Genomic DNA, 57671 nt, shown 5'->3' with positions numbered 1-57671 from the left:
AGAATTGATTAAAGAAAATTATAAAGGAATCCGTCCGGCTCCGGGTTATCCGGCTTGTCCAGATCACTTGGAAAAACCAACGATTTGGAAACTCTTAAATGTAGCCGAAGAAATTGGAGTTACCTTGACAGAAAGTATGGCGATGTGGCCGGCTTCATCTGTTTCAGGATATTATTTTGGAAACCCAAAAAGCCGATATTTCGGACTCGGAAAAATAAAAGAAGATCAAGTTGTAGATTACGCCAAACGACGTAATGTTCCAACGGATTACGCAATGAAATGGTTGAATCCTAATATAGCAGATTAACGAAAAAAGTTTCAGGTTTCAGGTTTAAAGTTTCAAGTTCTGTACAGCAAATTGAAACCTGAAACTTTAAACTTGAAACAAAAAGATATTTGATTTAAGTTTTTGATTTCAGATTTTTTACACAAACTATTCAAAAACATAATCATAACTCATAACTTAAGAAATGAAAGTAACAGAGCATATAGAAAACGCCAAAGGAAATACATTATTCTCATTTGAACTTATTCCGCCTCAAAAAGGAAAAAGTATTCAGGAATTATACGATAATATTGATCCGTTGATGGAATTTAAACCGCCGTTTATTGACGTAACAACTTCGCGCGAAGAATATATTTACATAGACAAGGGCAACGGACTTTTAGATAAAAAGTTAACTCGTATGCGTCCGGGAACGCTTGGAATTTGCGCTTCTATAAAACATAAATACAATGTTGATACTGTTCCACACTTACTTTGCGGCGGATTTACACAGGAGGAAACAGAATATATGCTGGTTGATTGTCAGTATTTAGGAATTAATAATGTGATGGCACTTCGTGGCGACGCTATGAAAGATGAACAATCTTTTGTGCCAAAAGCTGGCGGAAATCATTTTGCGATTGATTTGGTAAAGCAAATTAATGATTTGAATTGTGGAAAATATCTGCACGAAGTGATGGATATTGACAATAAAGCTGATTTCTGTATTGGTGTTGCGGGTTATCCTGAAAAACATTTAGAATCACCATCATTACAATCTGACTTAAAAAGATTAAAAGAAAAAGTAGATGCTGGAGCAGATTATGTGGTAACACAAATGTTTTTTGATAATTCGAAATATTTTGCTTTTGTAGAAAAAGCGAGAGAAATAGGTATCACAATCCCTATTATTCCAGGAATAAAACCAATTGCGGTACAAAGACATTTGCAAATTCTGCCTCAAATTTTCAGAATCGATTTACCTGAAGATTTAATCGATGCAGTATATAAATGCAAAAATAACGCTGAAATCAAGCAAGTCGGAATCGAATGGGCAATTCAGCAGTCACTTGAATTAAAAGCTGCCGGAGTTCCTGTTTTGCACTATTATTCAATGGGTAAATCAGAGAATATTCGTCAGATCGCGAGTCAGGTTTTTTAAGGTCTTTGTGAGGAACTTTGTCAAAGTTTAAAACTTTGACAAAGTTGATTGAGTATAGTTTGTCATTCCGAGGAACGGGGAATCTCACTCGGGTGTCGACAAAGATTGATAATCTACTTTGCGGAGTTTCTAGTGTGATTCCCCGTTCCTCGGAATGACAAAAATGGCATAAAATTGGAATTCAGATGATAACGAATTCTCGAAGGATTTTGTTTAATTTAGAAGTTTAAAATTTTCGCGTAATGAAACAAGAAGAACTACAAGCCATAGCCTCTCAGTTAAAACTTCCAACAGGAGAAAAAGGAATCGAAATGGGAAATATGATGAATGAAACGAACATCAATATGACCAAACATTCGATTCAGAATCTAAATATTTCAAACGAAAATAGAATTCTGGAACTGGGCCACGGAAATGCGGGTCACGTTGAATTTTTGTTTGAACAAGCGGAAAAACTAAAATACTACGGGCTGGAAATGTCGGAATTGATGTTTCAGGAAGCACGCCAGATCAATCGAAATTTTGTTTCTCAAAAACAAGCTTTCTTTTCACTTTATGATGGAAATACGATTCCGTTTGAAGATGAGTTATTCGATAAAATTTTTACTGTAAATACAATTTACTTTTGGCAGAGGCCGGAAGAATTATTAGCAGAGATTTACAGAGTACTAAAGCTGAATGGGAATTTCTGCTTAACATTTGCTGAAGAAGATTTCATGAAGAAACTTCCGTTTACTCAATTTGAATTCGAATTATACAGTACAGAAAAAGCGCAGGAATTAATCAAAAAATCGGATTTTAAAATTGTGTATACAGAAACACAAACCGAAAAAGTAAAAAGCAAAACAGGAGAATTAGTTGACAGGGCTTTTACAACGATTGTTCTGGAAAAATAATTCTCGCAGTTTTTATGTGCTTTCATTCTTTATTATTAATCTTTCTGAATTATAATTTTTTACAATTATGGAAGTTAAGAAAATCAATTTTTTGCAGAGTTACAGCAGCATACTTTTGCTTCTTGGCGGTATTATTATAGGAAGTATTTTAGGATTGGTATTTGGAGAAAAAGTTCTGATAATAAAACCGATTGGCGATATATTTCTGAATTTACTTTTTACAGCAATTATTCCACTTATTTTTTTTACGATTGGTTCTTCGATTGCCAATTTGGAAAAAACAGAAAAACTTGGAAAGCTGTTTGTTATAATGATATTGGTTTTTCTCGCGACAATTCTAATTTCTGGCATTGTAATGATTTGCGCCGTTTATCTTTTTCCAATTCATCAGGATATTGCTATTACCAAAGTTCCGTTTGAAAACATTCAATCCGGGTCAGCTGGAGATCAGATCGCAAAGCTGCTTACGGCAAATGATTTTTTCGAATTATTGTCACGAAAAAGTATGCTGGCACTTATTATATTCTCCTTTTTAATTGGATTTGCCACATTACAATCTGGTGAAAAAGGAAATGCTTTCAAGAGTTTTCTGGATTCAGGAAACGAGGTAATGAAACAGCTTTTGAATATTATAATGAAATTTGCTCCAATTGGTTTAGGAGCTTATTTTGCTTATCAGGTTGGTATTTTTGGGCCGCAGTTGTTTGGAGTTTATGCAAAACCTATGGCTGTATATTATGCGGCCTGCATCTTTTATTTCTTTGTATTTTTTAGTTTGTACGCGCTTGTTGCCGGAGGAAAAAGAGCTTTCAAAGTTTTTTGGAGCAATAATGTAACCGCTTCATTAACTGCAGTTGGAACTTGCAGCAGTATTGCAACGATTCCAGCAAATCTCGATGCGGCACAAAAAATGGGAATTCCAGCGCATGTACGTAATTTGGTGATTCCGCTTGGAGCACCTTTGCATAAAGATGGCTCGAGTATGTCGTCTATTTTAAAAATAACCTTCTTGTTTGCCATGTTTGGAAAGGATTTTACAGAACCTTCAACCATACTTTTGGCCCTCGGAATTACAATTGTTGTTTCGATTGTCGAAGGCGGAATTCCAAATGGAGGTTATATAGGAGAAGTTTTAGCCATCACCGTTTATGGTTTTCCAATGGAACAGGCATTGCCAGTTGCCATGATCCTAGGAACTCTGGTTGATCCAATTGCTACTTTACTAAATGCAAATGGCGATGTAATTTGCTCGATGATGGTTTCCAGATTTTCGGAAAAAACCAAATGGTAGCTTTTTAAGTACGTTTTACATTTTCACATTAAATATTAATTAACCTGTTTTCTACTGAAAAATCAGTATGAAAACTAATACTATATAATATGAATTCAATACTGCAGCATGATCTAAAAAATTTCGAAGTTATCTTAGAAAAAGCAAAACAACAAGGAATTGATTTCTTGAATAATCTTGAGAATATTCCAACTTCAAGTAAAAATAAAGTAGATACAAACCGTGCTTTAAACGAATCAGGTTTGGGCTCTGAAGAAGCTTTAATAGAATTTAATGAAAGATTAGTTCCTTTATTAGTCTCTTCGCCAGGCCCGCGTTATTGGGGGTTTGTAACAGGAGGATCAACTCCCGCTTCAATTGTAGGCGATTGGTTATCGTCGATTTACGATCAGAATACACAGGCGGTCGCGGCACAGGGCGGAAATTCAGCATTAATAGAATTTGAAACCATTCATTTATTACTTCAATTATTAGAGCTTCCAGATTCATTCATGGGCGGATTTGTTACTGGAGCAACCATGTCAAATTTTACTTGTTTAGGAGTGGCGAGACAATGGTTTGGAAAACAGCTGGGTAAAGATTTTGCTAAGAATGGAATTTCAGAAACCATCAATATATTGACTGCAATGCCGCATTCGTCTTCTTTAAAAACATTATCAATGTTAGGAATTGGAAGCCAGAATTATACAGTTGTAAAAACAATTGAAGGTAATCGTGAAGCAATTGATATTGTTGATTTAGAAGCAAAAATAAAAGAATTAAATAAGAAACCTTTTATCTTGATTTCTAGTGCAGGAACCGTAAATACAGCTGATTTTGATGATTTTAAGGAGATTTCAGCTCTTAGATCGAAATATAATTTCTGGTGGCATATTGATGCGGCTTTTGGCGGTTTTGCTGCAGTTTCAGAGAAATATAAGCATTATATAGAAGGCTGGCAGGGTGCAGACAGTATTGCTGTTGATTGCCATAAATGGTTGAACGTTCCTTATGAAAGTGCATTTTATTTGGTAAAAAAAGAGCATATTAATCTGCAAATTGAAACGTTTCAAAATTCGAATGCACCTTATTTAGGAAACCCGCTTGAAAATTTTAATTATTTAAATGTTCTTCCAGAAAACTCACGTCGTTTAAGAGCTTTGCCAGTTTGGTTTTCTTTAGTGGCTTACGGAAAAGAAGGATTTTGCGACATTATTGAAAAAAGTGCTTTACTAGCGCTGCATTTTGGAAATGAACTTATCGAAGATGGCCGTTTTGAACTTCTTGCTCCAATTCGTCTAAATAATGTTTGTTTTACTTTAAAAGGCGACGAAAATCAAGACAAAGTTGCTCAATTCTTAGCGAAGCTAAATGATACTGGAAAAGTATTTATGACACCAACTGTTTATCAAAATAAAAAAGGCATTAGAGCCTCCTTTGTAAATTGGAGAACTGCCGAAGAAGATATTAAAATTGTAATAGAAGAAATGAAAAATACAATTTCAGATTTGGATTTATAAGCCCTAATATAGAATTTTTAAAGCCCGTTTATGTATTAAGCGGGCTTTTTTTATGCGCAAAACGCTGTTTTTTATTAAAAAAGTGTTCTGAAATTTAACTTTTATGATTGAAAATCTTAATCAAATCTTAAGCTAAAGTTAATTATTGATTAAGGAATGCTGTTTTTTTTATTGATTCTTAAGTTTAAAAGTTAATTATTATCCTTATTTAGAATAATTAAAAATAGTTTGGAAAAACTATTGAAAGAGGCTAAGTTTGTTGTCAATTTAATTTTCAAACCATATTTATCTGATGCAAATAAGTAGATTATTACTCTTGATCACGATTATTTTTACCTCACTTCAAGGGTATTCACAAAAAAACAAAGTAAACTTAACGGGAGTTATTTTAACAAATCAAGGCAAACCAGCTGAAGGTGTTTCTGTAGTACTAAAAGGAACCGCTTACGCAACATTAACTAATACTAAAGGAGAATATAAAATTAATGCCGAAAGCGGAGACTATATTTTATTGATTACTCATGTTGGTTTTAAAACCACAGAAGCTGCAGTTTCACTTAAACAAGGCGGCAAACCAACTCAGAATGTAACAATGGAGGAAGATATGGCAGCTTTAAACGAAGTTGCTGTAAAAGGAAAGTCGAAAGTACAGCGCGCCCGAGAGCAGGCATACAACATTACTTCTGTCGATCTTAAAAAAACATACAATACAACTGCCGATTTAAATCAGGTTTTGAACAAAACTACAGGAGTACGTATTCGTGAATATGGAGGATTAGGATCTGCGTTCAACTTTTCACTAAATGGATTCTCAGGAAATCAGGTTAAGTTTTTTCTTGACGGAGTACCTATGGATAGTTATGGTTCGTCGCTTACCTTAAATAATATTCCCGTAAATATGGCGGAAAGAATCGATGTTTACAAAGGTGTTGTTCCTGTAGAATTGGGGGCAGATGCTTTGGGAGGAGCTGTAAATATTATTACCAATAAAAATGTAAACCGCTATATAGATGCTTCATATAGTTATGGTTCTTTTAATACTCATAGAGCAGCTGTAAATACTAGATTTTCTGGTAAAGATGGGTTTATTGCAAATATTAATGCTTTTGCAAATTACTCAGATAATGATTATAAAGTAGATGTAAGTGTAGTAGATAAAAATACTTCGAAGTTTTTGCCTGAACAAAAATACAAACACTTTCATGACGGTTATAAGTCAGGAACTATAATGGCTGAGGCAGGATTTAAGAACAAAAGTTTTGCCGATTATTTACTTGTTGGTTTTACTATGTCTGGAAATAAAAAGGAAATTCAGCAGGGAAGATCAATGCAAAAAGTGGTTGGACAGGCTTTTACTGACAGTGAAAGTTTTATCACTTCTTTAAAATATAAAAAAGACAATCTTTTTACTAAAGGATTATCGCTAAATGTAAACAGTACATACGCTTTGGTAAACAACAGATCTGTAGATACATCGTCAAGAGTGTATGACTGGACAGGGAATTATGTATACAGGCAATTTGCAGGAAACAGTGATAAAGGAGAGCTGGGAAACAAGAGTATTTATGTGTATGATGAAGAAAATGCGCAGCTTACCACTAATTTAAAATACCAATTGAGCGAGCAGCATTCGCTGGCTGTAAATTATTCTTATTTAGGTTATAAACGTAAAGAAACGGATGAATATTTAACTGTAATTGAGCTTGGCGAACCAACAATTAATAAAAACATTTTAGGATTGGGTTATAATTTCAGCGGTTTAGATAATCGACTGGCAATTTCAGCTTTTGGAAAAATGTTTGATTTAGAAACCAAAATGATTTCTGGCGGTATAACACAATCAACAACATCGACTAATTATGGTTATGGCGCTACTACGGCCTATCATTTATCGGATAAATTACAAATAAAAGGATCTTATGAGCATGCTTATCGTTTGCCGGCAGCAATCGAAATGCTTGGAGATGGTTTAACTGTAAACAGTAACATTGGCTTAAAACCAGAAAGCAGTGACAACGCAAACTTAGGACTTGCTTTTATTCTTCAAAAAGAAAAAAATCACTTTAATGCTGAAACCAGCTTAATATACAGAGAAGCAAAAGATTTTATTAGAGAAAGACAAGATGGTGATAAAACAGTATTTGAAAATTTGCAAAATGTACAAGTGTCAGGTATTGATGGAGTTCTTCGATACGGTTACACAGATTTACTTACGTTCGAGGTAAATGCAACATACCAAAAAAGCCTTAACAAAAATAAATACAAAACAGGAACAACAAGTCCAGATGCTTTGTATGATGCGCAGTTACCAAACGTTCCCATTTTTTACGGAAATGCTGATTTGACTTTTAATTTTAAAAATGTCAAATATCAAGGAGACAAACTTTCTTTGAATGTAAGCGCAAATTATATTGATGCTTTTTATCTGACTTGGCCAGTTTTAGGTGAGTTAGAAACTAAAAAAGCTATTCCTGAACAATTTACTCAGAATGCGATGGTTGCCTATTCCTTTTTGAAAGGAAAATACAATCTCGCATTTGAATGTAGAAATATTACTGATGTTAAGGTCTATGACTATTTTAAAGTTCAAAAGCCAGGACGTGCTTTTGCCGTTAAGTTCAGGTATTTTCTTCAGTAATTAAATTTTAATAATAACCCTTAATAATTATAATCATGTTAGTAAACAAATTCGCAAAATGCTTTGCATTGGGCTTTCTGTCATTATCTATTTTTTCATGCAGCAGCGATGATTCATCTTCAAAAGAAGAGTCAGCAGTAAATGGTGCAAAATACGTTGCATCATATTGGTTAGACGATTACACACAATATATATTGGATTTTAACTCTACAGATCAATTAATGACCGGCGAAATCAGCGCCAAAGGAGTTGGAATTGAGCAAGAAGGAAGTTGTTTTCCAGTACAAAATACTTTTTTTGCATTGAGTACAGGAGATGAAGGATCAGTTTCATTTCACCTTAACAGCGCAGGAAAATTAGTTCCAGGCGGAAAATTAGCTTTCGAATCGTCTTACGCTGTAGGTTATACTGATGATAAAAAAATGATCAATATTGGTGCTACTTGGGACGGAAGTTCGTCTGATTATGAACTTATGATTTACAACCCGACAACGGTTTCAATCGATGCTCGCAAGTTTAATGACTTTAGCGTAACTCCTGGAAATAAAAACGTGTTATACTGGCCAACTGGAGCGGCAGTTTCTGGTGACAAACTTTTTGTTCCTGTTTATACTAAAGATGTCAGCGAGAAGAAGAATGTAGTATTATCTTCAGATGCAGTTGTAAGAGTTTACAAATACCCTTCTTTAGAATATGTTACAACAATAAAAGATACTAGAACAACTGCAATTGGAATGTACTATACTAATACAGGAATTGTACAAACAGAATCTGGAGATATTTATACCTTTTCATCTAATGCACGTGCAGGAGGTTATCCCGTTACAGCTGCAGCTTCAGGAGTTTTACGTATTAAAAAAGGAGATGCTAAATTTGATCCAGGATATTTCTTTGATCTTGAAGCAAGTACTATTAAAGGGAAAGTTTTAGCAGCATATCCATTAGGCGGAGAGAAAGTTTTTATCTCTTATATTCCTGCTTCTCTTGATCCAGAAAAATCAGTTTATAGTTTCTTAAGCACACAAACCATATTCAAGTCGGCAATTCTTGATTTATCAGCAAAAACAGTTTTAGCGGTTACAGGATTACCTGATCATGGCGGTGATGAGTTTTTTGGAGTTGGAAGTTTGTTTGTTGAAAACGGGAAAGCGTATAAAAGTTTCGTAACCGGCAATGAAGCTCGTGTTTATCAAATTGATATTGCGACAGGTAATGCAAAAGCTGGAGCTCTTATTAAAGAGGGACTTTATTTACCAACAATTGGTAAACTTACTTTCTAAATTCTAATGTATTATAGATGGCTTGAAGTGTCTTAAAAGATGCTCAAGCCATTTTTTTCTTTTTATTAAATTATAATTTCAATGACTGCTATTAAAAGCCGAACGGGTAAACCGCCCAATAAAGGAAAATCACGTTTTAGTAAAATTAATGCCTGGCTGCATTTATGGCTGGGTCTTGCTTCAGGTATAATTGTGTTTATAATGGCAATTACAGGGTGTATTTTAGTTTTTGAACATGAAATAAAAGAGCTGACTTCGCCTTATTTAAATGTTGAAGCTCAAAGCCCAGAAAAACTGCTGCCACCTTCAAAAATTTACGCCGCTGTTCAAAAAGTACTGCCCGATAAAGAAATTCACGGAGTGTGGTATAATGGTTTAGATAAATCAGTTAAAGTTGATATTGAATCCGATTCATTGATTTATGTAAATCCCTATAACGGTAAAATTACTGGAATGGTCGATCACGAAGATTTTTTTCATATTATCGACGAAGGGCATCGAAATCTTTGGTTAGAACGCGAGGTTGGAGCACAAATAACGGCTTGGGCAACTTTCATTTTTTTCTTTTTATTGATAAGCGGACTTATACTTTGGTTTCCAAAAAAATGGAATAAAACAACGGTTAACAACAGTTTTAAAATAAAATGGAGCGCCAAACTCAAACGTCTAAATTATGATTTACATAACGTTATGGGATTTTATGTCATCATTTTGGCTTTACTAATTTCTTTTACAGGATTATTAATGAGTTTTCACTGGCTGCGCGAAAGCACCTATTGGATAAGCGGCGGCTGGGCTGATGAAAAGGACAAAAAAGAACAGATTGTTTCGGTTAAAAATGATACAATATCTAAACAGCAAATCGATAAGCTGGCTGGCGCCGATTTTATCTGGAAAAAGGTGCGTACAGAAATTGCTAAGGAAAATAAAGAAGCTGTTATCATTCATTTTCCAGATGAACCAAAAGATGATTATTATGCTTGTACAGATATGTATAAGGGAATTTGGAGAGATTTATATTTTGACTCTAAGACATTAGAACTGCTTCCAAAATCTGAAAAATACATTAGTGACGAACGTTTTTCGGATTGGTTAATGAGATCAAATTACAGTCTGCATATTGGCGCAATAGGAGGATTGGCTACAAAGATTATTTATTTTACAGCAAGTTTAATATGCGCAAGTCTTCCTGTTACAGGTTTTTACATCTGGTGGGGAAGAAAGAAAAAGCAAAAAAAATAATATTGAATACTTTTTAAGTTTCTATTTGTTTGGTTAGTTGGTTAAAAGTCTTTTGCAAGAAGTAACATTCTGCAAGAGACTTTTTTTTGTTTTAAAATAAATAAAATAAACAATCATATTGTCAGGCTGAGCGAAGTCGAAGCCCCGCAAAGTGATTTAGCATACGTGAGCTTCGACTTCGCTCAGCCTGACAACTCTGACTTCGTTCGGCCTTATAAATGCATGATTATTTACTGCTTTTGCATAATATCCTTAAAAACAAAAAGAGCCTGCTTTTAGCAGGCTCCTCTCATTCAAAAAAAATAAAAAACAAAAACAAATTCAAGGGATCTTAAATTCTATAAGTAAAAGATAATGTCGCAATGCGGTTATCCAGATCATATCGTTTATTAATAGCAGTCTGCCCAACTGTTGAGTTAATGTAAAAATTGTTAGTATTAAAAATATCAGTAACATTTAGTTTTATGTTGCCTTTATTTGCCAAAACCTGCTTTGAAACCCCAATGCTGAAATCAAAAAATCCGTCACGCTGATAAACGCCAAGGTTCGATTTTGATTGATACTGAGCGTTAGCTTCAGCTTTAAGACTTTCTGTTATTGTGAATGAATTCTGTACACTTAAGTTTAGTGTGACAATTGGATCAATCGTATCAGAGTTTACAATGTTGCCCATAAATCTATTTTCGAAAATATTGAAAAGAGTGTTTATAGACCAAAACTTGTAAAGTTCGGCTGTATGAGTAATGTTTGCTCCATAATTATAAGATTTTGATACATTTATCTGAGAAGTAACCGTTGTGTTAGTACTCGGATCATAAGTATAAACTTCCGTAAAAACATCCTTAGTGCTGTTGAAATACAATGAAGACATGAAATTGCTTTTCCAAGCATATCCAATTTCGGCAGCATGTGTAATTTCAGGAACTAAATTTGGATTTCCTTGAGAATAGTTGAACGAATCATCATAAAAACGAAACGGATTCAAGTCAAATTGGCTCGGTCTGTTTATTCTTTTGCTGTAAGAAGCATGAACAGAATGATTGCTTGTAAGTTCATATTTTAAAGAAAGACTCGGAAACCATTTTAAATAATCGTCTTTGTGCTCCTCGTTTAAAGTTCTTTGCAAAATATTGATTGCCGTATATTCAGAACGTAAACCACCTTGAATGTTTAAATCTCCAATTTGATATTTATAATTGGCGTACGCAGCATAAATTTGTTCTTTGTACTCAAAATGATTGGTCGAATTAAGATCAATTATCCATTGATTATTGTCATTATATTCATAAACCGATGGATTATCATTGTTTTTTAAGCTCGCTTTAAAACCCCATTCAATAGATTGTTTCTCTTTTAATGGATTAGTAAAATCTACTTTTCCTGTAAAAACTTTTAATTGTGACGGAATAAAACCTCTTCGATCATTAATATCGTTTGGGTTTGAAGGATCTATATTTTGTGCACTCTGAAATTGATTTGATCTAAATTTTGAAGTTTCGTATTCAAAGTCAAAAGACATATTTTTTCCTTCCGCATTAAATTTATGAACTCCAGAGAATGCATACGTGTAATCATTCCATTTTTCTTTACTGTCGTTGTAAGTTGAAGCATCAAACTGTACCTGATTTAGTGCATTGGTTAAAGTGTTTCTTCCGTCAGCTATATTTTCATAACGGCCTAACTTGGCATCAACATAGAACTCTAAATTCGTTTTAGGAGAAACTTCATAAGTAGTTCCAATTTTAAAGTTGTTCGAAGTAAGCGGTTCGTCTGTGGTTGAGGTTTGATAATTTTTCGTATCAATTTGCTGACGTGTTATATCCTTATATTGTGTTTGGTTGAATTCTTTACGTTCTTCTTCACCTCTAAAAGTGTAGCTGTAATTACCGTAAACGCCAAATTTATCTTTATTGTAACTTAAGTTAACACCAGAATTAGTTCTGTTTTTTCGTCCGCGGCCATAACTCGCAAACGCAGTTCCTTTTATCCCCGAAGTACTTGGTTTTTTTAGAATAATATTTATAATTCCAGCTTTTCCGGCTGCATCATATTTAGAAGAAGGATTTGTTATAACTTCAATTTGTTTAATATTTGAAGAAGTGGTTGATTTTAAATAATTAGCCAATTCTTTTTGAGAAAGCTGTGTTAGTTTACCATTAATCATAACAGCAACTCCCTGTTGTCCTCGAATAGACAAATCGCCATCCTGCGAAACTACTACGCCGGGCGCGCGAGATAAAACGTCCAGCGCTGTACCGCCTTCAGATACAATGCTGTTTTCGACATTAAAAACCAGACGATCTGATTTTTGAGTATATAAAACTTTCTTTTTTGTAATTACAATTTCATCTAAAACATTGATAGATGTTTCAACCAGACTGTCTTTTTCTGTCTGTGAATAAGAGTATACTGAAAACGCGAGCATAATAGAGGTTAAAATGTTCTTCATGTCGTTTTGTGCTTTTATAAATGAGTTTTTTTAATGTAAAACAATTTGTTCGATTTTATCTGAAAGTAACTTTTTGAAGCGTTCAACGTAATTATAAAAGGAATAAAAAAGAGACATTATGAAGTGAAATAAATGTGGCATTTGTGCAGTATTATTGAGATTGATCCTGCAAATATAACGCTATTTATATCAAGTCTAAATAAAAATAATTCAAATTTGACTCTTTTAATTGTAAACCATTGATAACGAGAGAAGATGAGTTGGGTTTTAATGTTGTTTTTGCGCTTCAGAACGCGTAAATAATGGAATTAGAGCAGCTTTATTGTTTTTTTGAAGATTTAATAAAACAAAAAACCAGTCTATTCTGTAAAAGAATAAACTGGTTTTGTTGGATAAGCTGAAACTGAAATCTGAGATCGAAAACTACTTGGTAATTTCTCTAAATACAGCTTCTAAGTTTTTATTTTTTTGATTCAATTGCAGTGTTTTTAAGCCATTTTCATTGGCAAAATCAAAAATGGCAGGACGCATATCTTTTTCAGTAACAAAAGTAAGTTCCCATGTCATGTCATGCGTATTTTTATACGAAGCAATATTTTCAAGTCTAGCCAAAAGCTGCTCTTCAACTTGATAGTCAAACTCAACCTCAATGACTTGTTCTTTATTTGCGGCAACCAAATGATCTAATTTGTTGTCAGCAACAATGTTTCCTTTGTCAATAATTATGACACGATCGCAAATAGCTTCAACTTCCTGCATGATATGTGTTGATAAAAAAACAGTTTTATCTTTACCTACATTTTTGATTACATTTCTTATTTCCATTAACTGGTTAGGATCTAGACCAGTAGTTGGTTCGTCTAAAATTAAAACATCAGGATTATGCAGTAAAGCGTTGGCAAGTCCCACACGCTGGCGGTACCCTTTTGATAATTGTCCTATTTTTTTATGGCTTTCGGTTGACAGTCCTGTCAGTTGAATTACTTCTTCGATTCTTGATTTTGGAACCTGATAAACATCGGCATTAAAAGCCAAATACTCACGAACATACAAATCTAAATACAACGGATTGTGTTCTGGTAAGTACCCAATAGAACGCTGTACCGCTTTTGCATTCGTCATGACATCGTGACCGTTTACAAGGGCTGAGCCGTCGTCGGCAAGCAAATACGTAGTTAAAATTTTCATTAAAGTAGATTTTCCTGCGCCATTTGGGCCAAGAAAACCAACGATTTCTCCTTTTTGAATAGAGAATGAAATTTCGTTCAGTGCTTTTTGAGTTCCGTAACTTTTTGATATGTTGTTAACTTCGATCGACATAGACTTTTTATTTGCTACAAAAGTAAACAGAAATAATCTTGATTGCTAAAATTTGTCTTTTAAAGAAACCATAAAATAAATAAAATCCAATAGATTCACGGCATTGTTGTTGTTAAAGCAATGCTAAATTAAAATAAACCCAAATCATGAAAAAATTTTTAGTGATAGCCGCTTTGGCTGTCTGCACTTTTGCAAATGCACAAAAAAAAGGATCCATTTTAGTTATGGGAAGTATTGAGTATAATTCTCAAAACGTTTCAAATTCTGGATCAGAAGACAAAACTAATTCTTTTACTTTTTCGCCTAAAGTAGGATATCAATTTCACCAAAACTGGACAGCGGGTATCGAAGCTGGAGTTGGTACTGCTAAAAGAGAGTTTAGTAATAATACAGAGAGCAAATTAAATAATTTCTCTTTAGGAGGTTTTTTACGTTACTCAAAACCATTAAACCAAACTTTCTCTGCTTATGCTGATTTAGGAGTTGGGTACCAAAGCAGAAAAACAACAAACTCTGTTGGACCATTATCTACAATAAATGAAGGTGACGGTTTTTATGTTGGAGTTACGCCGGCAATTTTCATTAATGTTAATAAAGGATTTGGATTAAACTTCAATATTGGAGGTTTAGGATACAATACTTTAAATTATGACGGAAATAATGGAAATGGAGACAATGTTAAAAACTTCAATTTCACTTTCGGAAAAGCATTTTCTGTGGGAATTTCAAAGAATTTCTAATCTGAAATATATATATATATTCAATTTCGAGAAAAGCATCCGCCGCGGCGGATGCTTTTTTGTTTAAATATAAATGCCAACAATAGTGAAACCGAAACGAATCATAACTAAATTCGGTCTCACTTGCTGGCATAAAAAACAAAAATATATTCTAGGTAAAACTATTACACGACAGGATTTTCAACAGCAGCTCTCATTTCCTGAGCAGCAGCGACCATTTCGATCAAAGCTTTTTTAGTTTCATCCCAATGACGAGTTTTTAAACCGCAATCTGGATTTACCCAAAGCTGATCTACTGGAATTACAGCCGAAGCTTTTTCTAATAAACGAACCATTTCTGTGCTTGAAGGCACACGAGGAGAGTGAATGTCGTAAACTCCAGGTCCAATTTCGTTTGGATATTTAAAGTTGGCAAAAGCATCTAAAAGTTCCATTTGCGAACGAGAACATTCAATTGTAATAACATCGGCATCCATATCAGCAATGTTCTGAATAATGTCGTTGAATTCGCTGTAACACATATGTGTGTGAATTTGCGTATCGTCGTTTACGCCGCTTGCTGAAATTCTAAATGCTTTTACCGCCCAATCTAAATAGTTTGCCCATTCTTCTTTTCTTAAAGGCAAACCTTCTCGAATTGCAGGTTCATCGATTTGAATAATTTTGATTCCTGCTTTCTCTAAATCCACAACTTCGTCACGAATTGCTAGAGCGATTTGTGTACAAGTTTCAGAACGAGGCTGATCGTTACGAACAAAAGACCATTGCAAAATTGTTACGGGACCTGTAAGCATTCCTTTTACCCATTTTGAAGTTAAGGACTGTGCATATTTCGACCATTTTACAGTCATTGGAGTTGGTCTTGAAACGTCACCATAAATAACGGGCGGTTTTACACAACGGCTTCCGTAACTTTGAACCCAGCCATTTTTTGTAAACGTAAATCCGGCTAATTGTTCTCCAAAATATTCCACCATATCATTACGTTCGAATTCTCCGTGAACTAGAACATCAATTCCAGTTTCTTCCTGAAAACGAATTGTAGCTTCAGTTTCCTTTTCGATTAAATCGTTGTATTGTTCAGTCGTTAATTCTCCTTTTTTGAATTTTGCTCTCCAGCTTCTTACTTCAGCTGTTTGAGGGAAAGATCCAATTGTTGTGGTTGGAAATAATGGCAGATTTAAAGCTTCAATCTGGCTTTTTCTTCTTGCAGCAAAAAAACTTTTACGTTTATCATCTGAAGTTGTAATTCCGGAAACACGGTTTTTAACTTCATTATTGTGAATTAATTTTGAAGTTTTACGATTTTCGTTTGCAATTACATTTTGCTCAAAATCAATTGAATTTTTAGTATCAACTTCGTTTGATGCGAATTGTTTTAAAAGTACAATTTCGTTGATTTTTTGTTTTGCAAAAGCCAGCCATTGTTTAATTTCTGGCGTAAGAGTTTGGTCGTTTGTTTCTAAATCCAGATCGCACGGACTGTGAATTAAAGAACAAGACGGCGCCACTAAAATTCTATTTTCGCCTAAGGCATCAGTTGCTTTTTTGATTAATTCTAATGATTTTTTGAAGTCGTTTTTCCAAATATTTCTTCCGTCAACAACTCCTAATGAAAGATTTACGTTTGGATTTAATTTTCCAGATTCTAAAATATCCCCTAATTGCAGCGGACAGCGAACTAAATCTAAATGGAAAGTATCAACTGGTAAAGCCAAAGCCGTTTCTAAATTTTCGCCAAAACAGTCAAAATAATTCGCTAAAATGATTTTAAGTTTTGGAAAACGAGTATTGATTTCGTTATAAACTTTTGTGAAAGTGTTTCTTTCTTTATCAGTTAAATTTAGAGCTAAGAAAGGTTCGTCAAGCTGAATGTATGCAGCATTTTCTGCTTGAAGCTTTTCGAAAATTTCGAAATAAACAGGGAGTAATTTATCAATAAGATCAATTCGGTGAAAACCTTCTTCTTTTTCTTTTCCTAAAAGTAAATACGAAATAGGTCCAATTAAAACTGGTTTTGTAGCAACTCCTAAAGCATTTGCTTCTTTAAATTCGTTGATTACTTTTTCTGAAAACAATTCGAATTTTTGGTTCTTTGTAAACTCAGGAACAATATAATGATAGTTCGTGTCAAACCATTTTGTCATTTCCATTGCAACAACATCCTGGCCGTCTTTTTGTGCGCCTCTTGCCATTGCAAAATACAAATCTAAAGAAGAATTTGTTTTGGCTAATTCATGATAACGTTCTGGAATTGCTCCAACAGTCAGGGTTAAGTCTAAAACCTGATCGTAAAAAGAAAAATCATTAGACGGAATTAAATCCACTCCGGCTTCAGCTTGTAAATGCCAGTTTTGAATTCGAATTTCTTTTCCCGCATCGATAAGTTCGTCAGCCGAAATTTTTCCTGCCCAATACAGTTCGCTTGCTTTTTTGAGTTCTCTGCTGCTCCCAATTCTTGGATAACCTAAATTATTTGTTTTCATTTTGATTTCAGTATTTTTTACTGAGCAAATTTATTGTATTAGCTTTTATAACTTATATTTGAAGGTTATTTCAGTAAAATGCGTTTTAAAAATGTATTTTTAAAGATTTTATTACTGTGAATGTCTTTTAAACAAACCTTCGGCCGTAAAAAAAACTATGGAAAATCTAGACAAAACCGATTTGCTTATCTTAAAGCACCTTCAGGAGAACTCAAATATCAACACAAAAGATCTTGCTAGTAAATTATTCTTAACGGTTACTCCAGTTTATGAGCGTATAAAACGATTAGAAAGAGATGGTTTTATAACTAAATATGTAGCATTGTTAGACAAGCAAAAAATGAATCGAGGCATGACGGTTTTTTGCAACGTTCGTTTAAAAGAACACGCTAAAAATGTGGGAAGCAATTTTGTGAAAGACATTGTGGCGCTCCCAGAAATTATTGAATGTTACAACATTGCCGGCGATTATGATTTTATGCTGAAAATTCTAGTGAAAGATATGGCTAGTTATCAGGATTTTGTAATGAACAAATTATCAACCATTGAAAACATCGGAAATACGAATAGTATTTTTGTAATGGGAGAAATTAAACATAGTACGGCATTGGAGTTTTAAAATGCAATTGGAAATTTTGGATAAAAAAATATTTTATTTAAAAATTTGTCCGTAGATTTGTCCGTATCCGTAAAAATGTCCGTAAAATGATAAATGTTAAATTCTACCTTGATAAAGCTGATAAAAGCAAGCGATTCCCAATTCATCTTGTTATACGCCAAAAAGATTTGCAAATTAAAGTTGCTACTGGTGAAAAGATTATGAAGAAAGATTGGGATAATAAGAATCAAATAGTTAAGGATTCTGATTATTCTCATAGATCTATTAATAAATTTTTAAATTTCTTGAAAGAAGAAGTTGAAAAATATTTTGAAACAGAGGTGCATTCTAACTTTACAGATAAAAAAATTAAAGAGAAAATAGCTTCATTGGTTAATAGCAGGAAAGAAAATACAGATATAAATATACTTTCTGAACCTTCTTTGGAATATGAAACAAAATCGAAAGTATCTTTTGTTGATTTATTTGCTGGTGCAGGCGGATTTAGTGAAGGTTTCCTTCAAGCCGAACATGGAGATAAATATTATGATTTTAGACTAGCAAGTGATATAAACGAAAATTGTGAGTTAACACATTTGGCTAGATATAATTATCAATTAGGTTTAGATACCGAGTTTTTGAGACAGGATATTACTGAACCGGACTTTTTGGATAATTTTCTAAAAAAAATTGGAGACAAAGAAATTGATATTGTTTGTGGTGGTCCACCATGTCAAAGTTTTAGCTTAGCTGGAAAAAGAAAGAAATTTGACAAAAAAGACGATTTATTTGCTCATTATTTAAAAGTTATAAGACAATTGCGTCCTAAATATTTTGTTATGGAAAATGTCAAAGGAATTTTGACAAAAGAACAAGGCAAGATTAAAGATATGATATTGCAGGAAATTAGATCTATAGTTGATTTAAAAGAATTTAGTAAATTGATTCATTTTATAGCTCTTTTAAAGAAGAATGAATCTGAAAGACTATTTGTTTTAGAATGTTATAATTTACGTTTACAATTTGAAAAGGCAATTGATAAAGAATTGGATCTTTTAAAGAATACTTATATTAATAATTTAGAAAATAAATTTAGACTTCTTACGCCTAAAATTGTTGATTATAAAACAAGTAAAACAGATAAAAATATCAGTACAATTCGTCATGGTTTTAATCTTTTAAAACGAGTTAAAGAGCTTGAATATATTCGAAAAAAAATCATTAATGAAAAAGCTTTTTCAAATTTGGATAATGATTTTTTTGCTGATGATTTTGATTCCTTTTTAACATCAATTGAGTCCGAAACGATAATTGAAAAAATTCACAATGCATTCAATAATTTAAAACCAAATAAAATTTATTTAGGAGAAGTTCAAGAAATTATTAGTGCTCTTGAAATTTTTGATTATACGTTTGATGAATGTGTAAACGGATTGAATTCTTTTGTTGTTAAAGTAAATAAAGAAAAAGAATTTCAAGAAATTTTATCAAAAATCAGATTATATAATATCGAACAACCTTTTGTTGCCTTAGCATCCGATTATGGTGTTCCTCAGAATCGCGAAAGAGTCTTATTTATAGGTTGTAGAAAAGATCAAAAACTTATAAATGATGTTCCTGCAACAGTAAAAAACAATGAAAAAGTAAATGTTTTTGAGGCTATTTCTGATTTGGATTTTATTGGTAATGATGATGAAAGATACAATTATGAAAATATTGATTTGAAAGCAAAATATAATGGATCAACTGAGAAAATGAAATCATTAGTACAAAAAAGAAATATTGATGGAAAACCCAATAAAAATAGTGGTTTGACTTATTCGGAATGGTCTAAAAAAGGACGTTTGAGCGATCGTTTTATAAATGCAAAAAATCCTTTTTATGTAAAGAATTTTGAGGAGCTGGAAAATACATTAACTCATTTAGTTGCACCTTTGCAAAATCACAAAACGAGTAAACAAAACCAAGATGTAATTAATCGATTGGATGTTATTTTAAAATCAGGAAACTATGAATCTGCTAAATCTAATCTTAAAGAAATTGGATTAGATTCAGACAAAAGAAGTTATACGGTTTTAAAGCCTGAAGGCCAAAGTTCTACCATTATGACAATTGCAGATGACTACATTCATTACTCAAATCCAAGATCTTTAACTGTACGTGAAATGGCAAGACTGCAATCATTTGATGATTCTTTTGTCTTTCAGGGAAAAAGATCAACGGGAGGAAATAAACGTAAATTTGAAGTTCCTCAATTTACATTGGTTGGAAATGCTGTGCCTCCTTTAATGGCTAGAGCCGTTGCTTTAGAAATTTTAAAAAATATTAAATAATTATTGCCAAAAGCGTTTAATCATTTCTAATTCTTCAAACCACTCTTGATATGATATTACGGTTTTACTGTTTTTTAATCTTTCGTCAATTGCATTTGAGAAAATCACAAATTTAACTCCATTACTCTTGGCTTCTTCTAGTTTATTGTCTGTTAAACTAGAGGGGCCAAGTTTTTCTCCGAAATTACTATTCCCTATAGCTGTACATGCTCTATTTCTTGTGTCATTTGGCATTTGTGCAAATGTTAAACGAAATCTATCATTTGAAGTAGTTTGACATGCTACTGCGCAACAATTTTTCGGTTCTTCATTATATATGTTGAGATTAGGAAAAAAAAAGTCTAATTTGCATCCTTTTTTTAGAACGAATTCACGTTGATAGTCTTTTTGAAAAATAAAACCTTTTTTTATTAAAAGGTATGAAATATGATTCATTAGGCTAGACCCAGATCTTGAAACTCTAGATTGCCTATTTGAATCGGCTAGTGAAACAATCACATTTACTATTCCACTTAAGATTGTTGTAGGTTCTGATTGTAATAGTGAAGAATTTTTATATTCATCAATTATTTTTCTGACATTTGGAAAAACGGAACTATCAGCTTCTTTGTCGGCGTATTCAATGAATTTTTCAGTTATTTCTTTTTGCTTTTTTAGAAATATTTCATATTCCAACATTAATAATTTATCCAGAGCAAAATCAATGTTTTTAAAATTATTTATTGTGCGTTCAAACTCATTTTGAGCTAATTCTGCCATAGCTACAGTTTGAGGTAAATGTCTTTTTCTAATTATCTTAATTAATCCTTTGTCTCCTTGTAGCTCTTTATTAATCATAGAATAATCTATTTCCATTGTTGTATTTTTAAGATTTTGACTTACCAAATATCGTAAAATTTAAATTAAGTAATACCTTAGATTTAATTTAGCGATTTAAGTAACTTTTTAATATGTACTATTTATTTATCTTTGGTCGATATATTGAAATATTAAAAAATGAACTGGGAACAACTTTTATCATTAAAACGTCAAGGCGATACAAGCAAAAGATTACGTGTAGAACAAGACGACACGCGATTGGGTTTTGAGGTCGATTATGACCGAATTATCTTTTCGGCTGCTTTTAGAAGTTTACAAGATAAAACACAAGTAATTCCGCTTTCTAAAACAGATTTCGTACATACAAGACTTACACATAGTTTAGAAGTTTCTGTTGTTGGGCGTTCTTTAGGGCGTTTGGTTGGTAAAAAAATCATCGAAAAATATCCTTATTTAAAAGAAATTCATGGTTATCATATGAATGATTTTGGGGCAATTGTTGCCGCAGCGTCATTGGCGCATGATATTGGAAATCCGCCTTTTGGACATTCGGGTGAAAAAGCAATTGGAGAGTATTTCTCGAGCGGAAAGGGATTAAAATACAAAGATAAACTTACGGCAAAACAATGGCAGGATTTAATTGATTTTGAAGGAAATGCTAACGGATTTTCGGTATTAACAGCAAGTCGTCCAGGAATTGAAGGCGGGCTTAGAATTTCATATGCAACTTTAGGTGCTTTTATGAAATATCCTAAAGAAAGTCTTCCGAAAAAGCCAACTAGTAATATTGCTGATAAAAAATACGGTTTCTTCCAAACAGATAAATCATTCTTTGAAGAAGTTGCTCATGACATGGGTATGATCGCAAATAAAGAAGAGGGTGATATTGGTTTTGAAAGACATCCTTTGGCTTATTTAGTTGAAGCGGCAGACGATATTTGCTACACTATTATTGATTTTGAAGATGGAATAAATCTAGGTTTAGTTTCTGAAGATTATGCTTTAGAATATCTTATAAAACTAGTAAAAGATAATATTGGCGTTTCAAAATATAAATTGTTAGAAACAAAAGAAGACAGAATAAGTTATTTAAGAGCTTTAGCAATTGGGGCTTTGATTAATGATGCTGTAGATGTATTTGTTGAAAATGAAGAAGCTATTCTAGCAGGAAATTTTCCGTTTGCGTTAACAGACAAAAGTAAATACAAAGCGCAGATGAATGATATTATTAAGTTAAGTGTTGATAAAATTTACCAAAGCCGCGAAGTAATCGAGAAAGAAATCGTGGGTTATCAAATCATTCAAACTTTGCTGGATAAATTTATAACAGCTTTCAATAATAAATTTGAAGGTACAGCATCAAACTACGATAAATTGATCTTGAAGATGCTGCCAGAAAAACATCATTTAGATAAAGGTAATTTGTATGAGCGTCTGCTTCATATTTGTCATTACGTTTCATTACTAACAGATGGAAATGCGTTAGAATTATATGAAACTATTCAAGGGCGTAAGAAGAATTAAATAGAAGCATTTTTTGCTATTGTCTAAAATAAAACACCCCATAAAGATCATTTATGGGGTGTTTTATTTTCTCATGATTGAGAATTAAGTTTTCTTAATTATTGAAAAGCATAAACTAAGCCAACTCCTAAAACTTGGCGTAATTGCATTCTAGGTCCGTCGTTTACTTGAAATTTTGCACCTGTAGTAGGATCAATTACATCTTTTTTGGTTTTAATATCGTCATCATAAACTAAATGAACACCAATATTTGCTTTAACATAAGCATTTACAACAAGGTCTAAACGAGTATCATAATCAATATCGACATTACCAAATCGGTTTAAATAATCGGTATATAAACTTAATCGGTTTTCGTAGAAAACGTTTTTATAGATTTCGTTTTTCATATAGGCTGTCATAAGAATACCAAATTCGGCTTTTACTTTCTGACCGCTTTCAATTAATATTTTATTATTTGGATCTAAAGGGTCAGTGGCATAAACTGCTTTTTTAACACCAAAAGAACCTTGATCTGCAAGATATTGATCTAATACCAAAGTAGTTTTTAATGTAATAGGAGAGAAGTAAAAAGTTCTGTTTTTCTTCTTATTCGAGTTTTCAGCTCCAGCTCCAAGAAATATGTAAGCAGGCGCAAAAGGTTTCGAGATAGCAATGTCACGATTAGGATAGTTATAACCGTCGGTAAACTGCGTATTAAAATTAAACTTGGCTGAGTAAAACCAATTTGAAACCGTGTCTTTTCTAAATCCGTAAGTTGAGTTTAGTTGAAAAGCATCGTCCGTTTTGCGTAATTCAGTTCCGTCTTGCTTGTTTAATCCGTATTTTACAATAAGCTCATTCGCCCATTTATGATTTCCTTTTTGATAAATTCTTCCAAATTCTCCTTTAAACAAACCAGAGATAGAACTTGTTCCCCCCGCACTCCAATTCACAAATGCAATTTCTGAAATGTCAAATCCTACTTGATTTTTTTTGGCCCAATTTGAAGGCAGTTTTGGTGCTTTATTAGGATCTATTGTTGTTTGTATTAATTGGGCAGAGTTTTTAGTTGTACACAAAAACAAAAGAATAAAAAGAGTGGAACGTATTAATTTCATTAGGTTTATTTTAATATTTTGGTGCCGCAAAATAATTATTTTGGCTCATTAGAAAAAAGATTTATTAAATTTTTAACGTCAATTTTACACAATTGTTGTAACTGGTTTACTGTTCCGTGCTCAATAAACTCATCTGGAATTCCTAAAATATTGATGTTGTTTTTAAAATTATTTGCGGCTGCAAACTCTAAAATAGAGCTTCCAAAACCGCCATTTTTTACCCCGTCTTCTATTGTAATTATGTTGTCAAATGAAGATAATATCGAGTGTAAAGTCTCATTGTCTAAGGGTTTTATAAAAGGGAAATCGTAATGCGCAATAGTTTCTGAATTTGTACTTTGTTGTAGAGCTTCAATTACATTATTTCCAATCGTTCCAGTTGATAAAACAGCCGTTTTTGTTCCCTGTTTTAAACAAATAGCTTTCCCGATTTTAATTTTTTCATAATGTCCGAAATTTTCTACTTCCCAATTTGGCAGTACACCGCGTCCTCTTGGATATCGAATTGCGATTGGATGATTTAGGCCAAGTTGAGCAGTATATAAAATGTTTTGCAAAGCAATCTCATTGATAGGTGCATAAATAATCATGTTTGGAATAGAACGCAGGTGCGCTATATCAAAAACACCGTGATGCGTTGCGCCATCTTCGCCAACTAAACCTGCTCTGTCCAGACAAAAAATAACAGGTAAATTTTGTAAAGCCACATCATGAATTACTTGGTCGTAGGCACGCTGTAAAAAAGTCGAATAAATATTGCAATATACAATCATACCTTGTGTTGCCATTCCTGCTGCAAGCGTTACAGCATGCTGTTCGGCGATTCCAACATCAAAAGCACGTTCCGGTAATTCGTCCATCATAAACTTTAATGAACTTCCAGATGGCATTGCAGGCGTGATTCCAATTATTTTTTCATTCTTTTTGGCTAAATCTAAAATCGTTAAACCAAAAACGTCCTGAAATTTAGGCGGTAAATTTTCTTCAGATTTTAAAATGATTTCTCCTGTCGAAGCATCAAATTTACCAGGCGCATGATATTTTACCTGATTTTCTTCGGCTTGCTGTAAACCCTTTCCTTTTGTGGTTACAATATGAAGAAATTTTGGCCCCTTTATGTTTTTTAAGCGATTCAATTCTTGGATTAAATTCGGAAGATCATGACCGTCGATTGGCCCTGAATAATCGAAATTCAGAGATTTAATCATGTTATTCTTCTTCGGGTTTTTTCCTTCTTTTACTGCAGTAAGATAATTTTTAAGAGCCCCAACACTTGGGTCAATTCCTATTGCATTATCATTTAGAATAACCAACAAATTGGCATCAGTAACTCCGGCATGATTTAAACCTTCAAAAGCCATTCCGCTTGCAATAGAAGCATCGCCGATAACTGCAATATGCTGTTTATCGAAATCACCTTTTAATTTTGAAGCAATCGCCATTCCGAGTGCGGCAGAAATAGAAGTCGAAGAATGTCCAACGCCAAAAGTATCGTAAACACTTTCGGCTCGTTTAGGAAAGCCAGAAATTCCGTCGATTTGTCTATTAGTATGGAAAATTTCCCTTCTTTCCGTCAGGATTTTATGTCCGTAAGCCTGATGACCAACATCCCAAACCAACAAATCATCGGGCGTATTAAAAACATAATGAAGTGAAATTGTAAGTTCGATAACACCTAAACTAGCTCCCAAATGACCTTCTTTTACAGAAACGACATCAATTATAAATTGACGTAATTCTTGAGCAACAGCGTTAAGCTGCTCTTCTTTTAAAAGACGTAAATCAGCAGGATTATATATGTTTGAAAGTAAATCGCTTTTCATTGTATGGAAAAAAGCAAATTTACGGTTTTAAATTTAAATCTGTTTGTTCCTTACTCTCTCCAGTTTTAAAAATTTGCATTGAAGTAATTTTTGAAAATTTTCTTTTTCTTTTTTTTGGATTCAAAGTGTCAAGCTCAAGTGTGATAGGCAGATTGTAATAAGTTCTAACTTTTCTTCCATTGGTTTCGCCTGGAGTCCATTTTTTAGATTTTTCCAAAATCCGCATGGCTTCTTCCCCAGTTCCTAAACCGAGATCTTCAATAATTTTTATATCATTTAGTTTTCCATCTTTTTCAATAACAAAAGACATTTTTATTACTCCAGTAGATTTCTTTAACTTTTTCGGGATTTTATATTCTGATTTAAAAATTTCGTAAAATAGATTAATTCCTCCTGGGTAGTCAGGCAAAACATCAAATCCCATACCCCCATAAACACTATCGTCCTCATAAAGACTAGTGGGTATTGGTTCTCCACATTTTGCTTTTGTGAAAGCGAAGGTTTTTTCTTTTTTAGGGGAAGGCCTGCTTTTGCGTTTTGTAGATTTTGTTTCGTTGGCAGTTAAGGATTTATTATTAACGGCTTCATGCTTTTCGCCAGCATTAGTTTTTAGAACTGCAGGATCTTCAATTATTTCAATTTTCTCGATCTTTTGTTTGTTTCCGTCTTTATCTTGACAGCTGAACAAAGTAGTTCCCATGGAAATAAACAGAGCTAGTAAAAATATTTTATGGAAATAAGTTTGTGTATAAAAAACACGACTCGGAATTTGGATTGTTATCGAGTCTAATTGAGATTTTTTTATTTTTCCGCAGATACTTTTGTTTTGATTTTGGGTAAAAAAGTGCTGAATTTCTTCAGGTAACATAGATGTGAAATCAATAACCGTTTTAGAGCAGCTCAAACAAAAACGACCCTCTTTGTTTGGAATCATTTTGTCCCAGTTTTCTGTACAAGGTTCCGGAATTGTTATTCTGTATTTTCTTTCCATTTTTGAATTTCAATATTTAAATGTAATAAAAAATAAATAGTAAAACCTTATTTTTGCATTTATGATAAATCCCTTCACCGACGAATATTTCATGAAAAAAGCTTTGCAGGAAGCTGAAATGGCTTTTGAAAAAGGCGAAATTCCTGTTGGAGCAATAATTGTTGTGGCTGATAAAATAATAGCAAGAAGTCATAATTTAACAGAATTATTAAATGATGTTACAGCTCATGCCGAAATGCAGTCGATAACTGCCGCTGCCAATTTTCTTGGTGGTAAATACCTAAAAGATTGTACGCTTTATGTAACACTGGAACCTTGTCAAATGTGTGCAGGAGCTTTGTATTGGAGTCAGATTTCGAAAATTGTTTTTGGAGCACGAGACGAACAAAGAGGTTTTATAACAATGGGAACAAAACTACATCCAAAAACTACAGTAGTTTCAGGTATAATGGCGAATGAAGCTGCTGATTTAATGAAACGTTTTTTCTTGCAAAGACGTAAGTAGTTAAAACAAATATCCTCCCATATAAACACATATGAATATCATAAAAGAATTAAAGCAGACAATATTGTAAAATGTGTTTTCCGAAAACCCTTTTTTCGAGAGCAATATCTTTATACTTATTCCGATTGAAAAAAGCAGGATTAGGCAGGTGTAAAATTGAATTCCATTGCTGCTTAAACCGCTGGAAAGTAGATTCGTATAATTTCTTGTTTTGGATTTAACGGTTGTTACAGATTTAAATAATAAAGAAGTTTCAATTGTAATATTATTTTCATCAATAAATTCTTTTGCTGTAGAAAAAGTAAATCCTTTTTGTGTAAAATAATGATAAGAAACTTTTTGTCTAGATTTTCCAGAAGTTCTTATTGTGTAATGTGTAATTACATCATTAGCTTTTGACGCAGGTAAAACATAATAATCTGCAAAAGTGATCAAAATAAAAAATGTTATTACACCCAGCAGATATACAATTGTATTTTTATTTTTTATAATGAATTCATTTTCAGAAGAATATCTGTTTGAGTTGTTGGGCATTCTTTTTTAAATTTAGAAATGTTAATTTAATAATTTAATGATTTCTTTTTGTGAAACTTCAGCAAAAGTTAAAAAAACAAAATAAAGAATTTTCTTCTTAATAAAACCAGAAAATATTATACTTTTATTGCAATTTAATTTGTAATTTGCTGTTATCGCTTATAACGGTAAATCGTACTAGTTTCTAATTTGCTAACCATTAACTCTAAATAAACGTGAAAGTAAAAGGATTAAGTCTCGTATTTTTTGTGTTTTTTATTTTTCAGTCTTGCGGTAGAAAATCAGCTGCAGATTTCAATTCAGATTTTTCACTATTTAAAGATTATATAACCAGTTTTACGGGAGGAATCGTTTCTTCGGATTCTGATATTCGTGTGGTTTTGGCTTTCGATAAGAATGATTGGAAACCCAATCAGGAATTAGATGATGATTTATTTGATATTTCGCCAAGCGTAAGCGGAAAAGTCGTGGCGCTTTCGACCAATACATTAGCTTTTATTCCCGAGAAAAAACTAAAACCCGGAACAGAATATCAGGTTACTTTAAACTTAGATAAGCTGACTGCCATTCCAAAAGAGAAGGAAAAGGAACTTTCCAAATTCAATTTTACAGTTAAAACGGTAAAACAAGATTTTACCATAAATACTGGAGATATTCAGTCGTACAGTAAAGAATATCAGTATTTAAACTGTGTTTTGAAAACAGCAGATAATATTGATCTTGAAACGGCTCAAAAATTGGTTGAAGCGAAACAAAAAGGTAATAATCTTAAAATTAAGTTTGAGAAAACTGCAGGTCCTGCGAAAGAATTTCGTTTTATAATTGACAGTATTCAGCGTCATTCTGAAGCTTCTAATGTTGAGATTTTATATGATGGAAATGATTTTGATATTGACCAAAAAGGACAAATCGATTTTCCTATTACAAGCATAAACGAATTTAAAGTTATAAAAGTTGAAGTTCCAGATGGAAATAATCAATCGGTTTTAATTAATTTTTCTGAGCCATTAGAAAAAGGTCAAGATTTTGCAGGATTGGTTTCAATTCAAAATACTAATAATCTTAAGTTTTCTACACAAGGAAATTTATTAAAAGTATATTTTACGAATCAAAATGCACCTAAAAAAGAAGAACCGGTTGTAGTAGTTGCAGAAGAATCAGCGACTGTTGCAGTAGATTCGGCTGCAGTCGTAGTTGATTCAGCAGCAGTTGCGGTTGATTCAGCAGTCGCAGTTACAGATAATGCCGTTGAATATGTACCGGACGAAGAACCTGAACAAGTTGTGACTGGTGAATTATTATTAGAAGTTTTTGAAGGAATCGAGAGCCAATATGGTAAAAAATTAGAATCAAATTATTCTGAAAAAATCTCTTTCGACCAGATAAAACCAAGTATTCGTTTTGTTAAAAACGGAACAATTTTGCCGAGTTCAAATAATTTAAAATTGAATTTTGAAGCAGTAAATTTAAGTGCTGTTGATGTAAAAGTATATAAGATTTACAAAAACAATATACTTCAGTTTCTTCAATATAACCAATTAAACGGCGGGCAAAACCTCAAAAAAGTCGCACAGCCGATTGCCAAAACCACTTTGAATTTAAGAGAAAGCACACTTGTAAATCTGACAAAATGGAATACGTATGCTTTAGATTTATCTAAAATTATAAAGCCGGAACCAGGAGCGATTTATAGAGTAGAGTTTGTATATAAAAAGAAGTATTCTCTTTATAAGTGTGAAACATCTGACGGGAATAATGACGAAGCAGAAGAGGAGGAAGTAGATGAAAATGATGTAAATTATAGTGGTAATTCATATGATGATTATTATTACTATGATGATTATAACTGGAGAGAAAGTGAGGATCCTTGTTCTGGATCGTATTATTATAATGCAAGAATTGCGACTAATATTTTAGCTTCAGATTTAGGAGTTATTGCGAAAAGAGGTGAAAACAAATCGTATTTATTTGCTGTAAATAATATCGTTACAACAGAGCCAGTATCAAATGCAAGAGTTGATTTATATAATTTTCAACAGCAAAAGATTGGTACGCAGGCAACAAGCAGTGAAGGTATTGCGTCTTTTCAATTAGATAAATTCGCATATTTTGCGATTGTTACTTTAGGCGATCAATCCACTTATGTAAAGCTTGACGATGGACTTTCATTATCTGTAAGTAATTTTGATGTTGCCGGCGAGACTTTACAAAAAGGTTTAAAAGGATTTATTTATGGAGAAAGAGGCGTGTGGCGTCCGGGAGATAATTTGTATTTGTCTTTTATTTTAAATGATGCAGCAAATAAACTTCCGAAATCACATCCAATAAAATTCAGGTTAAATGATCCAAATGGTAAAACAGTTTATCAAACCGTTCAAAAAATAAACGATTTAAATCACTATGCCTTTATAGTACCTACAAATCAAGATGCTCCAACAGGAAATTGGGAGGCAATGGTAAGTGTTGGAGGAGCTAAATTTTATAAAAGCATTAAAATTGAGACGATTAAGCCAAATCGTTTAAAAATCAAGAATACTTTTAGCAGAAAAACACTATCGGCATCTTATCCAAATACAGATAATCTTGAAGTGACTTGGCTTCACGGCGCAATTGCGAAAAATCTAAATGTAGAAATGCAGGCTAAATTTTCGCAGCAAACCACCACGTTCAAAGGTTATGAGAAATTTAGTTTTGATGATATCGTTCGTCAATTTAGTACGGAAGAAATTAATGTTTTCTCAGGAAAATTAAATGAAAGCGGAAAAGCGTCTGTAAGTATCCAGCCAAGATTACAAGGTCAGGCACCTGGAATGTTACGTGCTTCGTTCATCACAAAAGTATATGAAGAAGGCGGTGATTTTAGTACCGATGTTATGTCAACAACTTATTCGCCATACAAAACCTATGTGGGAATAAAATCGCCTGAATTGAACAAATATAATATGCTTGAAACTAGAGCGAATAATCGTTTTGAAATAGTTACAGTTGATGAAAATGGAAGACCAAGAGCAGTTAGAAATCTTGAAGTAAGAATTTATAAAGTCGACTGGAGATGGTGGTGGGATTCATCAAGTGATAATTTGTCTAATTATAATTCATCAAACTCAACAACAGCTTATAAATCTATTATAATTGATACCGATTCAAGCGGAAAAGGAAGTTTTCAATTTGCTTTAACCGATGAAGAATGGGGGCGTTATTTGATTCGTGTTGAAGATACAAACGGCGGGCATGCAACTGCCTTAACAGTTAATATCGATTGGCCAATATGGTCTGGAAAAACACGCAACAGAGATGCTTCAACTGCGAATATGTTAGTTTTTTCTACAGATAAAAAGAATTACGCAGTTGGAGAAAAAGCACAAATTTCTTTCCCTTCAAGTGAAGGCGGGCGCGCTTTAATTTCTATTGAAAACGGATCTCGTGTGATTCAGACAATTTGGGCGAAAACACAAAAAGGTGAAACAAAAGTTGAGGTTCCTATTACGGGAGCAATGGCGCCAAATGTTTATTTTAATATTACTTTGTTACAGCCTCACGCAACAACCAAGAACGATTCGCCGATTCGTATGTATGGAATTGTTCCCATTGAAGTTGTAGATAAAAACACGATTTTGGCACCAACTATTAATATGCCGGATGTCTTAAAGCCAGAACAACCATTTACAGTAAAAGTGGGCGAAAAAACGGGTAAAGAAATGACGTATACCATTGCGGTTGTCGACGAAGGACTTTTAGACCTAACTCGTTTTAAAACACCAAATGCATGGGATAGTTTCTATGTTCGTGAAGCCCTTGGAGTAAAAACATGGGATGTTTACGATGATGTAATTGGAGCATATGGAGGAAAAATAAACCAGATTTTCAGTATTGGAGGAGATCAGGATTTAGGCGGTGGAAAAGCTAAAAAAGCAAATCGTTTTAAACCAGTAGTATTGTATTATGGTCCGTTTAAATTGGAAAAAGGACAAACAAAATCACACGAATTAAAACTGCCAAAATATATTGGTTCTGTTAGAACAATGGTTGTGGCGGGAGATGTAAATACAAGTGCATACGGAAGCGTTGAAAAAGCAACTCAAGTTAAGAGTCCATTGATGGTTTTAGCTTCGTTGCCTAGAAAGATTTCGCCATCAGAAAAAGTAACACTTCCTGTAACTGTTTTTGCAACTGAAAATAAAATCAAAAATGTTTCGATTCAGGTAAAAACAAGCAACGGATTGAAAGTAATGGGAAGTGCTGTTCAAAAACTGAGTTTTGCTCAGCCAGACGAAAAGATGGCTTATTTCAATTTAGTTGTAGGTGCTGCAACTGGAATTGCAAAAGTTCAGGTTATTGCAACATCTGGAAGCGAGAAATCAGTTTACGATGTTGAAATTGATATGACGAATCCAAATCCTGTTACAAGTACTTTTACAGATGTTGTTCTGTCTCCAAATAGTACTAAAACAATTTCATGGAAAACATTTGGTGTTGCCGGAAGTAATAAAGCAAGATTAGAAGTTTCGTCTATGCCATCAATGAATTTGAATGGAAGAATGCAATTTTTAATTCAGTATCCACATGGTTGTGTAGAGCAGACTACTTCTTCAGTTTTTCCTCAATTGTATTTAGGCGATGTGGCTGATATTGATGCGAAACGTAAAGAGATTATTCAAAAAAATATTGCAGCGGGAATTGCTAGATTAGGAAATTTCCAATTATCAAATGGTGGATTACCTTATTGGCAAGGAAATGCAATTGCAGATGATTGGGGAACTTCATATGCTGGTCATTTCTTGATTGAAGCGGAGAAAAAAGGTTATATTCTGCCAATTAATTTCAAATCTAAATGGTTGACTTATCAGCAAAAAGAAGCGAAACAATGGCGTTTTGAACCTAAATATGGAAACGATATGGCTCAAGCCTATAGATTGTATACACTGGCTTTAGCAGGAAATGCTGATTTATCAGCAATGAACAGACTTAGAGAAACAAAAGGCATTTCAAATGAAAGTAAACTTCGTTTGGCAGCAGCATATGTTTTAGCAGGACAAAAATCAGCAGGACAAAGTTTATTCCTGAAAACAAGTATTGACGGAGATTCAGATGGATATAGTTACTACTATTACGGTTCAAGCGAAAGAAATAGAGCGATGGCTCTAGAAACAATGTTACTTCTAGGGCAGACACAAAAAGCATTTGTTATGGCGACAAAATTAGCCAAAGAAATGTCGGCCAATCAATGGATGAGTACGCAGACAACGGCTTATTGCTTGTACGCGATGTCGAAATTTGCAATTAGTAACGGTCCGAAAGGAATCAATATTCAGTTTAGTAAAAACGGAAAAGGCGAGACAATAAATACAAGTAAATCAATTGCTGATCGAAGTATTTCTGTTACTTCTGGAGCAAATAGTATTACGCTGAAAAATAATAAAGCAAATACAGTTTATGTTCGCGTATTGAATACAGGGATATTACCTATTGGAGAGGAAAATGCTGTTCAAAGCGATGTTTCGGCAAGTATTGTTTTCAAAAACAGAAAAGGAAGTGTAATCAATGTTTCAAGAATCAATCAGGGAACTGAGTTTATCGCCGAAGTTACAGTTAAAAATCAAAGAGGAGAAAGTATTCAAAATGTAGCGTTATCACAAATTCTGCCTTCAGGATTTGAAATTGTAAACACCCGTTTTACAGATTACGGAGACGCCGTAAACAATATTGCTGATTATATTGATATACGAGACGATAGAACTAATTTCTATTTTGGAATGAAAGCCAGAGAAACTAAAGTTTTTAGAATTCTATTAAATGCGTCCTATTTAGGGAATTATTATTTACCTGGTTTACAATGCGAAGCCATGTATGATAATACATTCTTGGCAAGAACAAAAGGATTCTGGGTTGAGGTTGTGAAATAAAATTTATTAGCCACAAATTATATGGATTAAACGGGTTTTTAAAAATCTGTGATAATTAGTGTAATCTGTGGCTAAAAAAAACTTAGCTAACTTAGCGTTTACTTAGTGTCTTTGCGGTTAAAAAAACAAGTATTGAAAAATAAATTAAAAGCGTTTCTTCAACGCATCATAAACTGGATCAAAAGAAACAAAATAAAATCAGCAATTGCATTTGTGCTCTTGCTGATTTACTATTTTTCGATACCTCGAACTTTATTCAAAGAACCTTATTCAACCGTAATAGAAAGCAAAGAGGGCGAATTGTTAGGCGCCAAAATTGCCCGCGACGGACAATGGCGTTTTCCGGCGCAAGACAGTGTTCCGGATAAATTCAAGAAGTGTATTGTTTATTTTGAAGACGAGTATTTTTATAAGCATCTAGGCTTTAATCCTGGTGCGATGATCAATGCCTTTAAACAAAATCGAAAAGCAGGAAAGGTAGTTAGAGGAGGAAGTACCTTAACACAACAAGTAATCAGACTTTCCAGAAAAGGAAAAAACAGAACCTACTTTGAAAAACTGATTGAAATTATTCTGGCCACAAGATTAGAATTAGGCTATTCAAAAAATGAAATTCTCGAAATGTATGCCGCTCACGCACCATTTGGAGGAAATGTTGTTGGGTTAGAAATGGCTTCTTGGCGTTATTTTGGGGTTCAATCCAATCAATTATCGTGGGCTGAAAATGCAGTTTTGGCGGTTTTACCAAATGCACCAAGTTTAATCTATCCGGGAAAAAATCAGATAAAATTATTGAATAAACGAAACCGACTTTTACTAAAATTACATCAGGAAGGTATAATCGACAAGCAGACTTATGAACTTTCTATAGAAGAACCTTTACCTCAAAAGCCATATGATCTCCCTCAAATTGCTCCTCATTTATTGCAGAGAGTGGCAAAAAATGAAGAAGGAACAAGAGTAAAAACAACAATTGATTATGCGTTGCAAAATCGTGTAAATCAAATTGCGAGATACTATTACAATCAATACAAGCAAAATGAAGTTCACAATCTGGCTATTTTGGTAATTGACGTTCAGAATAGAAATGTAATGAGTTACGTTGGCAATGCTCCAACAGATAAAGATCATCAAAAGGATGTTGATATTATTGATGCGCCAAGAAGTACAGGAAGTATTTTAAAACCACTTTTGTACGGTGCAATGCTAGATGATGGTGAATTGTTACCCAATACTTTAGTGGCCGATGTTCCTACGCAGATTTCAGGATATACGCCCCAAAATTTCAATTTAACATTTGACGGTGCTGTTCCGGCGCATAGTGCATTGTCGCGTTCTTTGAACATTCCAGCAGTTTTAATGCTTCAGGAATTTACAGTCAATAAATTTTACGAAGAACTTCAAAAATTTAAATTGAAGAACATTAATAAAACACCTGATCACTATGGTTTGTCGCTTATTCTAGGCGGTGCCGAAAGTAATTTATGGGATTTATGCAGAACTTATGCAAATCTGTCTTCAACATTGAATTTCTATACTAAAAATAAAAATCAATACAGAACAAATGAGTTTACCGAATTAAATTATAAAAATGATTTTAAGCCTGATTTTGGAACAAAAACGGGTCAAAAGAATATTTTGGGTGCGGGATCAATTTGGCTAACGTATAACGCAATGGAGCAGGTGAATAGACCTGAAGGAGATGAAGCCTGGAAGTTTTATGACAGTTCCTTGAAAATTGCATGGAAAACAGGAACAAGCTTTGGAAATAGAGATGCGTGGGCCATTGGAACGAATTCAAGATATGTGGTTGGAATTTGGGTTGGAAATGCAACTGGAGAGGGAAGACCAACTTTAACCGGAGTTACGAGTGCAGCTCCAATTTTATTCGACGTTTTTAATTTATTACCCAGACAAAGATGGTTTGATACGCCTTATAAAGATTTGGCTGAGGTTGAGGTTTGTCGATTAAGTGGTTATTTGGCTAAAGAGAATTGTCCGAAAATTAAACAATGGGTTTCAAAAAAGGGAAAATCAACAAAAGTTTGTCCGTATCACAGAACTATTCATTTAGATAAAACGGAACAGTTTCAGGTAAACAGCAGCTGTGAAAATGTTGAAAATATTATTGCTAAAAATTGGTTTGTTCTGCCTCCAGTTATGGCGTGGTATTATAAAAGTCAGCATATTGAATATTTACCATTACCTCCATTTAAAGAAGGCTGCGAGGGAACTCAAACCACAGTTATGGATTTTATTTATCCAAAGGCAAACAGCAAAATATATTTGACTAAAGATTTTAATAGTAAAGTGCAACCTGTAATTCTAAAAGTTGCTTATTCTGAGAGAGATAAAGAATTATTTTGGTATATTGATGATGTTTATAAAGCTACCACAAAAACCTTTCATGAATTGCCAATTACACCAACAACAGGAATACATTACATTACAGTTGTAGATGCTTCCGGAAATGAAATTAGACGAAAAATCGAGATTATAAAAGAATAAGTTTATTGTATGATATTGAGTTTGGTATACACCTCTTTATTTTTTGTAATTCGGAATGTGAGTGAAGTTGTAAATCCTTGAAAAGTTGGTTTTTTTTCTTTGTTGTATGGAAATGAATAACCAAGACCTAAATCTATCCTGTTAAATAAAGTAAAACCACCCATTGCATAAGCATTTTTGGAAGAACTGCCTGCTTTTAAAAATAGAAGATATTCTGTATTGTATGATAAATGCACGTCTGGAAGCCCATAATATTTCCCATTGTAACTGTTAGTAATTCCGTATCCTGCACCTAAAAAAAGTTTGTTTTTATTTTTACAATCCAAACAAAATTCAAGACCAGTGGTTAGAAGACTTTTGTCTGCTATTGAATAATTTAAATTAAAAATTAAGAAGTCGGAGATGATATCCTTTTTTGTGCGGAAGTAATCCAATTTTGTAATAGTATCATTTTCTCCATACCATCTTGCATTTCCAGTCAAATGTTTTCCATTTTCATCTGTTGAATAACCTTCAAAATAAGGTTTGTTGCTTTTTACATAGTAATAGTTAATAGCATGCAAGGATCTCTTATTAGATTCAAATGAAGAATGTTCTGCAATATTGTTTTTCTCTTTAATTCTGTAATAAACAGCAGATTCTTTAGGGGTATTTTTTAAATTTTTGTCAACAAAAATAGTGTCGTTTTGGGCTGTTATTTTAACTGAAAAAAGCAATATAATGCTTATAATGATATATGTTTTCATTTGCAGTAGAAATTAATTAATAACCAATAAATTGACTGTAAGCTTTTTTGTTTCTTGTAAATCTTAAATTAAGACTCATTGTAAATCCTTCAAATACAGGAGCTTTATTCTTGTCGTATGGCAAAGAATATCCAAATCCTAAATCTATAAAATTCATTAATGTTAACCCTCCCAATACATAACTATTTTTATGAGTCGTTCCAATTTTAGCAAATAAAACAGAGATGTTATAAGATAAATGAAGATCAGGTAAGCCATAATACTGTCCATTGTAACTATTGGTAACTCCATATCCTAGACCTAAAAATAGTTTTTTAGGAGTTTGACAGTCTAAACAAAACTCAGTTCCCAGAGTTAAAAGACTTTTATCAGCAATGCTGTAGTTTAAATAAGTTATAGACGGGCTGGGAACTCTAAATGTACCGGGAGCAGGTTTTCGAAAATCTCTTGAACTTGAAAGTGTTCCGTCTTCATTATACCATTTCGCTTTTCCTGCATTATAGTTACCATTTATGTCTTTAGAATATCCTTCAAACTGTAATACATTGTTCTTTACATAGTAATCTTTAATTACATATAGAGAATCAACATATTCAATTTTTCGCCCAATCGCCTTTTTTGTTTTTATTTTAACGGGTTTTAATCTGTAATAAACAGCTGAATCTTTGACGGTTGTTTTCCATTTCGAATTAAAAAATATGGTGTCTTTTTGAGCAGCTAATTTTGAAGAGAATAAAAAAAGTAGCGCTAACAGATAGTAAAAAGTATTTTTTTGAGATGAAAAATATAGATTTGGGATTGCTTGCATATAATTAATTATTTAAAGTAATAATTAGAATTGCAAACATAATTGTCAGGTTATTTCTATTAGGTCTGTATGCGCTTTTTTTGCACCACAATAGGACAGAAAAAAGGAGACATAAAAGCATAAAAAAACCGCCAATCTCACGAAAGGCGGTTTTTGATTTATTCTGAAATAACATTTCCTTTTTTATCATAGAAATGGTATTCTAAGTACGTGTAAGCGTCACGAGGTATGATTTTCACCCATTTCTTATGTTCAAAAAACCATTTTGAACGTAATGATGGAAAACCTTTGCTGAGGTATGCAGCCACAAACGGATGTGTGTTTAGCACAACTTTATTGTGGGTTTTTAAAAGTCTTTCTAAATCAGAGGTGATCTTATCAATAATTAAAATAGGTGCTTCAATTTCACCATTTTCTTTGTTAGGATCTTCTTCTCTGGTCTTAATGTTAACTTCTGGTCTTACGCGCTGTCTTGTAATTTGGACTAAACCAAATTTACTTGGCGGTAATATTTTATGCTTTGCTTTATCGTCGCTCATTTCTTCTCGCAAGAAGTCGAACAAAACCTTCCTGTTTTCAGGATTCGACATATCGATAAAATCTACTACTATGATTCCGCCCATATCTCGCAAACGAAGTTGTCTTGCGATTTCTGCAGCAGCAATCATATTTACTTCCATAGCAGTGTCTTCTTGATTGGTTGCTTTATTCGAACGGTTTCCGCTGTTTACGTCTATAACGTGAAGAGCTTCGGTATGTTCGATGATAAGGTAAGCGCCCTTGCTCATAGATACTGTTCTTCCAAAAGAAGTTTTGATTTGTCTCTCTATATTGTATTTCTCAAAAATTGGAGTGTCATTTGATTGATAAAACTTAACAATCGATTGTTTTGAAGGTGCAATTTCTTGCAGATATTCCTTCGTTTGATGGTACAACTCTTCGTCATCTATTTGAATACCGCTGAAGGTATCATTGAAAACATCTCTTAATATCGAAGAAGCTCTGTTAAGCTCTCCTAATACTTTTGATGGATGATGAGCAGTTGGTAATTTTTTACACATTGCAGTCCATCTGCCAAGCAGGTTCTGCAAATCTTTTTCTAATTCGGCTACGTTTTTGCCTTCGGCTACTGTGCGAACAATAACACCAAATCCTTTTGGTTTGATCGATAGAACAAGTTTTTTTAGACGATCCTTTTCTTTTTTGTCTTCTATTTTTTGAGAAATAGAAACACGATCAGAAAAAGGAACTAGAACAATAAATCTTCCGGCAAGAGAAAGCTCAGCACTTATTCTTGGACCTTTGGTCGATATAGGTTCTTTAACTACTTGAACTAAAACAGATTGATTGGCACTTAAAATATCAGTAATGATGCCATCTTTGTCAATCTCTTTTTCAAACTGAAAGGTTTTTAGGGAGAAATCTTTTAATTTACCTGCGCTTACAAGTTTTATGAATTTCAGTTGGGAAGCTAAATTTGGACCTAAATCGTGATAATGTAAAAAGGCATCCTTTTCGAAGCCCACATTTACAAAAGCAGCATTAAGTCCAGCAACTGGTTTTCGTATTTTGGCAATAAAAATATCACCAACCTGAAAGTTGCTTTTTTCTTCTTCTTTATGTAATTCAATTAGTTTTCCATCTTTTAATAAGGCAAAATCTACGGCTTCAGAACTCGATCTAATGATTAATTCTTTATTCACACTGTAAATTTTTATCCGTGAATTGGTTGTCGGTTGTTTGTTGATAGTTGTTGGTAAAAATAACCAATAACCAAAAACCAAGAACCATCAACTTCTACAAGGATGGATTAAACAATATTTTAACAGGTATTGAACCCGGAGAAAACTAGCTGGCAGTTTGCAGTTTTAAGTAATCAGTAGACTGAACACTAAATACTTGTGACTGGATACTAATTTTCAATTTCAATGAACGTTTAAAAAGAAAAAAGTAGTTTAAAACTACTTTTTCTTTTTGTGACGGTTAGCTCTCGCTCTTTTTTTACGTTTGTGAGTAGCTACCTTATGTCTCTTTCTTTTTTTACCACTTGGCATATTGTGTCAGATTTATGTTAATTAATATTATTTTGCTTCGTTGTTCGTTTTTACTCCTTCTACAAAAACTTTTGCAGGTTTAAACGCAGGGATGTTGTGTGCAGGAATTTTAATTGTAGTGTTTTTAGAGATATTTCTACCAGTCTTTTCAGCTCTGGTTTTTACAATAAAACTACCAAAACCTCTTAGGTAAACATTGTCTCCAGTTTCTAATGAAGTCTTAACTTCTTCCATGAACGTTTCTACTGTTGCTTGAACATCTCCTTTTTCAAGACCTAGTTTTTCTGAAATTTTCGCTACGATATCTGCTTTCGTCATTTTCTTTCCTATTTTATTTTATAATGGTGTACTATTTTTTTGAGGTTGCAAATATAAGAATTAAAAAAATAATTAATCAAGCTAATTCGTTAAATTTTAATTACATAAACATTTACTTTTGCTTTTTAAGGATTTTAATATGGATTTTCATAACACACTGATAAAATGGTATTTACAAAACAAGCGTGATCTTCCATGGCGAAATACGACCGATCCATACCAAATTTGGCTCTCAGAAATTATGCTGCAGCAAACAAGAGTTGCGCAAGGAATGCCTTACTTTTTTGCTTTTACCAAGGAATTTCCTACTGTTTTTGATCTTGCAAATGCCTCTGAAGAACAGGTTTTGAAACTTTGGCAGGGACTTGGTTATTATTCGCGCGCTCGAAATTTACATAAAACGGCAAAATATGTGGCATTTGATTTAGACGGAAGCTTTCCTGCGACTTACAAAGAACTTTTAAGTTTGAAAGGTGTGGGCGAATATACCGCCGCCGCTATAGCTTCTTTTTCGTATAATGAAGCTGTTCCTGTTGTTGATGGAAATGTGTTTAGAGTACTTTCGCGTTATTTTGACATTGAATCTGATATTGCGATTCCTGCCACTAAAAAAGAGTTTACAGAACTTGCATATGAATTAATGCCAAAAGATAATCCTGCCGTTTTTAATCAGGCGATAATGGAATTTGGTGCCTTGCAATGCGTGCCTAAAAGTCCTAATTGTACGATTTGTGATTTTAATGATAGTTGTGCGGCGCTTCAAAAAAAGAAGGTTATGGATTTGCCTGTGAAATCAAAAAAAGTTAAGGTAACCAATCGTTTCTTTAATTATTTGATTTTAGAAGATGCTTTAGGAAATACGCTGATACAAAAAAGAACAGCAAAAGGAATCTGGCATAATTTGTATGAGTTTCCTCTTCTTGAAACAAAAGAAATTGAAGGATTTGATTTTGTTTCAAAAGCTGTAAAAAATGATCTTTTTTGTTCTTATACTATTATAGGTATAGAGGAATATCATAATGCGGCTTTGGTGCATAAGCTTTCGCATCAGCATTTGCATATTCAATTTTGGAAAATAAAGATTGAGGAAGTAATAGAAAAGGGTGTTAATATGGTAGATGTAAAAGCATTTCCTTTTCCTATTGTGATTTATAATTTTATTGAAAAATTTTAAAAAAAACAGACTTCTTTTGAAGTCTGTTTTTTTTTTTAAGCTCCTGCTATTGCATACTGAATTATTCTTACTACGATTCCAACCGCAAAACCTATTAAAGCCATATTACATGCAGATTTTGCTGCCACAGGTTCGTCACTTTTCTTTACAAAATATATAATTGCACCTGCTAGAGGAATACAAAAAGATAATACTTTTAATCCAGTGCTTAAATCTTGCTCAGATTTGTCGTTTTTGTTTTCGAATTCATCAAAATTAGAATTTTCGTTTGACATAGTTTTATGCTTTAATTGTTAATAATAAAAAGATACTTGAAAGAATATACGATCCAGAAAGCTATAAAATCAGACAATCCTGCCAATCCGTATCCGGCTAAAATGCCAGTAGAAAAGCGTAAAAAATTATTGCTTTCTCTGTCGAAGTAAGCTTGAGTAAAGCCATCGATCATTGTGGGTAAGATAGATAATAATGCCCAGTAAATGTCAATTTTAATAAACCATAATAGAGGTATGAAGATGAAATAGCCAGCATAGATTCCTGTACATCTTGCGCAAAACGGAAATTGTTTCCCTTTGTAGAAGAACGATCTTTCAGGGAGTTTGTGGCAGCTGACAAATTCTATTTTTTTCATAACTCAAAAATACACATTATTTTAAATTAACAAAAGTATTCTTAATATGGCGAAGTTAATATTGATTTTCAGCTTTATGAGATTAATTAAAAAGGAGCTTAAGAATCGATGTTTGTAGTTTTTATATATGTACTTTTCTTTCTCTAAATTTTGATTTATAATTTTCTAGAAGAGCAAGAATTAATTTGCTAAATAAAATGTATCTTTGGTAGAAATACCGCTATTATTATGAATGGAACATTAAACAAAGTCATGCTTATTGGGCACTTAGGCGATGATGTAAAAATGCATTATTTTGATGGAGGAAACTGTATTGGGCGTTTTCAATTGGCGACAAACGAAGTTTATATTAATAAAACAACCAATGAAAAAATAACTTCAACAGAATGGCATAATCTAGTTGTACGTAATAAGGCAGCTGAAATTTGCGAAAAATATCTTTCAAAAGGAGATAAGATATATGTTGAAGGGCGTATAAAATCCAGACAGTGGCAAGCTGAGGATGGGACTACAAAATATACGACCGAAATTCAAGTTACTGAGTTTACTTTTCTTACGACAAAAAAAGAAACTGCAAATCATAAACCAAATCAAGATTCAGAATCCGCAAAAAACACTAACTTTGATGCTTCAAACGAAGGCTTACCTATAAATGATCTGCCCTTCTGATTGTTTAACTAATCTATTTTAATTTGGACCCGGAGCCCAGTTTACTTTTTACTACAACTTTAGACATCAATTTAATTATTGGTTTTGTCGGAATATTTATTTTACTTTTTTTGTCGGCCATTGTTTCAGGAGCCGAAGTTGCACTCTTCTCTTTGTCTCAGAAAGATATCGATCAAACACTGCAGGAAAATTTCTCAAAGGGAAAAATTATTTCAGATCTTTTAGATAAACCTAAAAAACTATTAGCGACATTGTTAGTTGCAAATAACTTTTTGAATATTGGAGTTGTAATATTGTTTTCTTTCGTTGGCCGAAATTTGTTTAATGGTGTTAGTTCTCCAGTTCTTAAATTTATTTTAGAGGTTATTTTAGTTACTTTTTTAATTTTGTTGTTTGCAGAAGTTTTGCCTAAAGTTTATGCCAGCAGAAATAATATAAAGTTTGTTAATCGTTTTGTTTATCCTATTTCAGTTTTAGACAAACTGCTTACTCCAATTAGTCTTCCTATGCGCAGTCTTACTTTGTATCTGCATAATAAATTAGGTAAGCAAAAAAATAACTTTTCGATTAATCAGCTTTCTCAAGCCTTAGAATTAACAGATTCAGAAGGAACTTCAACAGAAGAACAGAAAATTTTAGAAGGAATTGTTTCTTTTGGAAATACAGATACAAAGCAGGTTATGAGTCCGAGGATTGATATTTTTGCTTTGGAAATCTCAGAATCATTTGAAGCTATCTGCCCGAAGATTATCGAGAAAGGATTTTCTAGAATACCTGTATATCGTGATAATATAGATCAAATAGAAGGAGTTTTGTTTGTTAAAGATTTATTGCCTCATATTGATAAAGACGATTTTAATTGGCCTTCATTAATGAGAGAAGCTTTTTTTGTTCCTGAAAATAAAAAACTGGATAATTTATTAAAAGATTTTCAGAGCCTTAAAAGCCATTTAGCAATTGTTGTTGATGAGTACGGCGGAACTTCTGGATTGGTTTCATTAGAAGATATTATAGAAGAAATTGTAGGTGACATTAGTGATGAATTTGATGATGAAAATCTGAATTATTCTCAAATAGATGAAAAGAATTTTCTTTTTGAAGGAAAAATAAATCTAAAAGATTTCTATCGAATTGTTGATGTTGACGAAGATGTTTTTGAATCTCGCAAAGGTGAGGCGGAAACATTGGCGGGATTTATTTTAGAAATTTTAGGAAATTTCCCGAAGAAGGATCAAAAAGTGATTTTTGAAAACTGTGTTTTTACAATTGAAACAGTTGATAAAAAACGTGTTAAACAAATAAAAGTAACAATAGAATAATGTTTAAGAAAATAATTTTGGTAACTGCAATTTTGCTGACATTAACAGTTGTAAGCTGTAAAGATGATGTTGTGCCTAAACCTGCAAGTTTCCTTAGATTAGATTACCCAGAGGCGAAATATGTCAATTTTGAAAATAATTGCCCTTTTGCTTTTCAAATGAATGAAGATGCTGTAATTAAAGGCGAAAAGGACTGCGGATTTGCAATTACGTATCCAAAGATGAAAGCGACAATTTATTTGACTTACAAGCCTGTAAATGGCAATATTGACAAGCTTTTGAGAGATGCTCAGAAACTGACCTACGAACATGTTATAAAAGCTGATGATATTCTAGAACAGCCTTATTTAAATCCGGAGAAAAAGGTATACGGAATGTTTTATCAGGTTGACGGAAATGCCGCTACAAACTCACAATTTTATGTAACAGATAGTACAAAGCATTTTGTAATTGGTTCTGTTTATTTTTATGCAAAACCTAATTTTGATTCAATTATGCCGGCCGCCAGCTATATCAAAAATGATATGCAGCGATTGATGGAAACATTAAAATGGAAATAAGAAGAAATAAAAACGGCGTTCAATTGAACGCCGTTTTTGTATTTGTAAGTTCTAAACTTAAGATTTGAAATTTAAAACTTTGTATGTTTTTCCGTCACCAGTTTCCTGAACTACTTTTGTTAAGTTCTCTTGATTTTGAATAGTTTTGTCAAAAGTAACAGTTGCCGTTTTTTTGTCAAAATCAACGGCTGCTTTTTCTACTCCTTCTAAATTAGATAATTCTTTCTCGATTGTTTTTGCACATCCCATAGCGCAAGTCATTCCTTCGATTTCAAAACTTGCAGTTTGCACATTTTCGGCAGCTATTACTTTGTGTTCTTTGGGAGCAGCTTTTTCGTTTTGAGATTTAATTAAGCTTAAGCTTTTGTCTTCTTCTTTTTTGCAGCTTACAAATGCTAAACTTGCAATTGCTATAACAGCTATAGTTTTTGTAAATTTCATTATATATGATTTTAATTGAGTAATCGTGTTCGTTGCAAAATTAATAAAAAACGAGAGGTCAGTTCATAAAAATAGTACAAATTTGCAGTAAAATAGTTTTTATGGATGCAAAACAATTAAAGTGGGGATACTTATTGGTATTGTCCTTAATTTGGGGAAGTTCTTTTATTTTAATTAAAAAAGGACTTGTGGGTTTGACCGCGATTCAAGTTGGATCGTTTAGAATTATTTTTGCGGCTTTGTTTTTATTGATCATTGGGTTTAAAAGTCTGAAGAAAATTTCGCTCAGCCAATGGAAATTTGTTGCCATAACTTCGCTTTTTGGGACTTTTATACCAGCTTATCTTTTTGCTATTGCTGAAACGCAGGTGGATAGTTCGATTGTGGCTATTTTAAATTCGCTTACTCCATTAAATACTTTAGTTTTAGGGATTATTGCTTTCGGAATTCAATTTCAAAAGCGACAGGTGTTAGGTGTTTTTGTTGGTTTGGTTGGTTGTCTGCTTTTAGTTTTAAGTGGAGATTCTGCCTCAGGAAGTCAAAATTATATTTACGTTTTATTTGTTGCGATTGCAACACTTAGTTACGCTATTAATGTAAATCTGATTAAAAAATATTTGCATGATTTAAATTCAGTAAGTATTACAACTGGAAATTTTACAGTTTTACTTTTACCGGCTTTAATCATTTTAAGCACGACTGATATTTCTCATAGGATGCATATTGAAACCGCACAGCATTCAATATTTTTTGTAATGATTCTTGGGGTATTAGGAACTGGAATTGCTAATGTTTTGTTTTTTAAACTAATTCAAATTTCTTCACCTGTCTTTGCAACATCAGTAACTTATCTAATTCCAATAGTTGCTTTTTTCTGGGGATTATTAGACAATGAAATGCTGACTCCAATTCAGTTTTTGGGAGCATTTATTATTTTGATAGGGGTTTATTTATCGGCGAAGAAGTAGGCTTTTAGTTGTAAATGTGAGATGATATTGATTGTCAAGCTGAGCGAAGTCGAAGGTATTTGCGCCCTTCGACTTCGCTGAGGGTGACAAAACGAGAAATAAAAAAAAGCTTTGTCAAAGTTTTAAACTTTGACAAAGCTTTTAAAATCTTAGAACCTTAGCAACTTAGTCTCTCAGAACCTTCTCTAAAGAAAATCTGCATCCGAAACACCTTCATTGATCTTGATGTCAGACATTTTGATATCTAACTCAAAGCCTACATTTTGTATTAAGTTAAAAGGAACCTTTACGCCTTTTACCTCTTTGTAGTCGTTAAAGTTTGTTATTTGTGTATTCGATTTTCCGTCTTGTTCACGAGTTTTAGCTTCTGCTGTTTTTAATCCTGATTTTACATCGTAGAAGTAAGTTGTTTTACCATCTTTGATTGCATAAGCATCGCTTCCGTTAATTGGTTCAATGCTGTCAACTTTCAAATCTGCTCTTTTAATTAATTGTAATTCTTCAAAAGGAGCTGCGTTGGCTTTCATTTCAGCAAGATCGTTTCCTTCAAGATTTTTACGTTTTCCTTGTTGTTCGATATAAGCGCCTTTGTCGTTTACAACTTGCTTCATTAAATTCATTGGACCCATTGCAAGAGACACCATCATTTTTCCTTTTGAATCTAATTTTGAAGTAAAAGTAAGTGGAGATGGGGCTTGCGGAACTGTTGTAGTTCCGTTCATATAAAGAGTTTTTACGGCGCTTACTGCTTTTTCTCCGCCAATTGCTTTAATGTAATTTTCGAAAACAGTTTTAGCAGTGATTCCAGTTGGAACCTCTTTTTTTGTTGCTGGTTTCTCAACCGGATTCCCGTATTTGTCAAAATAATAAATCGGAATTTGAAGTTTTTCCAAGCCTGTAATTACATCAGAACCTTTTCCAGCGATTACAATTCTCATATTATCCAGTAAGAAATATTTATTTGCTACACGGTAAATATCATCAGCAGTAACATTGTTAATCGTTTGGATGTATTTTTCGTAGAAATCAGCAGGAAGCTTTTCTGTTTCGATGTTTAGAGCATAGCGCGCTACAGCTTGTGGTTTTTCGACCTGCATTACAAAACGGCCAATGTATCCAGCTTTTACATTTTTAAGAACGTCTTCAGAAACCTTTTCAGTTCTGATTCTTTTTATTTCTTTTATAAATTGAACAACTGCGCTGTCTGTAACGGTGTTTCGAACTGCGGATGAAGCTTTAAATTTAGTTACATATTTTCCGCTTCCAATACTTGAGCTCGCGCCGTAAGTCCAAGCGTGCTTCTCACGTAAATTCATATTTAAATAACTGTTGAAATCACCTCCCAGAATTTGATTTGCAATTGCAGCAGGGAAAAAATCAGGATCGCTCATTCTTAAATTTACAGTATTTACCAATGAAATTTCAGATTGAACGGCATTTGGAACGTCTACAAAATCAATTTGAAGTTTAGAAACATTCTCCGGATTTGGATAAGTGTTTTTTGGAGCAGCTTGTTTTTTCCAACCGTTAAAAAGTTTTTCGACTGCAGCTTTTGTTTCTTTAAATTTAATATCTCCAATAATTACCAAATAAGCATTTTCTGGAACAAAATAGGTGTTGTAATTCGCTTGAACATCGGCAAGCGTTACGTTTTTTACCGTTTGTTCAGATAAATATTCTCCAGAAGGATGGTTTTTTCCAAAAGCCAAAACGTCAACTACGCGATTAGCAATTGCTGGAACACTTTTCTCGTCAGCTTTAAGGCCTTCAAGTAATTTAGCTTTTTCCTTATCAAATTCGGCTTGCGTAAAATTAGGTTGTAAAGCTCCTTCTGCTAAAAGTTCAAGAACTCTTCCTGAGTATTTAGAAAGTGAACTGGCATAGGCTCCTGATGATGAGAAATTAATGTTGGCGCCATAAAAATCTATTTCTTCATTAAAGCTTTCTTTTGTAGTTTTTTTGGTTCCGTTACCAATTAAACTGCTGGTTAGTTCGTCAACGCCTTTTTTATTTCCTTCGGCAAAAGGTGCGTTGTCCAGCGTAAGATTGAAGCTTACTCTAGGTAATTTATGATTTTCAACTATCAAAACTTTCATTCCGTTTGCCAAAACAAAAGTTTGTGGTTTTTTGATATTGACTACAGGCGGATTTCCTGGTTTTGGTTGTGGACGATCTTGTGCTTGCATAATTCCAGTTAGGAATAAAAGGATTAAAACTGTATGTATTTTTTTCATGATTCGAGGCTCTTAATTTTGAACTTTAGTTGAAGGAATGTAATCTAAAATTAAACGCTGATTTGGGTTTAAATACTTTTTGGCAACTTCTCTAATTTCTTCTCTTGTAATAGAGTGGTAAAGATCAATTTCGGTGTTAATCAGGTTTACATCGCCATAAAGCAGGTAATATGAAGCTAGATTTTCGGCAATTCCTTCAACAGTTGCATTTGCGTTTACAAAATTATTGTCGAATTTGTTTTGCAGTTTTTCGTAGTCTTTTTCAGAAATCAGATCAGTTTGAATTTTTACAATTTCCTCATCCATTTCTTTTAAAACATCTGCGGTTGTATGCGGTGCCATTGGTAAACCGTATAAAATGTATGTTCCGTAATCTTCCTGGCTAAAACCAACCGCTCCAATTTGAAGTGCCATTTTTTTGTCATCAACTATTTTTTTGTAAAGCTTAGAACTTTTTCCGTCGCTTAAATACGAAGAAATTAAATCTAAAACCCTAGCGTCTCTAGTTTTCATAGACGGCGTTCTATATGAAGCAACAATCATTGGAATTTGAATGTTTGGATCTTCGTAAGTCGCTTTTATTGTTTTGGTAATTGGTTCTTCTACAAAAGTTTGTTTTTTTACCTCTTCACCTCTTGGAATTGGTGCGAAATATTTTTGAATCCATTCTTTAGTTTTGGCTTTGTCAAAATCTCCAGCTACAACTAAAACGGCATTATTAGGGGTATAAAACTTTTTGTTAAATGCCTGAAACTCTTCAAGAGTTGCAGCATCCAGATCTTTCATAGAGCCAATTGTTGTCCAGCGGTATGGATGGTTTTTGAATATGTTTTTTTTAACCTCAGGTAAGATGTTTCCATACGGCTGATTGTCATAACGCATTCTTTTTTCTTCCTTAACAACTTCATTCTGAGTTTCAACGCCAATTTTATTGATAATTGGATGCATTAAACGTTCTGACTCCATCCATAAACCAAGTTCTAAACTGTTAGAAGGGAATACTTCGTAATAATAAGTTCTATCATCCGAAGTGTTGGCGTTGTTGACACCGCCATTTGCGGTAACGATTTTCATCCATTCTCCGCGTTTGATATTTTGAGTTCCTTCAAATAATAAATGTTCAAAGAAATGTGCAAAACCAGTACGATCTGGGCGTTCGTCTTTTGAACCAACATGGTACATTACAGAAGTGATGACAACAGGAGCAGAGGGGTCATTGTGCAAAATTACATGCATGCCATTGTCTAAATTGTATTCTTCAAAAACTACTTTTTGAGCATGAGCAACTCCGCCAAGCATTAGTGCAGCACTTAACATCATTATTGAATTTTTCATAGAGATTAATAATTTTTATTTACCTAAATAATAGGTAGTCCTGAATTAATTATAGTTACATCAAAAATAGTTTTTTTTGCGTACTTTTTTTAAATTTTACGCTATACATGATTAATTTAACAGTATTTTACATCTATTTGTGATTTTAGATAGCAGTCGAAGTGCTTGAAAAATAGACTTTAGGGTAAAATAAATATTTTTAGAATTAGGAATTGCACAGTAAATTAATAGTTGTATATTTGCAACCTTAAAAATCAATAAATCAATTTGGTATGTATGCAATCGTAGAGATAGCAGGGCAACAATTTAAAGTAAGCAAAGACTTAAAGGTTTATGTTCACCGTTTAGCTAATGAAGAAGGTTCAAAAGTTTCTTTTGACAAAGTTCTTTTATTAGATGATAACGGAAATGTAACTTTAGGCGCCCCAGCTATAGAAGGTGCTTCAGTAGAAGCTAAAGTGTTACAACACTTAAAAGGTGATAAAGTTATCGTTTTCAAAAAGAAAAGAAGAAAAGGATACAAAAAAAGAAATGGTCACAGACAATATCTTACACAAATTGTAATTGAAGGTATTACTGCAGCAGGAGGAACTAAAAAAGCAGCAGCTAAAAAAGCGGTTGTAGCAGAAGATGCAGCTACTGAAGAAGTAGAAGCTCCTAAAGCTAAAAAAGCAGCTCCAAAAGCAAAAAAAGAAGCTACTAAAGAATAATAACAATATTTAAACTCATACGTCATGGCTCACAAGAAAGGTGTCGGTAGTTCGAAGAATGGTAGAGAATCAGAATCAAAACGTTTAGGCGTTAAGATTTTTGGTGGTCAAGCTGCTATTGCTGGGAACATCATCGTTAGACAAAGAGGTTCAAAACATAATCCAGGTGAGAACGTTTACATCAGTAAAGATCACACACTACACGCAAGAGTAGCTGGAGTTGTTAAGTTCCAAAAGAAAAAAGATAACAAATCTTATGTATCTATCCTTCCATTCGAAGCATAATCATTAGATTACTTATTACAAAACCCGTTTGCCTTGGTAAACGGGTTTTTTGTTTTTAAGCGAAATGGTGTTAATCTAATTTATAAGAATGTTTTTTTTTGGGTAAAAAACTTACTTTTGTTAAGAATGAAGTAATGATTTCATTTGTTGTCTTTTTAAATTAGAAAAATTGAAAAAAATAATAGTATTTATATTTCTGTGCTGTTTTAGTGTTTACGGAAAAACAGAAACTCAAGGTGTTGTAAATGATATAAGCCGGTTGAATGAAAAACAGAAGAATATTTTGTATGAGTTTGAGGTTCTTAAAACAAATGGTTTTGATACGAATCAATTCTGGATAAGACATAGAAACGAATTTCCATTATTAAATGACAGCACAAGAAATGAATTAGCAAGACAGATTTTTGTTAATTCTAAGATTGTCTATTCGCCTCCAAAAGATTCTGTAATTCAATTTTGGATGCAGACACAGCTGCTTACAAATTGGATGTTTTACTTGTCTGCATTTATTGCTGTTTGTGCGGTTATTGCTTTGTTTAAAAAATATTGGACTCTCTTGATTGCTGTTTTAATTAAACGATTGGCGCCTTTATTTCGATTTTTATTCACGCCTATTTTGTTAACCTATGAATTGTTCGCAATTGGGATTTTTTGTGTGATTTATGGATGCTCCGTTGATGAATTTGTGCTGCGAACAGTAATTATTCATTTAGGGTTATTTTTGCTATGGAGCCAGTCGACTGCTGTGTTTACAAAAGAGTATTGGGTTAAAAAGTATTTGTTTGAAATAGAAAATAATTTCTGGGGAACAAATCCTTGGAACACGGTCAAAACAATTTGCCTTCCTGCTGTTGTTCTTACACTTGCTCTTTTGTATGTATTGTTTCAACTTCCGACAGATATTTTCTATAATTATGAAATAGTTTTATCTGGTATTGCTGCTGTTTATGCATTGCCTTTTTGGCGTGCAGCAGAGAAGTATTTGTATCCTGTTTTATTTCCTTTTAGAAGTGATTATAGGGCGAGAAGTATTAATTCTCTCGGAGCTTGTACTGTTGTTGCAGTTATTGTTGTGGTGATACTTGCTTTGCAATGGAATTCTATTTTTTATAACGTAATAGCAGCACTGATAAGTTTGCTATTATTGTCGTTTTTGATTTTGTCTTCAAAAATGAATTACAGATCTAGTTTTAGGAACTATTACTACTTGCAGTTAATAACTGTTCTTTTTTTTGGAATGGTATTTATCTATGGTTTTTACGTGCATTTAAATGAAATTCTTTGGTTTTCTATAATAGGAGCAATGCTTTTTATTGTAATAAAATATTTAGAAATCGTTTCGTTTTTCTCTGATTGGAAAAGAGGGAAGACTTGGGCGTGGAAATTGCTAGGTTTGGCAGTGCTGCTATGGATACTCGGAAAAGGGATTTTGTATGTTTCTAAGATGCTTTATAATATTAATAGTTAAAACTTTTGAGAAATAAAAACCCTGCTAGTTTAAGCAGGGTTTGTGTTTTTTTTATTCTTCTGTATCTTTAGTTTCTTCTAAATCTTGAGATTTTCTTCCAACTTTTATTTTAGGATTATCTTGAGTTCCTGTGACTGTAAGAGGAATTCCGAAAATACCCAAAGGAGGTAATCCTAAACGCATTTTTAAATTCAGTTTTCCGTCTAAACTTGTTGTGCCTTCAATTCTTGGTCTGAAACCAGCAAATTTAAATTTAAATCGTTCAACAGTCATAATGTTGTTTTTAATCGTGGTCTTGATATCAACTTTAGAAAGATCAGGATTTTTAATGGCATCTGAGCTTGTTTCCTTGCTTACTGCAGTGAACATTTTTAATCCTCTTACTTTTACATCTTTAACAGAAAGGATTCCACCTCCAGAAAGTGATGGGTAAACAGGTTCCATTTTGCCATTTAAACGTCCTTTTAGTTGGTAATCTAAGGACACAATACCTTGAGCTTTTTCAGCGGCACTTGCCATTTTTCTAAAAACTTCAATTTCATTGTAAGCTCTTTTAATGTCAAAATCGGATGCTTTTATCGCGTAATCAAAATTGGCTTTTTGAGGTGTTACGGCTTGGTAATTTGCATTCATAGAAACATTACAGCCAATTAAATTAAATCCGGTATTCTGCATTGTTAATTTTCCTTTGTTCATGCTTAAACTGCCAATTGCATTTTGAAGATTAAGCTTGTCAAAACTCACTTTTTGAGCGACAGCGTTAAACTGTAAATTCAAATTAGTTGGAATTATGATAACGCCGGTTTGTGTGTTTTCGGTTTGTTTTGTTTCTGTTTTTGGAGATGAATTTTGTGTTACAGAGGTTTCTGCGCTTGTATTCGACATAAATTCATCTACATTAATGTATCGAGAAGTAGATTTAAATTTACCCTTTAAAACACCTGTATTGGTTGTTACATAGTTGAAAACATTCTGTAAGTACCCATTCATTTTAAAATCAGATTGGCCATAAGCTGCTAAAAAGTTGTTGAAAGACATTTTGTCCTGATTGATTTTGAAAATTCCTTCTTTAATAATGAATTTTTTAGGCAGATATTCTGATGTAATTCCAATATTTCTTAGCTCCAGCGTTCCTTTGTTGTACAATTTGCTGTAATTTCCTTTTTCTGCATCACTTTGTTTTCCTTTTAAGACAACATCGGCTTTTACGAAACCGTCAAGATCAAGACCTTTTTGCGAGAAAACTTTATATATTTTATTAACATCAAGTTCTCCGTTTGCTTTGATGTCATAGACTAAATCATCAAAATTGCTTAAGTCTGCTTCAACAAAGACAGGTTTTCCTTCAAAAGTAAATTGAGCCGGTTTTAGTTTAACACTTAAGTCGCCAAAAGTTCCTTTTGGATTATCGATTTTAGATTTTATCGTAATATTGGTGATTGGATTTGGATAATAAGGTGTTTTTAAATATCCATTTTCCAAATCAATAGTTCCGTTAGTAACAGGCAGAAGTTTATTTTTTAAATCAAATTTACCATTAGCTTTTACATCGCTCGTTAAAGTTCCTTTTAATTCGATTTTTGGAATTCCAAGTGCTTTTGTCAACTTTTCAAGATCAATTTTAGATTTAAAATCAGCATTGATTTCAGGAGTGTTTATACCTTCTACGTAGAACTTAGATTTTAAATAATCTTTATTCATGTTTAGTGATAAATTCTTTGCATCAACGGTTAAAAGATCAGGATTTAAAGACGGAACTTTCGTTTTTACATCTAAGTTTAAATTTGAAACAGGAAAAGGGCTTTTGTTGTAATTAACAAATCCACTGTCTATTTTTAAGTCTAGATTTAAATCTGGAGCTATATTTTTTGATGCGATATAATCTCCTTTTAAAGTTAGGAGTAAGTTGGTATTTCCTCTTATTTCAGTTTTCGACAGCCAAGTAATATATTTAGGAGGGAAAGCAGTAAAAACATCGTGCAAGTCGCTGTTGTCGGATTTAATTACAAAATCCATATTGTAGCCGTCTTTTAAGAAATCAAATTTACCCTTGAAATCAATTAAAAGCTGGTTTATTTTTAAGTTATTCTGTTGAAAGAAAAACGATAAAGAGTTAATGTTGACTTTTGTAATTAAATCAGCATTGACTTTTTTGTTCATTAAATAAGGTTCATTTTCATAAACGATATTTAATTTTTCAATTTTAGCTTTTGAGTATAAATCAAAAACAGCTTTATTTAAATCTCCTTTTCCTAAGTAATTGAATCCAAAAGCATCGAAGTGAATCTTTGTTGATTGATCGTCGTAAATAATCTTACTGTTCAGGATTTCAATTCGTTCCAATTTCAAGGCAGTTTCTGTACTGTCTTTATCTTCTGTGGCTGCGGCTTGTGATTTGTAAATGTTGTAATTTGCTTCGCCGCTTGGGTTTACTTTTACATTTATAAAGGAATCCGATAGGTAAATCTGGTCAATTTTTACAGATTTGCTAAAAATTAAACTGGCAACATTTATTCCGAACGAAACTTCTTTGGCAGTAATAAACTTTTCGTTTTTGTATGGAGCTGAACCATTAAGACTTAAATTGTCTAAGGTTAATGTAAGAGATGGGAAATGGCGAAAAAAAGAAACCGAAACATCAGAATAATTGAGTTCGGCGCTTAGTCTTTCGTTGGCAATTTTTTTGATCTGATCTTTAATTTGATCTTCAAAAACAATAGGTGTTAAAAATAACAATCCTAAAACAACAGCGAAAGTTATTCCTAAATACTTGGCAATTTTAAATACGATCGATCTGGACTTACTTTTTTGCATAGTAATTTGTGGTATTAAATAAAATAATAATGTCAAAAAAAGAGGTTACTTATCCGTGTACAGTTTCTTTTTTACCATAATTGGTAATAATAGAACCTTCATATTCAATCCATTCTTTCCATCGTTTATCGATGTCAATATTGTCTTGGTATTTTCTTGCAAATCCTAAAAAAGTAGTATAATGTCCAGCTTCAGAAATCATTAAATCGCGATAAAATTTGGCTAATTCTTCATCTTTAATATTTTCCGAAAGAACCTTAAAGCGCTCACAGCTTCGGGCTTCAATCATGGCTGAGAATAATAAACGGTCACATAGTGCATCACGTCTGCTTCCGTCTTTTTTCATGAATTTAAACAGCTCGTTTACATAATGGTCTTTGCGTTCACGTCCTAAAGTAAGTCCGCGTTTTTTTATAACATCATGAACCATTTGTAAATGTTCCAGCTCTTCGCGTGCAATTATAAGCATTTCGGTTACCAGTTCTTCTAATTCAGAATTGTAAGTAACGATACTTATTGCATTCGAAGCAGCTTTTTGTTCGCACCAGGCGTGATCTGTCAAAATTTCTTCAATATTCGACTCCACAATATTTACCCAGCGCGGGTCTGTAGCTAATTTTAATCCCAACATAATTTCCTTGCATTTTTAGTTCTTGCAAAATTAGTGTTTTTTATGACGAAAAGTCTGGAAATATCGTTCAATTGCGCTCAAAAAAGCATTATTTTGTAAGTTGAAAAAAAAATGATGAATCAGATAAAAAAACTTTTAATAATTGGATTTGTCTGGCCTGAGCCAAATTCTTCTGCTGCGGGCGGGAGGATGATGCAGTTGATTTCTGTTTTTATTGCAAATGGATATCAAATTACATTTGCCAGTCCTGCTTTAGATAGCGAATTTATGGTTGACTTGTCTGAGTTTGGTGTCGAAAAAAAGAGTATCAAATTAAATAGTTCAACTTTTGATGATTTTATAATTGAATTAAATCCAGATGTGGTTTTGTTTGATCGTTTTATGATTGAGGAACAGTTTGGCTGGCGCGTAACAGAAAATTGCCCTAATGCAATTCGATTATTAGATACAGAAGATTTACATTGTTTAAGAACGGCAAGACAAAAGGCGTTTAAAGAAAATAGAATTTTTCAGCTTACTGATTTGTTGTCTGAAGAAGTGGCAAAACGGGAGATTGCCAGTATTTTAAGATGTGATTTTTCTTTAATGATTTCTCAGTTTGAAATGGATATTTTAAAAGATGTTTTTAAAATCAGTCCAAGTTTACTGTTTTATCTTCCGTTTTTAGTTGATGAAATCACGGAAGAAAGTCTGTCTAAATTGCCTTCTTTTGAAGAACGAAAGCATTTTGTTTTTATTGGAAATTTTCTTCATGAACCCAATTGGAATACAGTTCAATATTTAAAAGAATCTATTTGGCCTTTGATAAAAAAGGATTTTCCAGAAGCCGTTTTAGAAGTTTACGGTGCTTATCCTTCACAGAAAGTATTGCAATTGCATCAGCCTAAGAATGGTTTTTTTATTATGGGGAGAGCTGTAGATGCTAATGAAGTTGTAAAGAAATCGAGAGTAGTTTTGGCACCAATTCGTTTTGGAGCTGGTTTAAAAGGGAAGTTGTTGGAAGCGATGCAGTGCGGAACTCCAAGTGTAACGACAACTGTTGGTGCAGAAGCAATGAGTGGAACTTTAGATTGGAATGGATTTATAGAAGATAATCCACAGGAATTTGCAAAAAAAGCTATTGCACTTTATCAAGACGAAAATCTTTGGAAACAATCTCAAAAAAATGGTATTGTGATTATAAATGAATGTTACCAGAAGAGTGATTATGCTGATGATTTAATCATAAAAGTAAATTCGTTATTGATGAATTCTGATGAGCATCGTCTGCATAACTTTATGGGGAATTTATTGCAGCATCATGCTTTTAGGAGTACGATGTATATGTCAAAATGGATAGAAGCTAAGAATAAAAACTAAACATTAGTTTTAAAGAAAAAAAATCCCAATTACAATTGTAATTGGGATTTTTGAGTTCTAGTGTAAGCTTGAAACTATTTTAAAGTGCCTTTAATATCTTGAATCGTTGTAGCGTGATAACCAGATTTTGCTTTGTTAAAAATTTGGTTTGCCCAAACTTTTCCTTCTGGTGTTTTAACCATTTCTTTATAAAGCATCATTACAGATCCAGTTCTGCTGCTTCCAATTAAAAACTGTTCGATTGCAGGATTAGCGGCTTTGTATTGATGACGAATTGCTTGAACAAACCATTGACGTTTGATGATAAAATTACCGCCATTTGTAAAGTTAAATTCTTTATCAAGTGCTTCCATTTCTTTTGGTGTAATATCTGTTGGAAGATGGTCTATAAAATGCTGTTTTTCTGTAGTTGTTGTAATTTTTTGGCTTAATCCTTTTACGCCGGTTTCTCTCCAGCTTTTTTGGATTTTATCTATAGCATCAAAATCGGCAGAACTTACAGGAGTTATGTTTGATGGAATTCCAGGTTTGAAAATCCAGTCTTCCAGTTTTATTTTGTCAGCAAGAGCTTTGTCTCCTTTAATAAGGTTCTCGTTAAAATATTTGATAAAATCATCGGTAGTGATTGATTTGAAAGCGTGAGCATCAAAATAGTTTTTGATAAAAACATCAAATTTTTCACGTCCTACAGCGTTTTCAATTACTCTCAAAAAGGCATATCCTTTTACATATGGAATCATGCTGATTCCTTCGTCAGGGTTTCTTCCTGTAAGACTCACTTTTAGTCTCGTATCAGGATTTGTATTGCCATATTCAGCTACATTATCAACTAATTCTTTACGAATGATAACGTTTTGCATTTCAAATTCTTTTTGGCCAAAAATTGCTTCGCCAATTCGGTGTTCAACATAGGTTGTAAAACCTTCGTTTAGCCAAATATCATCCCAAGTTGCATTTGTAACTAAATTTCCACTCCAGCTGTGGCCTAATTCATGTGCTAATAAGCTGGTTAATGAACGATCTCCTGCAATAACTCCCGGAGTTAAGAATGTTAAGTTAGGATTTTCCATTCCGCCGTATGGGAAACTTGGAGGTAAAACCAAAACATCGTAACGTCCCCAACGATATGGCCCATAAAGTTTTTCGGCAGCAACAACCATTTTTCCAAGTTCAGCAAATTCCCAAGCTGATTTTTTCAGCATTGATGGTTCTGCGTAAACGCCGGTTCTGTTGTCTATAGA

General features: G+C 33.1%; 44 protein-coding genes (2 of these 44 cut by a window edge). 24 read left to right on the top strand and 20 right to left on the bottom strand.

Annotation, left to right across the window (positions count from 1 at the left end; all coding sequences use genetic code 11):
- From metH to ACHRVL_RS00680, 8 genes are all read left to right on the top strand, one after another.
- Positions 1-307, top strand: partial view of a methionine synthase gene (metH, locus tag ACHRVL_RS00715; protein WP_395409583.1) — the 3' portion only. It extends 2369 nt beyond the left edge of the window; only the last 307 of its 2676 coding nucleotides appear in the window; its start codon lies off the left edge, out of view; its stop codon occupies positions 305-307.
- A gap of 163 nt (positions 308-470) precedes the next feature.
- Complete coding sequence (metF, locus tag ACHRVL_RS00710) at positions 471-1427, top strand: methylenetetrahydrofolate reductase [NAD(P)H] (RefSeq protein WP_089052598.1); 957 nt, start codon at positions 471-473, stop codon at positions 1425-1427.
- Between the two features lie 242 nt (positions 1428-1669).
- Positions 1670-2323 carry a class I SAM-dependent methyltransferase gene (locus ACHRVL_RS00705; RefSeq protein ID WP_395409581.1) on the top strand — a complete coding sequence of 218 codons (654 nt, stop codon included), beginning with the start codon at positions 1670-1672 and terminating at the stop codon, positions 2321-2323.
- Positions 2324-2390: 67 nt separating this feature from the next.
- On the top strand, positions 2391-3614 hold the full coding sequence (locus ACHRVL_RS00700) for a dicarboxylate/amino acid:cation symporter (protein WP_395409579.1): 1224 nt from the start codon (positions 2391-2393) through the stop codon (positions 3612-3614).
- 89 nt (positions 3615-3703) lie between these two features.
- Positions 3704-5113: a pyridoxal phosphate-dependent decarboxylase family protein gene (locus tag ACHRVL_RS00695; protein ID WP_395409577.1), complete on the top strand. Its 1410-nt coding sequence runs from the start codon at positions 3704-3706 to the stop codon at positions 5111-5113.
- 292 nt (positions 5114-5405) lie between these two features.
- Positions 5406-7751: a TonB-dependent receptor plug domain-containing protein gene (locus tag ACHRVL_RS00690; protein WP_395409575.1), complete on the top strand. Its 2346-nt coding sequence runs from the start codon at positions 5406-5408 to the stop codon at positions 7749-7751.
- Between the two features lie 35 nt (positions 7752-7786).
- Positions 7787-9031, top strand: coding sequence for a DUF4374 domain-containing protein (locus ACHRVL_RS00685; protein ID WP_395409573.1), 1245 nt, complete (start codon positions 7787-7789; stop codon positions 9029-9031).
- 81 nt (positions 9032-9112) lie between these two features.
- A complete protein-coding gene (locus ACHRVL_RS00680; protein ID WP_395409572.1) occupies positions 9113-10273 on the top strand; it encodes a PepSY-associated TM helix domain-containing protein in 1161 nt (386 codons plus the stop codon).
- A gap of 331 nt (positions 10274-10604) precedes the next feature.
- Here ACHRVL_RS00680 and ACHRVL_RS00675 read toward each other — a convergent pair whose 3' ends face one another.
- Positions 10605-12722, bottom strand: a complete 2118-nt coding sequence (locus ACHRVL_RS00675; RefSeq protein WP_395409570.1) for a TonB-dependent receptor domain-containing protein — start codon at positions 12720-12722, stop codon at positions 10605-10607.
- A 423-nt stretch (positions 12723-13145) separates the two neighbouring features.
- Positions 13146-14042, bottom strand: coding sequence for a gliding motility-associated ABC transporter ATP-binding subunit GldA (gene gldA / locus ACHRVL_RS00670; protein ID WP_395409568.1), 897 nt, complete (start codon positions 14040-14042; stop codon positions 13146-13148).
- A 146-nt stretch (positions 14043-14188) separates the two neighbouring features.
- On the opposite strand from gldA, the gene ACHRVL_RS00665 reads away from it, so the two are divergent.
- On the top strand, positions 14189-14782 hold the full coding sequence (locus ACHRVL_RS00665; protein WP_395409566.1) for an outer membrane beta-barrel protein: 594 nt from the start codon (positions 14189-14191) through the stop codon (positions 14780-14782).
- A 164-nt stretch (positions 14783-14946) separates the two neighbouring features.
- Here the strand turns inward: ACHRVL_RS00665 and metE are convergent, their stop codons facing one another.
- Positions 14947-17268, bottom strand: a complete 2322-nt coding sequence (gene metE / locus ACHRVL_RS00660) for a 5-methyltetrahydropteroyltriglutamate--homocysteine S-methyltransferase (protein WP_395409564.1) — start codon at positions 17266-17268, stop codon at positions 14947-14949.
- A gap of 157 nt (positions 17269-17425) precedes the next feature.
- Between metE and ACHRVL_RS00655 the strand changes: the two genes are divergently transcribed.
- Both ACHRVL_RS00655 and ACHRVL_RS00650 read left to right on the top strand, forming a co-directional pair.
- Entirely contained in the window at positions 17426-17887 is a 462-nt protein-coding gene (locus ACHRVL_RS00655; protein WP_129053166.1) for an Lrp/AsnC family transcriptional regulator, read from the top strand.
- 86 nt (positions 17888-17973) lie between these two features.
- On the top strand, positions 17974-20199 hold the full coding sequence (locus ACHRVL_RS00650) for a DNA cytosine methyltransferase (protein WP_395409562.1): 2226 nt from the start codon (positions 17974-17976) through the stop codon (positions 20197-20199).
- Here the strand turns inward: ACHRVL_RS00650 and ACHRVL_RS00645 are convergent, their stop codons facing one another.
- Positions 20200-21054 carry a type II restriction endonuclease gene (locus ACHRVL_RS00645; protein WP_395409560.1) on the bottom strand — a complete coding sequence of 285 codons (855 nt, stop codon included), beginning with the start codon at positions 21052-21054 and terminating at the stop codon, positions 20200-20202.
- Positions 21055-21195: 141 nt separating this feature from the next.
- On the opposite strand from ACHRVL_RS00645, the gene ACHRVL_RS00640 reads away from it, so the two are divergent.
- Positions 21196-22542: a deoxyguanosinetriphosphate triphosphohydrolase gene (locus ACHRVL_RS00640; protein WP_089052608.1), complete on the top strand. Its 1347-nt coding sequence runs from the start codon at positions 21196-21198 to the stop codon at positions 22540-22542.
- 98 nt (positions 22543-22640) lie between these two features.
- Here the strand turns inward: ACHRVL_RS00640 and ACHRVL_RS00635 are convergent, their stop codons facing one another.
- From ACHRVL_RS00635 to ACHRVL_RS00625, 3 genes are read right to left on the bottom strand one after another with little or no spacing between them, the layout of a single operon-like run.
- Complete coding sequence (locus tag ACHRVL_RS00635) at positions 22641-23642, bottom strand: DUF3078 domain-containing protein (protein WP_395409558.1); 1002 nt, start codon at positions 23640-23642, stop codon at positions 22641-22643.
- A 35-nt stretch (positions 23643-23677) separates the two neighbouring features.
- Positions 23678-25465, bottom strand: a complete 1788-nt coding sequence (locus tag ACHRVL_RS00630) for a 1-deoxy-D-xylulose-5-phosphate synthase (RefSeq protein WP_395409556.1) — start codon at positions 25463-25465, stop codon at positions 23678-23680.
- A gap of 19 nt (positions 25466-25484) precedes the next feature.
- The gene (locus tag ACHRVL_RS00625; RefSeq protein WP_395409554.1) at positions 25485-26456 is read right to left on the bottom strand and encodes an energy transducer TonB; all 972 of its coding nucleotides are present in this window, start codon (positions 26454-26456) and stop codon (positions 25485-25487) included.
- A gap of 61 nt (positions 26457-26517) precedes the next feature.
- On the opposite strand from ACHRVL_RS00625, the gene ACHRVL_RS00620 reads away from it, so the two are divergent.
- Positions 26518-26961 carry a nucleoside deaminase gene (locus ACHRVL_RS00620; RefSeq protein WP_395409553.1) on the top strand — a complete coding sequence of 148 codons (444 nt, stop codon included), beginning with the start codon at positions 26518-26520 and terminating at the stop codon, positions 26959-26961.
- Here the strand turns inward: ACHRVL_RS00620 and ACHRVL_RS00615 are convergent, their stop codons facing one another.
- The gene (locus ACHRVL_RS00615) at positions 26962-27495 is read right to left on the bottom strand and encodes a hypothetical protein (protein WP_395409551.1); all 534 of its coding nucleotides are present in this window, start codon (positions 27493-27495) and stop codon (positions 26962-26964) included.
- Positions 27496-27710: 215 nt separating this feature from the next.
- On the opposite strand from ACHRVL_RS00615, the gene ACHRVL_RS00610 reads away from it, so the two are divergent.
- Positions 27711-33398 (top strand): alpha-2-macroglobulin family protein, encoded by a 5688-nt coding sequence (locus tag ACHRVL_RS00610; protein ID WP_395409549.1) that lies wholly within the window; start codon positions 27711-27713, stop codon positions 33396-33398.
- 132 nt (positions 33399-33530) lie between these two features.
- Positions 33531-35906: a penicillin-binding protein 1C gene (pbpC, locus tag ACHRVL_RS00605; protein WP_395409547.1), complete on the top strand. Its 2376-nt coding sequence runs from the start codon at positions 33531-33533 to the stop codon at positions 35904-35906.
- 2 nt (positions 35907-35908) lie between these two features.
- On the opposite strand, the gene ACHRVL_RS00600 is transcribed toward pbpC, so the two are convergent.
- From ACHRVL_RS00600 to ACHRVL_RS00585, 4 genes are all read right to left on the bottom strand, one after another.
- Entirely contained in the window at positions 35909-36652 is a 744-nt protein-coding gene (locus ACHRVL_RS00600) for a hypothetical protein (RefSeq protein ID WP_395409545.1), read from the bottom strand.
- A gap of 16 nt (positions 36653-36668) precedes the next feature.
- Positions 36669-37460 (bottom strand): hypothetical protein, encoded by a 792-nt coding sequence (locus ACHRVL_RS00595; RefSeq protein ID WP_395409543.1) that lies wholly within the window; start codon positions 37458-37460, stop codon positions 36669-36671.
- 158 nt (positions 37461-37618) lie between these two features.
- Entirely contained in the window at positions 37619-39163 is a 1545-nt protein-coding gene (locus tag ACHRVL_RS00590; protein ID WP_213254879.1) for a ribonuclease E/G, read from the bottom strand.
- A 378-nt stretch (positions 39164-39541) separates the two neighbouring features.
- Positions 39542-39832: an HU family DNA-binding protein gene (locus tag ACHRVL_RS00585; RefSeq protein ID WP_007805026.1), complete on the bottom strand. Its 291-nt coding sequence runs from the start codon at positions 39830-39832 to the stop codon at positions 39542-39544.
- 139 nt (positions 39833-39971) lie between these two features.
- Between ACHRVL_RS00585 and mutY the strand changes: the two genes are divergently transcribed.
- On the top strand, positions 39972-41006 hold the full coding sequence (mutY, locus tag ACHRVL_RS00580; protein WP_395409541.1) for an A/G-specific adenine glycosylase: 1035 nt from the start codon (positions 39972-39974) through the stop codon (positions 41004-41006).
- Positions 41007-41041: 35 nt separating this feature from the next.
- Here the strand turns inward: mutY and ACHRVL_RS00575 are convergent, their stop codons facing one another.
- Positions 41042-41281, bottom strand: a complete 240-nt coding sequence (locus ACHRVL_RS00575; protein ID WP_395409539.1) for a hypothetical protein — start codon at positions 41279-41281, stop codon at positions 41042-41044.
- Between the two features lie 11 nt (positions 41282-41292).
- Positions 41293-41637 carry a DUF2085 domain-containing protein gene (locus ACHRVL_RS00570; protein WP_395409537.1) on the bottom strand — a complete coding sequence of 115 codons (345 nt, stop codon included), beginning with the start codon at positions 41635-41637 and terminating at the stop codon, positions 41293-41295.
- A gap of 228 nt (positions 41638-41865) precedes the next feature.
- Here ACHRVL_RS00570 and ACHRVL_RS00565 point away from each other — a divergent pair, with 228 nt between their 5' ends.
- From ACHRVL_RS00565 to gldD, 3 genes are read left to right on the top strand one after another with little or no spacing between them, the layout of a single operon-like run.
- Positions 41866-42306, top strand: coding sequence for a single-stranded DNA-binding protein (locus tag ACHRVL_RS00565; RefSeq protein WP_089052617.1), 441 nt, complete (start codon positions 41866-41868; stop codon positions 42304-42306).
- Positions 42307-42329: 23 nt separating this feature from the next.
- Complete coding sequence (locus ACHRVL_RS00560; protein WP_395409535.1) at positions 42330-43625, top strand: gliding motility-associated protein GldE; 1296 nt, start codon at positions 42330-42332, stop codon at positions 43623-43625.
- Positions 43625-44185: a gliding motility lipoprotein GldD gene (gene gldD, locus ACHRVL_RS00555; protein WP_395409533.1), complete on the top strand. Its 561-nt coding sequence runs from the start codon at positions 43625-43627 to the stop codon at positions 44183-44185. Before ACHRVL_RS00560 ends, gldD begins: the two co-directional genes overlap by 1 nt.
- Before the next feature lie 57 nt (positions 44186-44242).
- Here gldD and ACHRVL_RS00550 read toward each other — a convergent pair whose 3' ends face one another.
- Positions 44243-44626 carry a heavy-metal-associated domain-containing protein gene (locus ACHRVL_RS00550; RefSeq protein WP_395409531.1) on the bottom strand — a complete coding sequence of 128 codons (384 nt, stop codon included), beginning with the start codon at positions 44624-44626 and terminating at the stop codon, positions 44243-44245.
- A 101-nt stretch (positions 44627-44727) separates the two neighbouring features.
- Here ACHRVL_RS00550 and ACHRVL_RS00545 point away from each other — a divergent pair, with 101 nt between their 5' ends.
- The gene (locus ACHRVL_RS00545; protein WP_395409529.1) at positions 44728-45594 is read left to right on the top strand and encodes a DMT family transporter; all 867 of its coding nucleotides are present in this window, start codon (positions 44728-44730) and stop codon (positions 45592-45594) included.
- A gap of 185 nt (positions 45595-45779) precedes the next feature.
- On the opposite strand, the gene ACHRVL_RS00540 is transcribed toward ACHRVL_RS00545, so the two are convergent.
- Entirely contained in the window at positions 45780-47828 is a 2049-nt protein-coding gene (locus ACHRVL_RS00540) for a M16 family metallopeptidase (RefSeq protein ID WP_395409527.1), read from the bottom strand.
- A gap of 12 nt (positions 47829-47840) precedes the next feature.
- On the bottom strand, positions 47841-49163 hold the full coding sequence (locus ACHRVL_RS00535) for a M16 family metallopeptidase (RefSeq protein WP_395409525.1): 1323 nt from the start codon (positions 49161-49163) through the stop codon (positions 47841-47843).
- 272 nt (positions 49164-49435) lie between these two features.
- On the opposite strand from ACHRVL_RS00535, the gene rplU reads away from it, so the two are divergent.
- From rplU to ACHRVL_RS00520, 3 genes are all read left to right on the top strand, one after another.
- The gene (rplU, locus tag ACHRVL_RS00530; protein WP_068844917.1) at positions 49436-49873 is read left to right on the top strand and encodes a 50S ribosomal protein L21; all 438 of its coding nucleotides are present in this window, start codon (positions 49436-49438) and stop codon (positions 49871-49873) included.
- Between the two features lie 24 nt (positions 49874-49897).
- Positions 49898-50158: a 50S ribosomal protein L27 gene (rpmA, locus tag ACHRVL_RS00525; RefSeq protein ID WP_017497241.1), complete on the top strand. Its 261-nt coding sequence runs from the start codon at positions 49898-49900 to the stop codon at positions 50156-50158.
- Positions 50159-50327: 169 nt separating this feature from the next.
- Entirely contained in the window at positions 50328-51626 is a 1299-nt protein-coding gene (locus ACHRVL_RS00520) for a hypothetical protein (RefSeq protein ID WP_395409523.1), read from the top strand.
- A gap of 51 nt (positions 51627-51677) precedes the next feature.
- On the opposite strand, the gene ACHRVL_RS00515 is transcribed toward ACHRVL_RS00520, so the two are convergent.
- Together ACHRVL_RS00515 and ACHRVL_RS00510 are read right to left on the bottom strand one after the other, a co-directional pair.
- A complete protein-coding gene (locus ACHRVL_RS00515; protein ID WP_395409521.1) occupies positions 51678-54440 on the bottom strand; it encodes an AsmA-like C-terminal region-containing protein in 2763 nt (920 codons plus the stop codon).
- 49 nt (positions 54441-54489) lie between these two features.
- Positions 54490-55071: a tRNA-(ms[2]io[6]A)-hydroxylase gene (locus ACHRVL_RS00510; RefSeq protein WP_089057510.1), complete on the bottom strand. Its 582-nt coding sequence runs from the start codon at positions 55069-55071 to the stop codon at positions 54490-54492.
- Between the two features lie 114 nt (positions 55072-55185).
- On the opposite strand from ACHRVL_RS00510, the gene ACHRVL_RS00505 reads away from it, so the two are divergent.
- Positions 55186-56430: a glycosyltransferase gene (locus ACHRVL_RS00505; RefSeq protein ID WP_395411069.1), complete on the top strand. Its 1245-nt coding sequence runs from the start codon at positions 55186-55188 to the stop codon at positions 56428-56430.
- Between the two features lie 74 nt (positions 56431-56504).
- On the opposite strand, the gene ACHRVL_RS00500 is transcribed toward ACHRVL_RS00505, so the two are convergent.
- A protein-coding gene (locus ACHRVL_RS00500; protein ID WP_395409519.1) for a leukotriene A4 hydrolase C-terminal domain-containing protein crosses the window boundary here: on the bottom strand, positions 56505-57671 show its 3' portion. 681 nt of this gene lie beyond the right edge of the window; only the last 1167 of its 1848 coding nucleotides appear in the window; the start codon falls outside the window, past its right edge; its stop codon occupies positions 56505-56507.

The organism is Flavobacterium sp. FlaQc-28, from assembly GCF_044007415.1.
GTDB lineage: Bacteria > Bacteroidota > Bacteroidia > Flavobacteriales > Flavobacteriaceae > Flavobacterium.
The sequence above is the reverse complement of the archived record's forward strand: the minus strand, read 5'-3'. Positions and strand labels throughout refer to the sequence as shown.

Bases quoted from the DNA above. Each gene is read 5' to 3' on its own strand.
- ACHRVL_RS00505 (WP_395411069.1), top strand. From the start codon at position 55,186: ATGAATCAGATAAAAAAACTTTTAATAATTGGATTTGTCTGGCCTGAG.
- ACHRVL_RS00690 (WP_395409575.1), top strand. From the start codon at position 5,406: ATGCAAATAAGTAGATTATTACTCTTGATCACGATTATTTTTACCTCA.
- ACHRVL_RS00705 (WP_395409581.1), top strand. From the start codon at position 1,670: ATGAAACAAGAAGAACTACAAGCCATAGCCTCTCAGTTAAAACTTCCA.
- ACHRVL_RS00615 (WP_395409551.1), bottom strand. From the start codon at position 27,495: ATGCCCAACAACTCAAACAGATATTCTTCTGAAAATGAATTCATTATA.
- ACHRVL_RS00630 (WP_395409556.1), bottom strand. From the start codon at position 25,465: ATGAAAAGCGATTTACTTTCAAACATATATAATCCTGCTGATTTACGT.
- ACHRVL_RS00665 (WP_395409566.1), top strand. From the start codon at position 14,189: ATGAAAAAATTTTTAGTGATAGCCGCTTTGGCTGTCTGCACTTTTGCA.
- gldA (WP_395409568.1), bottom strand. From the start codon at position 14,042: ATGTCGATCGAAGTTAACAACATATCAAAAAGTTACGGAACTCAAAAA.
- metF (WP_089052598.1), top strand. From the start codon at position 471: ATGAAAGTAACAGAGCATATAGAAAACGCCAAAGGAAATACATTATTC.
- ACHRVL_RS00700 (WP_395409579.1), top strand. From the start codon at position 2,391: ATGGAAGTTAAGAAAATCAATTTTTTGCAGAGTTACAGCAGCATACTT.
- ACHRVL_RS00550 (WP_395409531.1), bottom strand. From the start codon at position 44,626: ATGAAATTTACAAAAACTATAGCTGTTATAGCAATTGCAAGTTTAGCA.
- ACHRVL_RS00595 (WP_395409543.1), bottom strand. From the start codon at position 37,460: ATGCAAGCAATCCCAAATCTATATTTTTCATCTCAAAAAAATACTTTT.
- ACHRVL_RS00640 (WP_089052608.1), top strand. From the start codon at position 21,196: ATGAACTGGGAACAACTTTTATCATTAAAACGTCAAGGCGATACAAGC.
- ACHRVL_RS00570 (WP_395409537.1), bottom strand. From the start codon at position 41,637: ATGAAAAAAATAGAATTTGTCAGCTGCCACAAACTCCCTGAAAGATCG.
- ACHRVL_RS00620 (WP_395409553.1), top strand. From the start codon at position 26,518: ATGATAAATCCCTTCACCGACGAATATTTCATGAAAAAAGCTTTGCAG.
- ACHRVL_RS00540 (WP_395409527.1), bottom strand. From the start codon at position 47,828: ATGAAAAAAATACATACAGTTTTAATCCTTTTATTCCTAACTGGAATT.
- rpmA (WP_017497241.1), top strand. From the start codon at position 49,898: ATGGCTCACAAGAAAGGTGTCGGTAGTTCGAAGAATGGTAGAGAATCA.
- mutY (WP_395409541.1), top strand. From the start codon at position 39,972: ATGGATTTTCATAACACACTGATAAAATGGTATTTACAAAACAAGCGT.
- metE (WP_395409564.1), bottom strand. From the start codon at position 17,268: ATGAAAACAAATAATTTAGGTTATCCAAGAATTGGGAGCAGCAGAGAA.
- gldD (WP_395409533.1), top strand. From the start codon at position 43,625: ATGTTTAAGAAAATAATTTTGGTAACTGCAATTTTGCTGACATTAACA.
- ACHRVL_RS00600 (WP_395409545.1), bottom strand. From the start codon at position 36,652: ATGAAAACATATATCATTATAAGCATTATATTGCTTTTTTCAGTTAAA.
- ACHRVL_RS00575 (WP_395409539.1), bottom strand. From the start codon at position 41,281: ATGTCAAACGAAAATTCTAATTTTGATGAATTCGAAAACAAAAACGAC.
- ACHRVL_RS00635 (WP_395409558.1), bottom strand. From the start codon at position 23,642: ATGAAATTAATACGTTCCACTCTTTTTATTCTTTTGTTTTTGTGTACA.
- ACHRVL_RS00515 (WP_395409521.1), bottom strand. From the start codon at position 54,440: ATGCAAAAAAGTAAGTCCAGATCGATCGTATTTAAAATTGCCAAGTAT.
- ACHRVL_RS00585 (WP_007805026.1), bottom strand. From the start codon at position 39,832: ATGACGAAAGCAGATATCGTAGCGAAAATTTCAGAAAAACTAGGTCTT.
- ACHRVL_RS00565 (WP_089052617.1), top strand. From the start codon at position 41,866: ATGAATGGAACATTAAACAAAGTCATGCTTATTGGGCACTTAGGCGAT.
- rplU (WP_068844917.1), top strand. From the start codon at position 49,436: ATGTATGCAATCGTAGAGATAGCAGGGCAACAATTTAAAGTAAGCAAA.
- ACHRVL_RS00545 (WP_395409529.1), top strand. From the start codon at position 44,728: ATGGATGCAAAACAATTAAAGTGGGGATACTTATTGGTATTGTCCTTA.
- ACHRVL_RS00695 (WP_395409577.1), top strand. From the start codon at position 3,704: ATGAATTCAATACTGCAGCATGATCTAAAAAATTTCGAAGTTATCTTA.
- ACHRVL_RS00650 (WP_395409562.1), top strand. From the start codon at position 17,974: ATGATAAATGTTAAATTCTACCTTGATAAAGCTGATAAAAGCAAGCGA.
- ACHRVL_RS00510 (WP_089057510.1), bottom strand. From the start codon at position 55,071: ATGTTGGGATTAAAATTAGCTACAGACCCGCGCTGGGTAAATATTGTG.
- ACHRVL_RS00645 (WP_395409560.1), bottom strand. From the start codon at position 21,054: ATGGAAATAGATTATTCTATGATTAATAAAGAGCTACAAGGAGACAAA.
- ACHRVL_RS00685 (WP_395409573.1), top strand. From the start codon at position 7,787: ATGTTAGTAAACAAATTCGCAAAATGCTTTGCATTGGGCTTTCTGTCA.
- ACHRVL_RS00680 (WP_395409572.1), top strand. From the start codon at position 9,113: ATGACTGCTATTAAAAGCCGAACGGGTAAACCGCCCAATAAAGGAAAA.
- ACHRVL_RS00625 (WP_395409554.1), bottom strand. From the start codon at position 26,456: ATGGAAAGAAAATACAGAATAACAATTCCGGAACCTTGTACAGAAAAC.
- ACHRVL_RS00675 (WP_395409570.1), bottom strand. From the start codon at position 12,722: ATGAAGAACATTTTAACCTCTATTATGCTCGCGTTTTCAGTATACTCT.
- ACHRVL_RS00655 (WP_129053166.1), top strand. From the start codon at position 17,426: ATGGAAAATCTAGACAAAACCGATTTGCTTATCTTAAAGCACCTTCAG.
- ACHRVL_RS00535 (WP_395409525.1), bottom strand. From the start codon at position 49,163: ATGAAAAATTCAATAATGATGTTAAGTGCTGCACTAATGCTTGGCGGA.